Origin of the sequence: Pseudomonas delhiensis, from assembly GCF_900187975.1 — a bacterium.
In the GTDB taxonomy this organism is placed as follows: domain Bacteria; phylum Pseudomonadota; class Gammaproteobacteria; order Pseudomonadales; family Pseudomonadaceae; genus Pseudomonas; species Pseudomonas delhiensis.
Genome location: NZ_FZPC01000017.1, coordinates 56153 through 112386, shown reverse-complemented (window position 1 = coordinate 112386; position 56234 = coordinate 56153). Strand labels below are relative to the sequence as shown.

Annotated in this window: 48 protein-coding genes and 1 pseudogene (1 of these 49 cut by a window edge); 24 read left to right on the top strand and 25 right to left on the bottom strand. The window is 69.1% G+C overall.

Translation table 11 applies throughout. The annotated features are described in order from the left end of the window. From atpD to CHC02_RS16550, 5 genes are all read left to right on the top strand, one after another. Positions 1–1208 carry the 3' portion of a F0F1 ATP synthase subunit beta gene (atpD, locus tag CHC02_RS16570; RefSeq protein ID WP_009614399.1) on the top strand. Its footprint begins 169 nt before the window's first position, so the window shows 1208 of its 1377 coding nt (coding positions 170–1377); its start codon lies beyond the left edge, outside the window; its stop codon occupies positions 1206–1208. A 40-nt stretch (positions 1209–1248) separates the two neighbouring features. Then, complete coding sequence (locus CHC02_RS16565) at positions 1249–1674, top strand: F0F1 ATP synthase subunit epsilon (RefSeq protein ID WP_089392554.1); 426 nt, start codon at positions 1249–1251, stop codon at positions 1672–1674. Positions 1675–1811: 137 nt separating this feature from the next. Continuing rightward, positions 1812–3179, top strand: coding sequence for a bifunctional UDP-N-acetylglucosamine diphosphorylase/glucosamine-1-phosphate N-acetyltransferase GlmU (gene glmU / locus CHC02_RS16560; RefSeq protein ID WP_089392553.1), 1368 nt, complete (start codon positions 1812–1814; stop codon positions 3177–3179). 149 nt (positions 3180–3328) lie between these two features. Continuing rightward, on the top strand, positions 3329–3922 hold the full coding sequence (locus CHC02_RS16555; RefSeq protein ID WP_089392552.1) for a MarC family protein: 594 nt from the start codon (positions 3329–3331) through the stop codon (positions 3920–3922). A gap of 13 nt (positions 3923–3935) precedes the next feature. After that, positions 3936–4751, top strand: coding sequence for an N-acetylmuramoyl-L-alanine amidase (locus tag CHC02_RS16550; protein ID WP_089392551.1), 816 nt, complete (start codon positions 3936–3938; stop codon positions 4749–4751). On the opposite strand, the gene CHC02_RS16545 is transcribed toward CHC02_RS16550, so the two are convergent. Continuing rightward, entirely contained in the window at positions 4730–6517 is a 1788-nt protein-coding gene (locus CHC02_RS16545; RefSeq protein WP_089392550.1) for an ATP-binding protein, read from the bottom strand. The two genes, CHC02_RS16550 and CHC02_RS16545, sit on opposite strands and share 22 nt — an antisense overlap. Then, on the bottom strand, positions 6514–7860 hold the full coding sequence (gene algB / locus CHC02_RS16540; RefSeq protein ID WP_089392549.1) for a sigma-54-dependent response regulator transcription factor AlgB: 1347 nt from the start codon (positions 7858–7860) through the stop codon (positions 6514–6516). The genes CHC02_RS16545 and algB overlap by 4 nt, the downstream gene beginning before the upstream one ends. Before the next feature lie 343 nt (positions 7861–8203). Here algB and CHC02_RS16535 point away from each other — a divergent pair, with 343 nt between their 5' ends. The 8 genes from CHC02_RS16535 (at position 8204) to CHC02_RS16500 (ending at position 15562) form a co-directional block, all read left to right on the top strand. Next, complete coding sequence (locus CHC02_RS16535; RefSeq protein WP_089392548.1) at positions 8204–8452, top strand: hypothetical protein; 249 nt, start codon at positions 8204–8206, stop codon at positions 8450–8452. A gap of 40 nt (positions 8453–8492) precedes the next feature. Next, entirely contained in the window at positions 8493–8654 is a 162-nt protein-coding gene (locus tag CHC02_RS16530; protein ID WP_009614390.1) for a DUF1328 domain-containing protein, read from the top strand. Continuing rightward, the gene (locus CHC02_RS16525; RefSeq protein ID WP_089392547.1) at positions 8647–9117 is read left to right on the top strand and encodes an inhibitor of vertebrate lysozyme family protein; all 471 of its coding nucleotides are present in this window, start codon (positions 8647–8649) and stop codon (positions 9115–9117) included. Before CHC02_RS16530 ends, CHC02_RS16525 begins: the two co-directional genes overlap by 8 nt. Before the next feature lie 680 nt (positions 9118–9797). Then, positions 9798–11132: a glutamate/aspartate:proton symporter GltP gene (gene gltP, locus CHC02_RS16520; RefSeq protein ID WP_089392546.1), complete on the top strand. Its 1335-nt coding sequence runs from the start codon at positions 9798–9800 to the stop codon at positions 11130–11132. A 150-nt stretch (positions 11133–11282) separates the two neighbouring features. Then, positions 11283–12512, top strand: coding sequence for a nucleoside recognition domain-containing protein (locus CHC02_RS16515; RefSeq protein ID WP_089392545.1), 1230 nt, complete (start codon positions 11283–11285; stop codon positions 12510–12512). A gap of 188 nt (positions 12513–12700) precedes the next feature. After that, a complete protein-coding gene (locus CHC02_RS16510; protein ID WP_089392544.1) occupies positions 12701–13372 on the top strand; it encodes a serine protease in 672 nt (223 codons plus the stop codon). A gap of 222 nt (positions 13373–13594) precedes the next feature. Further along, a complete protein-coding gene (gene tcuC, locus CHC02_RS16505; RefSeq protein ID WP_089392543.1) occupies positions 13595–14887 on the top strand; it encodes an MFS transporter in 1293 nt (430 codons plus the stop codon). Between the two features lie 123 nt (positions 14888–15010). Then, positions 15011–15562, top strand: a complete 552-nt coding sequence (locus CHC02_RS16500) for a GNAT family N-acetyltransferase (protein WP_089392542.1) — start codon at positions 15011–15013, stop codon at positions 15560–15562. Between the two features lie 3 nt (positions 15563–15565). Here the strand turns inward: CHC02_RS16500 and CHC02_RS16495 are convergent, their stop codons facing one another. Next, complete coding sequence (locus tag CHC02_RS16495; protein WP_089392597.1) at positions 15566–16948, bottom strand: M16 family metallopeptidase; 1383 nt, start codon at positions 16946–16948, stop codon at positions 15566–15568. Positions 16949–17136: 188 nt separating this feature from the next. Between CHC02_RS16495 and CHC02_RS16490 the strand changes: the two genes are divergently transcribed. Beyond that, positions 17137–18096 carry an NAD-dependent epimerase/dehydratase family protein gene (locus CHC02_RS16490; protein ID WP_089392541.1) on the top strand — a complete coding sequence of 320 codons (960 nt, stop codon included), beginning with the start codon at positions 17137–17139 and terminating at the stop codon, positions 18094–18096. A gap of 363 nt (positions 18097–18459) precedes the next feature. Here CHC02_RS16490 and CHC02_RS16485 read toward each other — a convergent pair whose 3' ends face one another. The 4 genes from CHC02_RS16485 to CHC02_RS16470 all read right to left on the bottom strand — a co-directional run bounded on the left by CHC02_RS16485 (position 18460) and on the right by CHC02_RS16470 (position 24496). Beyond that, positions 18460–20028 (bottom strand): methyl-accepting chemotaxis protein, encoded by a 1569-nt coding sequence (locus CHC02_RS16485; RefSeq protein WP_089392540.1) that lies wholly within the window; start codon positions 20026–20028, stop codon positions 18460–18462. Next, on the bottom strand, positions 20025–22205 hold the full coding sequence (locus CHC02_RS16480) for a putative bifunctional diguanylate cyclase/phosphodiesterase (protein ID WP_089392539.1): 2181 nt from the start codon (positions 22203–22205) through the stop codon (positions 20025–20027). Before CHC02_RS16480 ends, CHC02_RS16485 begins: the two co-directional genes overlap by 4 nt. Positions 22206–22361: 156 nt before the next feature. Further along, positions 22362–22685: a hypothetical protein gene (locus tag CHC02_RS16475; protein WP_089392538.1), complete on the bottom strand. Its 324-nt coding sequence runs from the start codon at positions 22683–22685 to the stop codon at positions 22362–22364. Between the two features lie 95 nt (positions 22686–22780). Continuing rightward, positions 22781–24496, bottom strand: a complete 1716-nt coding sequence (locus tag CHC02_RS16470; protein ID WP_089392537.1) for a Na/Pi cotransporter family protein — start codon at positions 24494–24496, stop codon at positions 22781–22783. A gap of 347 nt (positions 24497–24843) precedes the next feature. Here CHC02_RS16470 and CHC02_RS16465 point away from each other — a divergent pair, with 347 nt between their 5' ends. Continuing rightward, entirely contained in the window at positions 24844–25335 is a 492-nt protein-coding gene (locus CHC02_RS16465) for an LEA/WHy family protein (protein WP_089392536.1), read from the top strand. A gap of 4 nt (positions 25336–25339) precedes the next feature. Here the strand turns inward: CHC02_RS16465 and CHC02_RS16460 are convergent, their stop codons facing one another. Beyond that, entirely contained in the window at positions 25340–26101 is a 762-nt protein-coding gene (locus tag CHC02_RS16460; protein WP_089392535.1) for a TerC family protein, read from the bottom strand. Between the two features lie 18 nt (positions 26102–26119). After that, entirely contained in the window at positions 26120–27424 is a 1305-nt protein-coding gene (locus CHC02_RS16455) for a CitMHS family transporter (protein WP_089392534.1), read from the bottom strand. A gap of 447 nt (positions 27425–27871) precedes the next feature. Between CHC02_RS16455 and CHC02_RS16450 the strand changes: the two genes are divergently transcribed. After that, positions 27872–28540 (top strand): TetR/AcrR family transcriptional regulator, encoded by a 669-nt coding sequence (locus tag CHC02_RS16450; protein WP_089392533.1) that lies wholly within the window; start codon positions 27872–27874, stop codon positions 28538–28540. Beyond that, complete coding sequence (locus CHC02_RS16445) at positions 28537–29127, top strand: IMPACT family protein (RefSeq protein ID WP_089392532.1); 591 nt, start codon at positions 28537–28539, stop codon at positions 29125–29127. The genes CHC02_RS16450 and CHC02_RS16445 overlap by 4 nt, the downstream gene beginning before the upstream one ends. Before the next feature lie 885 nt (positions 29128–30012). Here the strand turns inward: CHC02_RS16445 and CHC02_RS30960 are convergent. From CHC02_RS30960 to xdhA, 5 genes and pseudogenes are all read right to left on the bottom strand, one after another. Beyond that, on the bottom strand, positions 30013–30741 hold the full coding sequence (locus tag CHC02_RS30960; RefSeq protein ID WP_371921206.1) for a methyl-accepting chemotaxis protein: 729 nt from the start codon (positions 30739–30741) through the stop codon (positions 30013–30015). A gap of 138 nt (positions 30742–30879) precedes the next feature. After that, positions 30880–31902, bottom strand: a pseudogene (locus tag CHC02_RS30955) (HAMP domain-containing protein); the annotation flags it as partial. Positions 31903–32181: 279 nt separating this feature from the next. Continuing rightward, complete coding sequence (gene xdhC / locus CHC02_RS16435; RefSeq protein WP_089392530.1) at positions 32182–33018, bottom strand: xanthine dehydrogenase accessory protein XdhC; 837 nt, start codon at positions 33016–33018, stop codon at positions 32182–32184. Then, complete coding sequence (gene xdhB / locus CHC02_RS16430; protein ID WP_244160950.1) at positions 33015–35519, bottom strand: xanthine dehydrogenase molybdopterin binding subunit; 2505 nt, start codon at positions 35517–35519, stop codon at positions 33015–33017. The genes xdhC and xdhB overlap by 4 nt, the downstream gene beginning before the upstream one ends. Next, complete coding sequence (gene xdhA / locus CHC02_RS16425; protein WP_089392529.1) at positions 35512–36936, bottom strand: xanthine dehydrogenase small subunit; 1425 nt, start codon at positions 36934–36936, stop codon at positions 35512–35514. Before xdhA ends, xdhB begins: the two co-directional genes overlap by 8 nt. A gap of 434 nt (positions 36937–37370) precedes the next feature. Between xdhA and ahpC the strand changes: the two genes are divergently transcribed. Next, positions 37371–37934 carry an alkyl hydroperoxide reductase subunit C gene (ahpC, locus tag CHC02_RS16420; RefSeq protein ID WP_037016170.1) on the top strand — a complete coding sequence of 188 codons (564 nt, stop codon included), beginning with the start codon at positions 37371–37373 and terminating at the stop codon, positions 37932–37934. Between the two features lie 134 nt (positions 37935–38068). Then, entirely contained in the window at positions 38069–39634 is a 1566-nt protein-coding gene (gene ahpF, locus CHC02_RS16415) for an alkyl hydroperoxide reductase subunit F (RefSeq protein WP_089392528.1), read from the top strand. 411 nt (positions 39635–40045) lie between these two features. On the opposite strand, the gene cls is transcribed toward ahpF, so the two are convergent. The 8 genes from cls to CHC02_RS16375 form a co-directional block, all read right to left on the bottom strand. Next, a complete protein-coding gene (gene cls / locus CHC02_RS16410; protein WP_089392527.1) occupies positions 40046–41470 on the bottom strand; it encodes a cardiolipin synthase in 1425 nt (474 codons plus the stop codon). A 40-nt stretch (positions 41471–41510) separates the two neighbouring features. Beyond that, positions 41511–42908 carry an amidase gene (locus tag CHC02_RS16405; RefSeq protein WP_089392526.1) on the bottom strand — a complete coding sequence of 466 codons (1398 nt, stop codon included), beginning with the start codon at positions 42906–42908 and terminating at the stop codon, positions 41511–41513. 316 nt (positions 42909–43224) lie between these two features. Beyond that, on the bottom strand, positions 43225–43473 hold the full coding sequence (locus tag CHC02_RS16400; protein ID WP_009614343.1) for a hypothetical protein: 249 nt from the start codon (positions 43471–43473) through the stop codon (positions 43225–43227). A 605-nt stretch (positions 43474–44078) separates the two neighbouring features. Beyond that, on the bottom strand, positions 44079–45008 hold the full coding sequence (locus CHC02_RS16395) for an alpha/beta hydrolase (RefSeq protein ID WP_089392596.1): 930 nt from the start codon (positions 45006–45008) through the stop codon (positions 44079–44081). 2 nt (positions 45009–45010) lie between these two features. After that, positions 45011–45481, bottom strand: a complete 471-nt coding sequence (locus tag CHC02_RS16390; protein ID WP_089392595.1) for a thioesterase family protein — start codon at positions 45479–45481, stop codon at positions 45011–45013. 86 nt (positions 45482–45567) lie between these two features. Next, a complete protein-coding gene (locus CHC02_RS16385) occupies positions 45568–46533 on the bottom strand; it encodes an L-carnitine dehydrogenase (protein WP_089392525.1) in 966 nt (321 codons plus the stop codon). 221 nt (positions 46534–46754) lie between these two features. After that, positions 46755–47639, bottom strand: a complete 885-nt coding sequence (gene cdhC, locus CHC02_RS16380) for a 3-dehydrocarnitine:acetyl-CoA trimethylamine transferase CdhC (protein WP_089392524.1) — start codon at positions 47637–47639, stop codon at positions 46755–46757. A 75-nt stretch (positions 47640–47714) separates the two neighbouring features. Then, positions 47715–48653: a choline ABC transporter substrate-binding protein gene (locus tag CHC02_RS16375; protein ID WP_089392523.1), complete on the bottom strand. Its 939-nt coding sequence runs from the start codon at positions 48651–48653 to the stop codon at positions 47715–47717. Between the two features lie 209 nt (positions 48654–48862). On the opposite strand from CHC02_RS16375, the gene CHC02_RS16370 reads away from it, so the two are divergent. Together CHC02_RS16370 and CHC02_RS16365 are read left to right on the top strand one after the other, a co-directional pair. Beyond that, on the top strand, positions 48863–49855 hold the full coding sequence (locus tag CHC02_RS16370) for a GlxA family transcriptional regulator (protein WP_089392522.1): 993 nt from the start codon (positions 48863–48865) through the stop codon (positions 49853–49855). A 304-nt stretch (positions 49856–50159) separates the two neighbouring features. Next, entirely contained in the window at positions 50160–50630 is a 471-nt protein-coding gene (locus CHC02_RS16365; protein ID WP_089392521.1) for a nuclear transport factor 2 family protein, read from the top strand. A 45-nt stretch (positions 50631–50675) separates the two neighbouring features. Here the strand turns inward: CHC02_RS16365 and CHC02_RS16360 are convergent, their stop codons facing one another. The 3 genes from CHC02_RS16360 to CHC02_RS16350 form a co-directional block, all read right to left on the bottom strand. Further along, a complete protein-coding gene (locus tag CHC02_RS16360; RefSeq protein WP_089392520.1) occupies positions 50676–51509 on the bottom strand; it encodes an ABC transporter ATP-binding protein in 834 nt (277 codons plus the stop codon). Next, positions 51497–52303, bottom strand: coding sequence for an ABC transporter permease (locus CHC02_RS16355; RefSeq protein WP_089392519.1), 807 nt, complete (start codon positions 52301–52303; stop codon positions 51497–51499). Before CHC02_RS16355 ends, CHC02_RS16360 begins: the two co-directional genes overlap by 13 nt. A gap of 89 nt (positions 52304–52392) precedes the next feature. Further along, on the bottom strand, positions 52393–53376 hold the full coding sequence (locus CHC02_RS16350; protein WP_089392518.1) for an ABC transporter substrate-binding protein: 984 nt from the start codon (positions 53374–53376) through the stop codon (positions 52393–52395). A gap of 509 nt (positions 53377–53885) precedes the next feature. Here CHC02_RS16350 and CHC02_RS16345 point away from each other — a divergent pair. The 3 genes from CHC02_RS16345 to CHC02_RS16335 all read left to right on the top strand — a co-directional run bounded on the left by CHC02_RS16345 (position 53886) and on the right by CHC02_RS16335 (position 56227). After that, a complete protein-coding gene (locus CHC02_RS16345; protein WP_089392517.1) occupies positions 53886–54590 on the top strand; it encodes a sulfotransferase family 2 domain-containing protein in 705 nt (234 codons plus the stop codon). Continuing rightward, complete coding sequence (gene cysC / locus CHC02_RS16340; protein ID WP_089392516.1) at positions 54583–55194, top strand: adenylyl-sulfate kinase; 612 nt, start codon at positions 54583–54585, stop codon at positions 55192–55194. The genes CHC02_RS16345 and cysC overlap by 8 nt, the downstream gene beginning before the upstream one ends. A gap of 118 nt (positions 55195–55312) precedes the next feature. Next, positions 55313–56227, top strand: a complete 915-nt coding sequence (locus tag CHC02_RS16335) for an AEC family transporter (RefSeq protein WP_089392515.1) — start codon at positions 55313–55315, stop codon at positions 56225–56227. Positions 56228–56234: the final 7 nt, after the last annotated feature.

Below are 56234 nucleotides of genomic sequence, written 5' to 3'. Positions count from 1 at the left end.
CCACCGAAGGCCTCAAGCGTGGCCTGAACGTGGAAAGCACCGGCGCAGCCATCTCCGTCCCGGTCGGCAAGGCCACCCTGGGCCGCATCATGGACGTGCTGGGCAACCCGATCGACGAAGCCGGCCCCATCGGCGAGGAAGAGCGCTGGGGCATCCACCGCGAGGCTCCCTCCTACGCTGACCAGGCTGGCGGCAACGAGCTGCTGGAAACCGGCATCAAGGTGATCGACCTGGTCTGCCCGTTCGCCAAGGGCGGCAAGGTAGGCCTGTTCGGTGGCGCCGGCGTCGGCAAGACCGTGAACATGATGGAGCTGATCCGCAACATCGCCATCGAGCACAGCGGTTACTCCGTGTTCGCCGGCGTGGGCGAGCGTACCCGTGAGGGCAACGACTTCTACCACGAGATGAAGGACTCCAACGTTCTCGACAAGGTAGCCCTGGTCTACGGCCAGATGAACGAGCCGCCGGGCAACCGTCTGCGCGTGGCGCTGACCGGCCTGACCATGGCCGAGAAGTTCCGTGACGAAGGCCGTGACGTACTGCTGTTCATCGACAACATCTACCGTTACACCCTCGCCGGTACCGAAGTATCCGCACTGCTGGGCCGTATGCCGTCCGCAGTGGGTTACCAGCCGACCCTGGCCGAAGAGATGGGCGTGCTGCAAGAGCGCATCACCTCCACCAAGCAAGGCTCGATCACCTCGATCCAGGCCGTCTACGTTCCCGCGGACGACCTGACCGACCCGAGCCCGGCGACCACCTTCGCCCACCTCGACGCCACCGTGGTACTGTCCCGTGACATCGCCTCGCTGGGTATCTACCCGGCCGTGGACCCGCTGGACTCCACCTCCCGTCAGCTGGACCCGCTGGTCATCGGCCAGGATCACTACGACACCGCTCGTGGCGTGCAGTACATCCTGCAGCGCTACAAGGAGCTGAAGGACATCATCGCGATCCTCGGCATGGACGAACTGTCCGAGTCCGACAAGCTGCTGGTGGCCCGTGCTCGTAAGATCCAGCGCTTCCTGTCCCAGCCGTTCTTCGTGGCGGAAGTCTTCACCGGTTCCCCGGGCAAGTACGTTTCCCTGAAGGACACCATCGCTGGCTTCAAAGGCATCCTCAACGGCGACTACGACCACCTGCCGGAGCAGGCGTTCTACATGGTCGGCGGCATCGAAGAAGCCATCGAGAAAGCGAAGAAGCTGTAATCCGTGCGCCCGGCAACGGGCGCTTACGTGAGGCAAGGGTATGGCTATTACTGTCCACTGCGACATCGTCAGCGCCGAAGCGGAGATCTTCTCCGGTCTGGTCGAGCTGGTCGTCGCGCACGGCTCCCTCGGCGATCTGGGTATCGCCCCGGGCCATGCGCCGCTGATCACCGAGCTCAAGCCGGGTCCGATCCGCGTGGTCAAGCAGGGTGGCGAGCAGGAGGTGTACTACATCTCCGGCGGCTTCCTCGAAGTACAGCCGAACATGGTGAAGGTCCTGGCCGACACCGTGATCCGTGCGGGCGACCTCGACGAAGCGGCCGCTCAGACCGCGCTGAAGGAAGCTGAGAAGGCTCTGCACGCCAAAGGTGCCGAGTTCGACTACAGCTCCGCCGCAGCCCGCCTGGCCGAAGCCGCAGCGCAACTGCGCACGGTCCAGCAGGTTCGCAAGAAGTTCGGCGGCTGAGCCGGCTCGCAACGGCCGCGGCCCTCGGGATCGGCGACGAATCCGGGGCCGAGGCTTTAGCGGCCTAGGGGAAAAGGGTAGCCTTGGCTACCCTTTTTCTTTTTCTACATCCAGCGTTACCAGGACGGTCCAACTTCATGTCCCTCGAAATCGTCATCCTCGCCGCCGGCCAGGGCACGCGCATGCGTTCGGCCCTGCCGAAAGTCCTCCATCCGGTCGCCGGCAAACCCATGCTGGCCCACGTGATCGATACCGCGCGGGGCCTGGCGCCCAAGCGTATCCACGTGGTGATCGGCCACGGCGCCGAACGGGTGCGCGAGCGCCTGCAGGCCGATGACCTGAATTTCGTGGTCCAGGAACAACAGCTGGGCACCGGCCACGCCGTGGCCCAGGCCGCGCCCTACCTGAGCGCCGAGCGCGTGCTGATCCTCTACGGCGACGTGCCGCTGATCGAGCGGCCGACCCTCGAGCGCCTGCTGCAGCAGGCCAGCGCCGAGCAGTTGGCGCTGCTCACCGTGGAGCTGAACGACCCCACCGGCTATGGCCGGATCATCCGCGGCCAGGACGGCGAGGTGAAGGCCATCGTCGAGCAGAAGGACGCAAGCCTCGAGCAGCGCGCCATCCGCGAGGGCAACACCGGCATCCTCTGCGTACCGCGCCAGCGCCTGGAGGGCTGGCTGGGCCGGCTGTCCAACGCCAACGCCCAGGGCGAGTACTACCTCACCGACGTCATCGCCATGGCGGTGGCCGACGGCCTGCGCGTGGCCACCGCGCAACCCCAGGCGGCCATGGAAGTGCAGGGCGCCAACGACCGCCTGCAGCTGGCCGAGCTGGAGCGCTACTACCAGCTGCGCATCGCCCGCCGCCTGATGGCCCAGGGCGTGACACTGCTGGACCCGGCGCGCTTCGACGTGCGCGGCGAGGTCAACGTCGGCCGCGACGTGCTCATCGACGTCAACGTGGTGCTGGAAGGCCGCGTGGACATCGAGGACGACGTGCAGATCGGCCCGAACTGCACCATCCGCAACAGCGTCCTGCGCCGCGGCGCCATCATCAAGGCCAACAGCCACCTGGAAGGCGCCGACGTGGGCCCCGGCAGCGACGTCGGCCCGTTCGCCCGCCTGCGCCCCGGCAGCGTGCTGGAGAGCCAGGTGCATGTGGGTAACTTCGTCGAGCTGAAGAACGCCCACCTGCACGAAGGCGTGAAGGTCGGCCACCTGACCTACCTGGGCGACAGCGAGGTCGGCGCGCGCACCAACATCGGCGCCGGCACCATCACCTGCAACTACGACGGCGCCAACAAGTGGCGCACGGTGATCGGCGAAGACGTCTTCATCGGCTCCAACAACTCCCTGGTGGCGCCTGTGGATATCGGTGCCGGCGCCACGACCGGCGCGGGTTCCACCATCACCGCCGAGGTCCCGGCGCAGACCCTCGCGGTCGGCCGCGCCAAGCAGCGGGTGATCGAGGGCTGGAAGCGTCCGGAGAAGATCAAGAAGTCCTGACGGCCTGTGGATAAGCCTTCGTCCACAGCGCACGGACGCCTGCCGCGAAGTTATGCACAGGCGCCCGCGGCCGCAGCGTCCCCGGCGGAACGATCCACAGGGACGGCTTTTCACCCGGCGCCCGGGCGCCGGTTCCTGCCCCTGGAGTTATCCACATGCTCGGCGTCGCCATCCTGATCTTCCTGATCACCGACCCCTTCGGCAACATCGCGGTGTTCCTCGCCGCCCTCAAGTCGGTACCGGCCGAACGCCGGCTCAAGGTGGCGCTGCGCGAGCTGCTGTTCGCCCTCGGCCTGCTGCTGCTGTTCCTCACCCTGGGCGAGCACATCCTCACCGGCCTGGGGCTGTCGAAGGAAGCCACCGGCATCGCCGGCGGCATCATCCTCTTCGTGGTCGCCATGCGCCTGATCTTCCCCACGCCCCAGGGCGTGCTCGGCGACATGCCCGACAGCGAGCCGCTGCTGGTGCCCCTGGCCACCCCGGCGGTGGCGGGCCCTTCGGCGCTGGCCATGCTGATCACCCTGCGCACCACCTACACTGGTCCGCTATGGGAGCTGTACCTGGCGGTGATCCTGGCCTGGGCCGCCACCGCGCTGATCCTGCTGCAGGCCTCGTTCCTGCAGCGCTTCCTCGGCCCGCGCGGGCTCACCGCCGTGGAGCGCCTGGCCGGCATGCTGCTGATCATGCTCAGCGTCAACATGCTGCTGCAGAACCTGCGCAGCGTGCTGCACATCGTCGGATGACCGTGGAGCCACCATGCGCCACCTGTGCCTGATGTTCGCCACCCTGCTGCTGGCCGCCTGCGCCGGCCGGGGCGGCCTGGAGATCGACCGCGAGCACCCCTCGCGCAACCAGGACAGCCGTGTCCAGTACATCATCATCCACTACACCTCGGCGGACCTGCCGCGCTCGCTGCAGCTGCTCACCCGCGGCGAGGTCAGCGCCCACTACCTGATCGGCGCCGACCCGCCGACCATCTACCAGCTGGTGGACGAGAACCGCCGCGCCTGGCACGCCGGGCAGAGCGAGTGGCAGGGCCGCACCTGGCTGAACTCCACCTCGATCGGCATCGAGCTGGTCAACCCCGGCTACGTCGACGGCCCCAACGGCCGCACCTGGGTACCTTATCCACAGGGGCAGATCGACGCGCTCATCCTGCTGCTGAAAGACATCGTCAAGCGCCAGGGCATCACCGCCGAGCACATCCTCGGGCACAGCGACATCGCCCCCCAGCGCAAGGTCGACCCGGGCCCGGCCTTCCCCTGGAAGCGCCTGGCCGACGCCGGCCTGATCCCCTGGCCGCAGCCGGGCGACCTGGCGCGCCGCCTGGCCGAGCTGAACGGCCAACTGCCAGCGCCCGGCTGGTTCCAGCAGCAACTGGCGCGGCATGGCTACGCGGTGCCGCTCGACGGCCAGCTGGACGAGGCGACGCGCAACGTCATCGCCGCCTTCCAGATGCGCTACCGGCCGGCGCGCTTCGACGGCGAGCCGGACCTGGAGACCGCCGCGCTGCTGCTGGCGGTGCCCACCTCCATGGCCGCGCCGGCCGCTCAGACCGGCAGCAGCATGTAGATGCGCGTGCCCTGGCCGGGCTGCGAGCGCACGCCGATGCGCCCGCCGTGCAGCTGCACGATCTCCTTGCACAGGGCCAGGCCGAGGCCGGCGCCGCCGGCGCGCCGGCCGACCTGCACGAAGGGCTCGAAGATGCGCGCCTGCTGGCTGTAGGCGATGCCCTCGCCGGAGTCCTCCACCGCCAGCATCACCCGTTGGCCCTGGCGCTGGGCGAGCAACTGCACGCTGCCGCCCCGCGGGGTATGGCGCAGGGCGTTGCCGATCAGGTTGTCCAGTACCCGCTCCAGGCGCAACCGGTCGACATCCAGCACCGGCAGCTCGTCCTCCATCACTATCCCCAGGCCGATGTCGTGGGCCTGGGCGCGGGCGAGAAAGCGCTGGCGCGCCTGCTCCAGCAGTTCGCCGACCGCGCAGGGGCGGCGGTCGAGCTTCTGCTGGCCGTCCTGGTAGCGGGAGAAGTTCAGCAGGTCGTCGATCAGCCGCACCAGGCGCTGCATTTCCTCGTCCACGGTATCGGCCAGCTCGCGTTCGCGGCTGCCCTCGGCCAGCGCCAGGCGTTCGCGCAGCAGGGCGAAGGCCATGTGCAGGCCGGTGACCGGGGTGCGCAGCTCGTGGGAAGCGCGCAGGACGAATTCGCTGCGTACCCGCTCGAAGGCGCGCAACTCGGTGACGTCGCGCAGCACCAGCACCGCGCCCATGTTGCGCCCGTCGTCGTGGGCGACCGGGGCCAGGGTCCAGGCCAGCAGGCGGTTCTCGCCGCTGATCTCGACCTGCAGGTCCCGGGGCGTGTCGCCCATCGACTCGCCCTGCAGCACCAGGCCGGTGGCCTGCAGCAGCTCCTGGTTGTCGATCAGCTCGCCGAGCAGTTGGCCGTGGGGGTCGCTCCGGGAGAACAGCTGGCGGCTGGCCACCGGGTTGGCGTGCTCGATGCGGCTGCGCCGGTCGAGGATCACCAGGCCGTCGTCGATGCTGTCGAGCACCGCCTGCAGGCGCTTCTGCCCGGCCAGTACCGCCTCGATGTTGGTCGCCTTGTACTCGGCCAGGGCCTGGGCCATGAGGCCGAAACGCCGGCTCAGCGAGGCCATCTCGGCCTCCCGCGAGACCGGCAGGCTGACCTCGAAGTCACCCTTGCCGATGCGGTCGGCAGCCTGCGCCAGGGCCTCGATGGGGGCGCCGAAACGGCGGGCGATGCCGTGGGCGGTGACGAAGCCGATGACCAGGATGGCCACCCCCACCAGCCCCAGCAGGCTGGCGATCAGCCAGGCGTGCAGGCGCGAGCTGCGCTCCGCGTCGCTGATGGTCTGGATGGCATGGCTGTGCAGCGCCAGCAGGTACTGGTGCAGGGCGGTGAAGGAGCGGCTGAAGTCGCTTTCCACCACCAGGCTCCAGCGGCTGCTGCCGGAGGAACTGACCTGCCCCTGGAACTCCTGGTTGGCCTGGTCGATGCGCTCGTAGAGGGTGCGTTCCACCCCGTTGGCGGCGTTCGCCCGGCCTTCGGCGAGGTAGCGGTCGAACTGCCCGCGCAGCAGCACCAGGCGCTGCGCGTCGGGGCTGTCGCTGAGCAACTGGGCCAACTGGTCGTCCAGGGACTGGCGCAACTGCTGGCTGCTGGCGATGGTGGCGAAGTTGTGCGAGATCAGCCGCTCCTGCTCGCGGCCCATCAGCATCACGCTGAACACCCCCAGCAGCAGGCCGATCAGGGCCAGGGTGATCAGCGCCGAGATGCTCAGGAACATCCGCGAGCGCAGCGTCAGCGCGCGTTTCACAGGTTGTACTGCTTGCGCTTGCGGTACAGGGTGGAGGCGTCGATGCCGAGGATCTTCGCCGCCTGGTCGAGGGTCGGGGCGCTGGCCATCACCGAGGCGATGTGGGCCTTCTCCAGCGCCTCCAGGCTCAGCGCCTCGCCGACCCGCGGCACGGCGGCGCCGGCCTGCTCGCCGAGCCCCAGGTGCCCGGGCTCCACCAGTTCCTGGTTGCAGATGATGCTGGCCCGCTCGATCACGTTGCGCAGCTCGCGCACGTTGCCCGGCCAGGGGTACTGCCGCAGCAGCTCGGCCGAGGCCGGGCTGAAGCCACGGGCCGGGCGCCCGTAGTCCTTGACGAAGCGGGCGAGGAAGCGCTCGGCCAGGCCCTGGATGTCCTCGGCGCGTTCGCGCAGCGGCGGCAGGTTGAGGACGATGACGTTGAGGCGGTAGAGCAGGTCCTCGCGGAACGCCCCCTGGGCCACCATGCCGGCCAGGTCGCGGTTGGTGGCGGCGAGGATGCGCACGTCGGCGCGGCGCGTCACCGGGTCGCCGACGCGCTCGTATTCCTTGTCCTGGATGAAGCGCAGCAGCTTGGCCTGCAGGGGCAGGGGGAAGTCGCCGATCTCGTCGAGGAACAGGGTGCCGCCGTCGGCCTGGCTGATCCGCCCCTGGGTGCTCTCGCTGGCGCCGGTGAAGGCCCCGCGGTTGTGGCCGAACAGCTCGCTTTCCATCAGCTCGGCGTTGAGCGAGGGGCAGTTGATGGTCACGCAGGCCTTCCTCGCGCGCTTGCTCCAGCCGTGGATGGCGCGCGCCAGCTCGCCCTTGCCGGAGCCGGATTCGCCGAGGATGAGGATGTTGGCGTCGGTGGCGGCCACCTGGCGCGCGGTCTCCAGTACCGCGGTCATCGCCGGGCTGTGGGACTCCAGTTGCTCGGCCTGGCTGGCCTGGGCGCCTTCGAGGGCTTCCAGGCGCGCGGTGAGCTGGCGTACCTCCAGTTGCTTGGCCGCGGCCAGGCGCAGCTGCTCGGGGCTGCAGGGCTTGACCAGGTAGTCGGCGGCGCCGGCCTGCATGGCGTCCACCGCGGTATCCACGGCGGAATGCGCGGTGACGATCACCACACGCATCCAGGGCGCCTGCAGGCGCATCTGGGCGAGCAGGTCGAGGCCGTTGTCCTCGCCCAGGCGCAGGTCGAGGAAGCACAGGTCGAAGACCTGGCGTTGCAGCAGGGCTTCGGCCTGGGCGGCGCTGGCCGCGGTGGCCACGCTGTAGCCCTGGTCCTCCAGGCAATAGCGGAAGGTGCGCAGGATGGCGGGTTCGTCGTCGACCAGCAGTATTCGGCCAAGCGTCTCCGGAGTGGGGTCCATTCGCGATGCCTCGTAGTGGGAAATTCCTTATGCGTCTTTTAGTCCAGGAAATTTCTTGCAAGTTGCAATGAAAATTAGATGCCTCTCTCAAGAATGTAGGACCTGAGCGAAGGAAAGCGGGTGGGAGGGGCGGCGAACTGCCGTTTTCCGTGCAAAACGCATGGCCGGAACGGGCCCGTCGTGCAGGATGCGCGCTGCCCGTTGCCATTCGTTTTCTACAACTGTCTGTTTTTCAAGGAATTACCTCCGACCCTCGACCTGGCACGGGGCATGCGAGACATCCGGCGGGAGGCCCGGTGCACCCGCACCGGCCGATCACCAGTCCTTCGGGAGGAGCACGACGATGAACGCTGATGGAGCCAAGGGGGATTCGCTGGGACGGCTGCTGTTGCTGGCCGTCGCCGTGGTCGTACTGCTGGACCGTTGGTATCCGGTCGCTCCGCAGCCTTCCGCCGTGCCGGTGCAGGAACCTGTGTCCAGCGCTTTCCTCAGGCAGCCGTCCAGGCTGCAGGACGAACGAATGGCCATCACGGAAGAGGCCGCCAGCGCCACGCTGGTCCGCCAGACCTCGCGTGCGAGCTGGGTGTTCTGAGGCGCCAGCACCGCCTTTCGCCATAAAGAGGAGACATTCCATGCTGAGCTGGGCTCTGACTTTCCTGATCATCGCCATCATCGCCGGGGTCCTCGGCTTCGGTGGCATCGCCGGCGCCGCGACCAGTATCGCCAAGATTCTCTTCGTGCTGTTCCTGGTGCTCTTCGTCATTTCCTTCTTCGTCGGGCGGCGCCGTGGCTGAGCCGCGCCCGCTGCGTCGGCTCCTGCTCGCGCTGCCGCTGCTGGCAGCCGGGCAGGGGTGGGCGGCCGACAACGACGCCATCTACCGCCTCAACGAGCTGCTGGACAGCGACCCGCAGTACCGCGAGACCTGGCAGGACCTGGTGAAGAAGGAAGAACGGCTGCCCGACTGGGTGATGAACCTGGACGGCACCGCCACCCCCATGCAGGTAGAGGAGGAGGACGGCGACAAATACCTGGTGGGCGAACTGTGCAAGGCCCACGACTGCGCGGCCAACCGCCTCTACGTGGCCTTCAGCTGGGACAAGAAGGACGCCTACGCGCTCTACGTGCAGGTGCCGGCCAACCTGCCGCCGGACAAGTCGCCCAGCCGCCACGCCAGCTTCCGCTGGCTGGGCGAGCCGGACGCCGGCTTGCAGCAGCTGCTCGACGAGCAGCTCAAGGCCGATCCGAACTGGTACTGAACCCGCGTCCGCGTGGCGCATGACCAGGGGGCCGGGATGCTGGGGGGAGTGGTGAGCCCGCAGCGACCCAGGGGTACAGGGGGTACCTCCGACGAGGGCCAGGTCAGGTGTGAGGTTGGGAGGGGGAGCTTCGATGGCTTCTGTGGAGCTTGAAGAGCCCCTCTCCCCAGCCCTCGGCTGCGCGTCCCGCCCTGAAGGGAGAGGGTTAGGGAGAGGGTGTTCTGCTCTTGAGCCAAGCCCGAGAACCCCGGCCAAGCACCTCCAACTTCCCTGATATCGATCAACCCCGACCCACCCCCACCCTCCCGTAAAATGCCCCTGCCGCGCCGTTCCCCGGACGACCATCCATCGCGAACTACAGGCCCCCGCGCCTGCGTCACGGCAGCGCACCCGCGGCAGGGAAAGCGAATGCCTCCCCGAGCCTCGCTTTCCACCCGAGGGGTTCGAAAAAAGCGGCCATCACGGCTTTCAGCCTCTATCCCATGCAAAAAAGCAATGGCCCAGGGGCCTGGAACACCCGTTCCATTTGCCTTTTGTCATGCCGATTGCGCATGGGGTAGCCGTTTCCGGCATTAGACGCGCAGGAGGGGCGTGGGAATCATGCGCCCTTTTTTCGCCGCCCCGGCCAACCCGGCGGTGGGCGGACCCCGACTTCCACAAGAACCAAGGGTGAACACACTATGGGCAAAGCCAAGCTCAGCCTCGCCTGGCAGATCGTCATCGGTCTGGTACTGGGCATCGCCATGGGTGCCGTGCTGAACCACTTCAGCGCGGAGAAGGCCTGGTGGATCAGCAACATCCTGCAGCCGGCGGGCGACATCTTCATCCGCCTGATCAAGATGATCGTGGTACCGATCGTCATCTCCTCGCTGATCGTCGGCATCGCCGGCATGGGCGACGCCAAGAAGCTCGGGCGCATCGGCCTGAAGACCATCGTCTACTTCGAGATCATCACCACGGTGGCCATCGTCGTCGGCCTGGTGCTGGCCAACCTGTTCCAGCCCGGCGCCGGCATCGACATGAGCACCCTGGGCACGGTGGACATCTCCAGGTACGCGCAGACCGCCAAGGAAGTGGAACACCACCACGCCTTCATCGAGACCCTCCTCAACCTGATCCCGTCGAACATCTTCGCCGCCATGGCCCGCGGCGAGATGCTGCCGATCATCTTCTTCTCGGTGATGTTCGGCCTGGGCCTGTCCTCGTTGCCGGCGCCCACCCGCGAGCCGCTGGTGAAGATGTTCCAGGGCGTGGCCGAGGCCATGTTCCGCGTCACCCACATGATCATGCTGTACGCGCCGGTCGGCGTGTTCGCGCTGATCGCCGTGACCGTGGCCAGCTTCGGCTTCGCCTCGCTGCTGCCGCTGGCCAAGCTGGTGCTGCTGGTGTACTTCGCCATCGCCTTCTTCGCCTTCATGGTGCTGGGCCTGGTGGCGCGGCTGTTCGGCTTCTCGATCATCAGGCTGATGCGCATCTTCAAGGACGAACTGGTGCTGGCCTATTCCACCGCCAGCTCCGAGACCGTGCTGCCGCGCATCATCGAGAAGATGGAAGCCTACGGCGCGCCCAAGGCGGTTAGCAGCTTCGTGGTGCCCACCGGCTACTCCTTCAACCTCGACGGCTCGACCCTCTACCAGAGCATCGCCGCGATCTTCATCGCCCAGCTCTACGGCATCGACCTGTCCATCGGCCAGCAACTGATGCTGGTGCTGACGCTGATGGTCACCTCCAAGGGCATCGCCGGTGTGCCGGGCGTGTCCTTCGTGGTCCTGCTGGCCACCCTGGGCAGCGTCGGCATCCCCCTGGAAGGCCTGGCCTTCATCGCCGGCGTCGACCGCATCATGGACATGGCGCGCACCGCGCTGAACGTCATCGGCAACGCCCTGGCGGTGCTGGTGATCTCCAGGTGGGAAGGCATCTACGACGGCAAGCAGGGCGCGCTCTACTGGCAGGCGGTGGAACAGGGCCGTGGCGAGGAGCTGCTGAGCGACGCCCGGCAAAGCGCCGCGCATTGATCCAGGCTGGACGGCGGATAACGCTTCGCGTTATTCGCCCTACACCCAGCCCACCTCCGACGTAGGGCGAATAACCGTTCGCGGTTATCCGCCGTTACAGCGGGCGCCCGCGCCGCTATCATCGCGGCCAACGTCCTTGGGGGGATACTCATGCTCAACGGCCTCTGGCTCGGCTTTTTCCTGGTCGCGGCGCTCACCGCGCTGTCGCGCTGGCTGCTCGGCGGCGATGCCGGGGTGTTCGCCGCCATGGTCGAGAGCCTGTTCGCCATGGCCAAGCTGTCGGTGGAGGTCATGGTCCTGCTGTTCGGCACCCTGACGCTCTGGCTGGGCTTCCTGCGCATCGCCGAGAAGGCCGGCCTGGTGGAGCGCCTGGCGTGGCTGCTGGGGCCGCTGTTCCGCCGGCTGATGCCCGAGGTGCCGGCCGGCCACCCGGCGATCGGCCTGATCACCCTGAACTTCGCCGCCAACGGCCTGGGCCTGGACAACGCCGCCACCCCCATCGGCCTCAAGGCGATGAAGGCGCTGCAGGAACTCAACCCCAGCAGCACCACGGCGAGCAACGCGCAGATCCTCTTCCTGGTGCTCAACGCCTCGTCGCTGACGCTGCTGCCGGTGACCATCTTCATGTACCGCGCGCAGCAGGGCGCCGCCGACCCCACCCTGGTGTTCCTGCCGATTCTCCTGGCCACCAGCGCCTCGACCCTGGTCGGCCTGCTCTCGGTGGCGCTGGTGCAGCGCCTGCGCCTGTGGGACCCGGTGGTGCTCGCCTACCTGGTCCCCGGCGCGCTCGGCCTGGGCGCCTTCATGGCGCTGCTCGCCGGGCTTTCCGCCACCGCGCTGGCGCAGCTCTCCTCGCTATTGGGCAACCTCACGCTGTTCGGCCTGATCGTGCTGTTCCTGGTGCTCGGCTGGCTGAAGAAGGTGCCCGTCTACGAAACCTTCGTCGAAGGCGCCAAGGAAGGCTTCGACGTGGCGAAGAACCTGCTGCCCTACCTGGTGGCGATGCTTTGCGCCGTCGGCGTGCTGCGGGCCTCCGGGGCCCTGGAGCTGGTGCTGGACGGCATCCGCTGGTCGGTGCTGCAGCTGGGCTGGGACACCCGTTTCGTCGACGCCCTGCCCACCGCGCTGGTCAAGCCGTTCTCCGGCAGCGCGGCGCGCGCCATGCTGCTGGAGACCATGCAGAGCCAGGGCGTGGACAGCTTCGCCGCGCGCCTGGCGGCCACCGTGCAGGGCAGCACCGAGACCACCTTCTACGTGCTGGCGGTGTACTTCGGCTCGGTGGGTATCCAGCGCGCCCGCCATGCCGTGGGCTGCGCCCTGCTGGCGGACCTGGCCGGGGTGCTGGCGTCGATCGGGGTGTGCTACTGGTTCTTCGGCTGAGCGGCCATGCAATTAATAAAACCGGAAAATATTTGAATATCCTTATTCTTCTGAAAAATCTTTCAGAAACAATTAGGGAATTTAATTTTTAATTAGGGTTTTTCTCGAACAAGTACGGCTAATTTTCCATAAGAACTTTCCATTGATCGAATTTAGATTTTCCTCAAACAAAATTAAGGAAAATCGCAATGAGAGGGAAAGTTAGCTGTATTGCGCTGTGCGCCCTGCTGGCCGGCTGCAACGGCTGGGTGAAGCCGGAGGCCGATGGCCAGCTCAATTCGAACTATTTCACGGTCGTCTCCGGCCTGCCGGCGCCGGGCCTGATGGTGGCTTCGGCGGTGCAGTGGAATGCCGACTACGCGGTGACCGCGGCCCACGTGCCCTACCTGTCGGGCCTTGCCTATTCCTGCAGCACCCGCTGCGACCTGGTATTCATCCGCCGCAAGGCGTCCGGGCCGCTGCCCCACTGGCGCGCGCCGCGCAACGGCGAGGCGGTGACGGCGCTGGGCAGCAGCAGCCTGCTGGTGCCGGTGAGTTCCCGCGGGCGGGTGTGGCCGGTGCCCTACCGCAACCTCAGGGAGCCCAACCAGGAGCTGTACGGCATCCATGACGCGGCACTGGCCCAGGGCATGTCCGGCGGGCCGCTGGTGGGGGCCGACGGCAGCGTGCTGGGCATGAACATCGGCTACCAGGCCAGCGGCCGGGGTCGCATGCAGCACCCGGGGCTCAAGGGCGCCAGGCGCGTCAGCGTGTTCGTGCCCTACGCGGTGATCGAGCGCGAATGGCAGCTGTTCCAGGCCAGGCTGGCGCGGGAACGGGAGGCGGCGGCGGGGCGTCGGTTGCAGGCGAGCAATCCCTAGCCAGGGGGGATGCCTGCCATGTCTGTCTATCTTCTGGGATTTTTCCGACGAGCTGTCGCGAAGCTTTCACTAGCCTTTCAAACCCTTGAAATTCGGGCCTTTCAGCCATTTTCCATTTGATCTCGGGCAACTTTTACACATAGGGTTACAAATATCTTCCCGGCCGCTGCCTGCCTCCTCGCGCCCCGGGAAGGCCCCGTGATCGTTTGAAATGGTGTTCCCATGGCTTCCAAGAATTCCAAGGCCAAGGCCGTGTTCCGCGTGGTCAGCGGCAACTTCCTCGAGATGTACGACTTCATGGTGTATGGCTTCTACGCCACCGCCATCGCCAAGACCTTCTTCCCCGGCGACGACCCCTTCGCCTCGCTGATGCTGTCGCTGGCCACCTTCGGCGCCGGCTTCCTGATGCGCCCGCTGGGGGCGATCTTCCTCGGCGCCTACATCGACCGCCACGGCCGCCGCCAGGGCCTGATCATCACCCTGGCGCTGATGGCCATGGGCACCCTGCTGATCGCCTTCGTCCCCGGCTATTCCACCCTGGGCGCCCTGGCGCCGGCGCTGGTGCTGGTCGGCCGCCTGCTGCAGGGCTTTTCCGCCGGGGTCGAGCTGGGCGGCGTGTCGGTGTACCTGGCGGAGATCGCCACGCCCGGCAAGCGCGGCTTCTTCGTCAGCTGGCAGTCGGCCAGCCAGCAGGTGGCGGTGGTCTTCGCCGGGCTGCTGGGGGTGATCCTCAACCACTGGCTGAGCCCCGGGCAGATGGGCGAGTGGGGCTGGCGCGTGCCCTTCTTCGTCGGCTGCATGATAGTCCCGGCGCTGTTCGTCATCCGCCGCTCCCTGGAGGAGACCGAAGCCTTCCAGCAGCGCAAGCACCACCCGCGCCTGGGCGAGGTGCTGCGCTCCATCGGGCAGAACTTCGGCCTGGTGCTGGCCGGCACCGCCATGGTGGTGATGACCACCGTGTCCTTCTACCTGATCACCGCCTACACCCCGACCTTCGGCCGCAACGAGCTGCACCTGTCGGACTTCGACGCCCTGCTGGTGACCATGTGCATCGGCCTGTCGAACTTCTTCTGGCTGCCGGTGATGGGCGCGCTGTCCGACCGTGTCGGCCGCCGCCCGCTGCTCGTCGCCGCCACCGTGCTGGCGCTGCTGACCGCCTACCCGACGCTGTCCTGGCTGGTGGCCGAGCCCAGCTTCGCCCGCCTGCTGACGGTGGAACTGTGGCTGTCGTTCATCTACGGCAGCTACAACGGCGCCATGGTGGTGGCACTGACCGAGGTGATGCCGGCGGACGTGCGCACCACCGGCTTCTCCCTGGCCTACAGCCTGGCCACCGCCACCTTCGGCGGCTTCACCCCGGCGGCCTGCACCTGGCTGATCCACGCCCTGGACAACAAGGCCGCCCCCGGCCTGTGGCTGAGCGGCGCGGCGCTGCTGGGCCTGGTCGCCACCCTGGTGCTGTTCCGCCGCCGCGGCCGCGCGGCCCCTGCCGGCGAGGCGCTGGCCGGCGCCTGAAGGCCTGCGGCGGTTTGCCACTGGCCAACCCCGGCCGGCCTTGACCTCGATCAAGGGTGGCCGGGGGCGGGCGGAGAAGGATAGGTCAATGACATTTCCTTCTTCTCCCCTGGAGACAACGCCATGCCCACCCCCCTGCACCAGCAAGCCGCGGCGCTCGCCGCCGTAGGCCATGACCACTGGATCGAGACCCTCGACGACGGCAGCCACGTGCTGATCCGCCCGCTGCGCGCCGAAGACCGCGAACTGGAGCGCACCTTCCTCGAACGCCTGTCGCCGATGACCCGCAAGCTGCGTTTCCACGGCGAAGTGAAGATCAGCGACGCCCTGCTCGACAGCCTGATGGACGTGGACTACCAGGACAACATGGCTTTCGTCGCCCTGGTGCATGACGACGGCGAACTGCGCGAAGTCGGCATCAGCCGCTATGCCAAGGTGGACGACAACCAGTGCGAATGCGCCCTGACCACCGCCGACGACTGGAAGCGCCGGGGCCTGGGCAAGGCGCTGATGCGCCACCTGATCGACGTGGCGCGGCGCAACGGCTTCGTCCAGATGTACAGCATCGACCAGGCCATCGACCGCGACATGCGCGACCTCGCCGTGGAACTGGGCTTCCGCGCCCAGCGCGACCCGGACGACGCCACCCGGGTGATCCGCCGCCTGGCGCTGTAAGGCTCAGCCGCTGCGCCGGCGGCGCCAGAGCAACAGCGCCGCCGGCGGCAGCAGCACCAGCAGCACCGCGCCGCCCCCCAGCGGGTAGGCCATGTCGTCGTCGAGCAGTGGTTTCTCGATGCGCAGGTAGCCGTCGTCCTTGAACAGCTGGCGCGCCGTGTCGCTGGCCAGCTTCAGGCTGACCTTGGCCAGGCGCCGGTCTTCGTTGGGGAACTGGCTGCCGTCGTAGTCGCCCAGCGCGCCCCAGTAATAGTCGGCGAGGCTGGCGTTGCTCGGCGTGCTCCAGGCCAGCTGCGCCCGCTGCACGCGCTGGATGCGGGCGAAGCGCTGGGCGTCCAGGCCGTGCTGGCGGATGTTCTCCACCACCTCCTTCAGGGCCTTCAGGGTGGCCTCCTGGTCCTCCCGGGCGATGTCCGCGTTGAGGCTGAGGAAGCCCTGGTTGGCGTAGGACGTGCGCTCGCTCCAGGGCCCGTAGGACAGCTCGCGGCGCACCCGCAGGTCGGCATAGAGGGCGTCGCTCAGGTAGGCCTGCAGCAGATCCAGGGCGGCGCCGTCGGCGTCGGCCGGCTCGGGGAAGATCCAGTGCACCACCGCGCCCTCGCCGAACAAGCCGGTGTTCAGCGTCCGCTGGCGCGCCGCCGGGCCCTGCATTTCCGGCAGTTCGCGGCGTTCCGGCGTGGCCCGGTCGGGCAGGCTGCCGAAGGTGCGGCTGAGGTAGGCGGGCAGGCGCGGGTCGAGGTCGCCGACCACGATCAGCGTCATGTTGCCCGGCACGTACCAGTCGCTGCGCAGCTTCTCCAGCTGGGCCTGGGTCAGGTGCGCCACCTGCGGGCGCTCGGCGCAGGCCAGGCCGAGTTCCACGGCGAGCTGCTCCTGGCCCGGGCGGCTGATGTTCTGGTGGTCGAGGAAGCGCTGCAGGTGCGAGTAGTGGCCGCCGTCCTCGCGGATCAGCACCTGCTTGGTGGCTTCCACCCGGGCCTGGTCCAGCTGCGTGCGGGTGAGCACTTCCAGCAGCAGGTCGAGCACCTGGCGCTGGGTGGCCGCCGGCGCCTCGATGACGAAAGTGGTGTCGCCCTCGCTGGTGTAGGCGTTCCACTGGCCGCCCAGGGCCTGCATGCGCGCCTCCAGGTCGGCCTCGTCGCCGCCGTCCAGGCCGCTGAAGAACAGGTGCTCCAGCAGGTGCGGCAGTTGCCGGTCATGGCAGCTGAAATCGGAGAAGCCGACGCCCACCACCAGGCGGATGGACACCGAGCCGCGCTGGCTGGTCGGCTTGAACAGCACCCCCATGCCGTTCTGCAGCTGGTAGCCCTCCACCGTCGAGCGCGAATCGGCGAACGACCAGCCGCCGCCGAGCAGGAAGAGGAGGGGGAGGAACAACCAACGCATGGGCCAGGCCTGGAAAAGCAAAGCCAGGAGAATAGCGGATTGCCGCCGATCCACCTACCCATGGGCGGCACCCGTGGCGACGGGCTGCGACCTGCCCTGGCCGGGTCTATCATCAGGCATGGCACCCGGGGCCGCTGCTGGCCTTTCGCTGGCATGGCCCCTCATCGCCCACCGCGGAGGCCGTACGCATGCGCGTCCTGATCACCGGCGCGGCCGGCCACATCGGCCAGAACCTGCTCAACGAACTGGCGATCCAGCACCGCGACTGGACGCTGGTCGCCGCCGACGTGCGCAGCCTGCCTGCGCAGCGCCTGCGGCCGAACGTCGAGCCGGTGCAACTGGACATCGGCCACCCCCGGCAGGTGCGCGACTGCGTGCGGCAGTGGCGCCCGCAGGCCATCGTGCACCTGGCCTCGGTGGTCAACCCGCCGCCGCAGATGTCCGCCACCCGCCTGCACACCATCGAGGTCGGCGGCAGCCGCGCGTTGTTCGAGGCGGCGGTGGAGCACGACGTGCGCCAACTGGTGGTGGCCAGTTCCGCCGCGGCCTACGGCTTCCATCCGGACAACGCCGAGCTGATCGACGAGAACCACCCCCTGCGCGGCCAGTCGCAGTTCCCCTACGCCCGCCACAAGCACGAGATCGAGCAACTGCTGGCCGGCCTGCGGCAGAGTTGTCCACAGCTGCGCCAACTGGTCCTGCGCCCCGGCACCATCCTCGGCCGGGGTGTGCACAATCCGGTCACCGACCTGTTCATGGGGCGCTCGGTGCTGGGGATAAGTGGGCGCTGCAGCCGCTTCGTGTTCATCTGGGACCAGGACGTGGTGAACATCATCCGCCAGGGCCTGGAGCGCGGCAGCGAGGGCATCTACAACCTGGCCGGCGACGGCGCGCTGAGCCTGCGCGAGATCGCCGGACTGCTGCGCAAGCCCTACCGCGCCCTGCCGGCGCCGCTGCTGCGCAGTGCGCTGGCGCTGCTGCGGCCAGTGGGGCTGGCGCCCTTCGGCCCGGAGCAGGTGGACTTCATGCGCTACCGGCCGGTGCTGGACAACGCCCGGCTGAAGCGGGAGTTCGGCTACCAGCCGCGCTATTCCAGCCGCGAGGCGTTCCTGGCCTTCGTCGCGGCGCGGGGGTTGGGGGCGGGGTAGGGGGCAAGATTGTACTGGACCTGCTTTTCGTAGGAGCGAGGGGGGCGCCTAGCTCTTGCTCGCGAACAGCGCTCAGTTGTGACTTCGGTGTTTTGGTTTGGCTCCGTTCCCTCTCCCCAGCCCTCTCCCTGAAGGGAGAGGGGGCTTGGCCGTGCCGAGAAAAGGCCTGGCTTCAGCCGGCAATTTCGGTGCTGGCCGGCTGACTCAGGAATACCCACGCGCGCCGAACGGTCCCCTCTCCCTTCATGGGGGGGACGCCTAGTCAGAGGGTTAGGGAGAGGGTGCTCTGAACCCCAACACCTGCAGCTCCCAGGAAACACCATTCGCGAGCAAGCTCGCTCCTACGAAGAGCAGCGCCCTCATTCAAGCATTGCGCCGCCCCTCCCAGAAATGCCCCGCCAGCAGCCGCAGCCCGGCGGCCAGTTCCGCCACCCGGGTGGCACTGGCCTGGCTGTGGCTGGCGCTGGCGGCGTTGCCGTCGGCGGATTCGCGGATGGCCAGCAGGCTGCGTTCGATCTCCTCGCTGGCGCAACCCTGTTCCTCGATGGCCCCGGCGATCTCCAGGCTCATGCGCTGGATCGCCGAGACCTGCCCGGCGATCTCTTCCAGCGCGCCGGCGGCGCGGCCGGCCTGGCCGAGGCTGGCGTGGGCCTGCTCGCAGCTGTGGCGCAGGGCCTGTACCGAGGCGCCGGCGCCGCGCTGCAGGTCGGCCACCAGGGCGTGGATGTCCAGCGCCGAGTCGGCGGTGCGCGAGGCCAGGGCGCGCACTTCGTCGGCGACCACCGCGAAGCCGCGGCCGGCCTCGCCGGCGCGGGCCGCCTCGATGGCGGCGTTGAGCGCCAGCAGGTTGGTCTGCCCGGCGACTTCCTGGATCACCTGCAGCATCCGCGAGATGCCCTCGCTGTGCCCGTGCAGCTGCTCCACCGCCTCGCTGGCCCGGCGCACCGCGTCCTCCAGGGCGGCGAGCTGGCCGCGGGTGGCCTGTACCTCGCCCTGGCCGGCCTGGGTCACCCGTTCGCTGCACTGCGCCGCCACCGCGCTGTTCTGGGCGTGGCGCGCCACTTCCTGGACGCTTTGCGCCAGTTGCTGCATGGCGCTGGCCACCTGGTCGGTCTCCTGCTGCTGGCGGCGCGTGCCGGCGTTGCTGTCGGCCACGGTGCCGGCCAGTTGCCCGGCGTGTTCGGCGAGCTGGCGCGAGGCTTCGGCCATGCGCCCGACCACCGCGCCGGTCTCGGCCTCCAGCATGCGCAGGGCGAAGTCCAGTTCGCCGAATTCGTCGGCCCGGCCGCTGTACAGGCGCTGGCTCAGCGGATTGTCGGCGATGCGCCGGGCCCGCGCCAGCAGGGGCCGCAGCGGCTGCAGCTGGTGCGCCAGCCAGGCGCCGGCCAGCAGCAGGGCGAGGCCGAAGCCCAGGGGCGCCGCGGCGGGCGCCAGGTAGGCCAGCAGCGCGCCCGCGGCCTGCGCCAGGCCCAGGCCGGCGAGCAGCCGCGGCAGCAGGCCCAGGCGTGGCCGGCGCGGCAGCCAGCCACCGCGCATGCGGGCGTACAGGCGCTCGGCGGCGGCGGTCTCGGCGGCACTGGCGCGGGTGCGCACCGACTGGTACTCCACCACCTTGCCGTCGTGGCGGATCGGCGTGACGAAGGCGCTCACCCAGTAGTGGTCGCCGTTCTTGCAGCGGTTCTTCACCAGGCCCATCCAGCTGCGCCCGGCCTGCAGCGTCCGCCACAGGTGGGCGAAGGCGGCCGGCGGCATGTCCGGGTGGCGCACGCGGTTGTGGTTGTGCCCCAGCAGCTCCTCGGCGGTGAAGCCGCTGATGGCCAGGAAGTCCGGGTTGACGTGGCTGACAGCGCCCTTGAGGTCGGTGGTGGAGAGGATGTTGGCGCTGGCCGGTACCTCGACCTGGCGCCCGCTGACCGGCAGGTTGAGCTTCATCGGTGGGTCTCCATGGGCCCCGGGTACAGGGCGTGGGGTGGCAGCGGCGGGCTGAACAGGAAGCCCTGGGCGAAGCGGCAGCCCTCCTTGCGCAGGAACTCCAGGTGCTCGGGGTGTTCGACGCCTTCGGCCACCACTTCCAGGCCGAGGCTGCGGCCCAGGCCGACGATGGCGCGGCAGATGGCGCTCAGCTCGGGGTCGCCGGGGACCTTGCCGATGAAGCTGCGGTCGACCTTCAGCAGGTCCAGCGGGAAGCGCTTGAGGTAGCCCAGGGACGAGTAGCCGGTGCCGAAGTCGTCCAGCGCCAGGCGCACGCCGTGGGCGGCCAGCTCGCGCAGGCAGGCGAGGGTATCGGCGCCGTCCTGCATCATCAGGCTCTCGGTGATCTCCAGCACCAGGCTCTGCGGCGCCAGGCCGGTCTCGGCGAGGATCTGCCGCACCCGCTCGGCGAAGCCCGGCTGCTGCAGCTGGCGGATGGACAGGTTCACCGAGCAGTACAGCCAGCCCTGGCCTTCGCGCTGCCAGGCGAGGGTCTGGCGGCAGGCCTCGCGCAGCACCCAGTCGCCGACGCGGACGATCTCGCCGGACTCTTCCAGCGCCGGGATGAACTGCAGCGGCGAGACCGGCTGGCCGTCGCGCTGCCAGCGCAGCAGCACTTCCACGGCGACGCGCCGCGGCGGCTCGACGTCGATGCGCAGGATCGGCTGGTAGTGCAGGCTGAATTCGCCGCGCTCCAGCGCCTGGCCCAGCGCGCTCTCCAGTTCCAGGCGGCGCTGCGCGGCGGCCTGCAGCTCGCTGGAGAAGCGCGCGTACTGCGCCTTGCCGGCCTCCTTGGCGCGGTACAGGGCGAGGTCGGCGGCCTGCAGGGTGTCGATCGCCTGGCCCTCGGCGATCAGCCCGGTGATGCCGATGCTGGCGCTGACCACCAGGGTGCGGCCGTCCAGGTGCAGCGGCTGGTGCAGGCAGTCGAGCATGCGCTGGGCGACCTGCTCGGCGTCGGCGAGGCTGGCCATGTCGTCCAGCAGCACCACGAACTCGTCGCCGCCGAAGCGCGCCAGGTGGTCGCCGGGGCGCAGGCAGCGCAGCAGGCGCTGGGCCACTTCCACCAGCACGCGGTCGCCGACGCCATGGCCGAGGCTGTCGTTGATCAGCTTGAAGCGGTCCAGGTCGATGAACAGCAGCCCGGCCTCGCGCGCGCCGGGGCGGCCCTGGCGCTGCAGGGCCTGCTGCAGCAGTTCGTCCAGGCGCAGGCGGTTGGCCAGGCCGGTCAGCGGGTCGTGGCGGGCGGCATGGCTGAGCTGGTGCTCGCTGGCCTTGCGCTGGCTGATGTCGGTCTGCGAGCCGGCCATGCGCCCGTCGGTGATCACCCCGCGGGCCAGCACCCAGAGGTAGCCGCCGTCGCGCTGGCGGATGCGGTACTCGTGGTTGAGCAGGGCGGCGCTGCCGCGCAGGTGGGCGTCGATGGCCTGGCGCAGGCCAGGCAGGTCGTCGGGGTGGACGCGGGCGAACCAGCTGGCGCTGCCCTCGCCGAGGCTGTCGCGGCTCAGGCCCAGCATGCGTGTCCAGCGCTCGGAGACGTACAGCCGGTCGTTGGCCAGGTCCCAGTCCCAGATGCCGTCGTTGGCCCCGCGCAGGGCCCGGGCGAAGCGCGCCTCGCTTTCCTCCAGGGCCTGGCGCTGGGCGGCGCCGTAGGTGTCGATGGCCAGCGACATGTCGAGGAACACCCGCTTGAGCAGGCTGGCGAAGACCTGTGTGCCCGGCAGGGCGCCGAGCAGCTCGTCGAGCATGTGCTGCAGGTACAGGCGGTAGGCGCCCAGGTACCACTTCAGCTCCACCCCGACCTGCTGGTGGACCAGGCCGATGCGCAGGCGGTCGCGCACGTAGCCGGCGTCCTGCGGGGCTTCCCAGAGCTGCTCGTAGTACTGCGCCTGGCTGCGCTTGAGGCGTTGCAGGGTGGCCGGGTCGGCGAGGATGGCCGCCAGCGGCGGGAACTGGCCGAGGTGCTCGTAGAGCCGTTCGATGAAGCGCAGGTGGCTGTCGCCCCGGTCGCCGGCGGCCTGCCGCAGGCACCGCTCGTCGGCCGCCTGCCAGTGCAGGTAGCGCAGGCGCTGGTCGATCTCCGCCGGTGACAGGCCTATGCGGTCGAGCATGTGGTCGAGCTTCGGTCCCAGGCCCATGCTTGCCTCCTTGTTTTTCTGCGGGCATGAAAAAAGCGCCGCGCCCGTCGCACGATGGATTCGGCGACAGACACGGCGCTTTGTCTTGCAGGCCCTTGGCGTCCTGCCCGGCAAAGCCGGTTTCCGCCTGCTTGGCGGAACACTGGTCGGCAGTTTTTACACCATAGGCGGGGAGCCGGACAACTCCCGCAGCGCGGCCTCCAGGCGCCGGCGCAGTTGCCCCAGCTCGCGCGAGCGGAAGGCGTGGCGGCTGCGCTCGAGCACGCCGACGGCGTCGGCCAGCAGGGCGTGCAGGCGCGCGGTGTCGCTCAGCGCGGCGTCCTTGAACCAACGGCACAGCGGGGCCTGCTCGCAATCGCCGGGGCCGGCGAGCACCGCGCAGGGTACCTGGTAGACGGCGAGCAGGGCGCGCACCTGGCGCGCCACGTCCTCGTCCTGGGAAGTCACCAATAACTGGGCCGGCAGCCGGCTAAGGGTCATGGCGTCATGCTCGTGGGTGGCAAAGGGCCACTACCCTAGCCGAACGCCATGCCCGGGCATTGACGCGGATCAGTCCCGCGGCGACCTGCCGCGCCTCAGCCGGCCGCGCTGGAGCCCGGCGGCACGTCGTGGCCGGGCGGCTGGGCGGCGGCTTCCAGGGCCTGCTCGACGTAGTCGTCCTCGTGCTCCTCGCCGGCACCGGCCTCGGGGTTGTCCAGCACGGCGTAGGCGATGGCGCAGAACAGCGAGTTCAGGCGCTTCATGTCGGCGATCAGGTCCAGGTGCAGCGAGCTGGTCTCGATGCTCTGCACCACCTGCTGGCGCAGGCGGTCGACGTGGGCGTGGGCGTAGCGGCGTTCCTGCAGGCGGAAGCGCTGCTTGGCCCGGCGCAGGCGCCGCGCGCCTTCCTGGTCGCCGTTGAGGAACACCGACAGGCTCAGGCGCAGGTTGACCAGCAACTGGCTGTGCAGCGCGGTGATCTCGGCCAGGCCGTTGTCCGAGAAGGAGCGGCTGCGCGAGGTCTTCTTGTCCTGCACGGCGCTGAGCATGTGCTCGATGATGTCGCCGGCCTGCTCCAGGTTGATGGCCAGCTCGATGACCTCGGCCCAGCGCCGGCTGTCGCGCTCGCTCAGGTCCTCGCGGGGCATGCGCGCCAGGTACAGCTTGATCGCCGTGTAGAGCGCGTCGACGTCGTCGTCGAGCTTGCGGATCTCCTTGCCCAGCAGCGGGTCGCCGCCACGGGTCACCTGCAGCAGGTTGACCAGCATCTGCTCGACGATGTCGCCCATGCGCAGCGTCTCGCGCACCGCGTTGACCAGCGCCAGGCTCGGCGTGTCCAGCGCCGCCGGGTCGAGGTGGCGCGGGCGCACGCGGTCCTCGGGGGTGGCGCGGTCGGGCATGATGCGCGTGCAGAAGGCGGCCATCTGGGTGGTCAGCGGCAGGCAGGCGAGGCAGCGCACCGAGTTGTAGAGCACGTGGAAGGCGATCACCAGCTCCTGGGTGCGGAACGGCCAGCCGTCCACCCATTGCGCCAGCGGGCCGATCAGCGGCAGCACCAGCACGCAGCCGGCGACCTTGAACAGCAGGCTGCCCAGGGCCACGCGGCGGCCGGCGGCGTTCTGCGAGCTGGAGCCGATCAGGGCGAGGATGCCGGTGCCCAGGTTGGCGCCCACCACCAGGCACAGCGCGACCTTCAGCGAGATCACCTTGGAGGTGGCGAGGGTCGCGGTGAGCAGCACGGCGGCCAGGCTGGAGTAGGAGATCATGGCGAACAGCGCGCCGGTCAGGGCGTCGAGCATGACGTCGCCGGTGAGGCTGGAGAACAGCACCTTCACGCCCTTGGCCTGGGTCATGGGCCCGGCGGCCTCGACGATCAGCTGCAGCGCCAGGATGATCAGGCCCAGGCCGATGAACACCCGGCCCAGCTGGCCCAGGCGCGTCTGCTTGCGGGTGAGGAAGAAGATCACCCCGAAGAAGATCAGCAGCGGCGACAGCCACGACAGGTCGAGGGTCAGCACCCGCGCCATCAGCGCCGTCCCGACGTCGGCGCCGAGCATGATCGCCAGCGCCGGGGCCAGCGCCATCAGCCCGCTGGCGACGAAGGAGGTGGCCAGCAACGCGGTGGCGTTGCTGCTCTGCACCAGGGCGGTGACGCCGATGCCGGCGGCGAAGGCCAGCGGGCGTTTCTGTACGCTGCGGCTGAGGATGCGCCGCAGGTCACTGCCGTACACCCGGAGGATGCCGGTGCGCACGATGTGCGTGCCCCACACCAGCAAGGCGACGGCGGAAAGCAGGTTGAGCAATGTCAGCATGGCGGCCCCCCTCGTTACTGCATGGCCGCCCTGGCGTGACTGCGCGGTGGGACGACTCTGGCCGATTTTTCTGTCATCTAAATGTCATAGTAGACCCACGCAGTCCCGCGAGGGTTCGACAAGATGCTGATCCGCCGGGGTGTTTACCTTCAGTAAAGCCCCTGCGGCGGGGTTTTGCAGGGATGCCCGGAAAATCACGATCGTAGGAGCGGACCTTGTCCGCGATAGCCGGAAATATCGGCGCGATTCGCGGATGAGATCCTACAAGGGGTATCCGAACCGCGGTTCCTCCAGGCCACCCCCGCGGGCTAGACTGCCCCGGACACCACCGCCAGCGGAAACCCCCGATGCCCAAGCGCCTTCTCGCCACCCTGCGCCTGTTCCTCGCCCTTGGCCTGATCCTGGGCCTGGGCGCCTGCGCCAGCCTGTTCGGCAACGACCCGCTGAAGATCGACCTGGTGGGCCTGGAGCCCCTGGCCGGGCAGGGCATGGAGGCGCGTTTCGCGGTCAAGCTGCGGGTGCAGAACCCCAACGACCGGGACATCGACTACGACGGCGTGGCCCTGGACCTGAGCGTCAACGGCCGCCCGCTGGCCAGCGGGGTGAGCGACCAGCGCGGGCAGGTGCCGCGCTTCGGCGAGGCGGTGCTCAGCGTGCCGGTGAGCATCTCCGCCTTCCGCCTGGTGCGCCAGGCCTGGGGCCTGGGCAACGCGCCGCCGCGCCAGGGCATGCCCTACGAGATCAGCGGCAAGCTCGGCGGCGGCCTGTTCGGCACCGTGCGCTTCAGCGACAAGGGCACCCTGGAGTGGCCGGCCGGGGCGCCCTTGCCGACGCTCTAGGGCGCTACTGGCCGGGGATGTCGCGGCGCAGCTGCACCGGCTCGGCCGGCTTGCGCCCGCGCGCCGTGCGCATGCGGATGTTCAGCGCTTCCACCGCCAGCGAGAAGGCCATGGCGAAGTAGACGTAGCCCTTGGGCACGTGGACCTCGAAGGCTTCGGCGATGAGCACGGTGCCGACCACGATGAGGAACGACAGCGCCAGCATCTTCAGCGACGGGTGCTGGTCGATGAAGGCGCTGATGGCGCCGGAGGCCAGCATCATCACCAGCACCGCGACGACGATGGCGGCGACCATCACCGGCACGTTGGAGACCATGCCCACGGCGGTGATCACCGAGTCGAGGGAGAACACGATGTCGATGATGGCGATCTGCACGATGGTGCCGAGGAAGCCGCCGAGCAGGCTTTTCGGCTGCTGCTCGGTCTCGTCCTCGCCTTCCAGGCCGTGGTAGATCTCGCTGCTGCTCTTCCACAGCAGGAACAGGCCGCCGCAGAACAGGATCAGGTCACGCCCGGAAATGCCCTGGCCGAGCACGCTGAACAGGTCGGCGGTCAGGCGCATCACCCAGGTGATCGACAGCAGCAGGAGGATGCGCGTGACCATCGCCAGGGCCAGGCCGAACAGCCGCGTGCGCGCCTGCATGGCCTTGGGCATGCGCCCCACCAGGATGGAGATCATGATGATGTTGTCGATGCCCAGGACGATCTCCAGGGCGGTCAGGGTGAGGAGCGCGACCCAGATTTCCGGGTTGGTCAGCCATTCCATTTACGGGTCTACCAGTCTTCAGTCGTTGAACAGGGGGAACAGCCCCAGCAGCAGGGCGGCGGCGAGGATAGCGAGACACACCAGCGCTGCCCAGCGCAGGGTGAAGCGCTGGTGGTCGCCGAAGTCCACCTTGGCCAGGCCCACCAGCAGGTAGGTGGAGGGCACCAGCGGGCTGAGCAGGTGCACCGGCTGGCCGACGATGGAGGCGCGGGCCATCTCCACCGGGCTGATGCCGTACTGCGCGGCGGCCTGGGTGAGCACCGGCAGCACGCCGTAGTAGAAGGCATCGTTGGACATGAAGAAGGTGAACGGCAGGCTGACCAGCGCGGTGATGGTCGCCAGGTACGGCCCCAGCGCCGGCGGGATCACCGCCAGCAGGCTCTTCGACATGGCCTCGACCATGCCGGTTCCGGAGAGGATGCCGGTGAACACCCCGGCGGCGAAGATCAGCGAGACCACCGCCAGCACGTTCTCGGCATGGGCGCCGATGCGCTTCTTCTGCTCGAGGATGCACGGGTAGTTGACGATCATGGCGATGCCGAAGGCGATCATGAACAGCACCGGCATCGGCAGCAGCCCGGCGATCAGCGTGGCCATCAGCACCAGCGTCAGCGCGCCGTTGAACCACAGCAGCTTCGGCCGCCGCGCGTCGGGGTACTGCGAGACGCTGACCTCGGCCGCGTCCAGGTGCTCGCCGGGCAGGTGCAGCTGGCCCAGGCGCGCGCGCTCGCGTTTGCCGTACACCCAGGCGATGGCGAAGATGGTGGCGAGGCCCGCGACCATCGCCGGGATCATCGGCACGAAGATGTCCGCCGGGTCCACGTGCAGGGCACTGGCGGCGCGGGCGGTGGGGCCGCCCCAGGGGGTCATGTTGAGCACGCCGCTGGAGAGCATGATCAGGCAGGCCATCAGCAGCGGGCTCATGCCCAGGCGCTGGTACAGCGGCAGCACCGCGGCCACGCAGATCATGTAGGTGGTGGAGCCGTCGCCGTCCAGCGAGACGATCATCGCCAGGGCCGCGGTGCCCAGCGAGACCTTCAGCGGGTCGCCCTTGACCAGCCGCAGGATCTTGCGCACCGCCGGGTCGAACAGCCCCGAGTCGATCATGATGGCGAAGTAGAGGATGGCGAACATCAGCATCACCCCGGTCGGCGCCAGGGTGCGGATGCCGTCGAGCATCATCGGCCCCAGGCCCGCGGCGAAGCCGCCGAGCAGGGCGAAGGCGATGGGCACCAGGATCAGCGCGATGAGCGCCGAGAGGCGCCGCGTCATGATCAGGAACATGAAGGTCGCCACCATGGCGAAGGCGAGGAAGGTCAGCATCGGAGGCCTCCGTCGGGTCAGCGCGGCGGGTGGCCGGGCAGGGACGGGGCGGGGCGGCGGTTCAAGCGTGTCATGGCATCACCCGTGTTGTTCTTGTGCGGATAACCCGCCGCCGGGCAGCGGAGGGGAGGGCGGATGCTAGGGGCTCAAGCTTTCAGCAGGCTTTCGCGGGAAAAGGCGGCGATCGTCGGTGAAGAGGTGATGTTTCCGGATGTTTCAGCACCGGGCTCTTCGTAGGAGCGAGCTTGCTCGCGAACCGCATGGCACCACAGCTGCCGGGAAATCCCCGTTCGCGAGCAAGCTCGCTCCTACAGGAAAGGGCCCCCGCGGGGGATTTTCCCGCCCCGTTGCGGTGCGCCCCGGGAAAAACGCCGGATTCGCTTGAATCCCCCGCCCCGCCTGGGTTATCCATGCTTCGCCCTTTCGCTGAAGCCATGGATACGCCGTATGACCTTCCCAGTGCCAGCCCACCTCGCCGAAGGCTCCGAGAAGCCCGCCGGCCGCATTCGCCAGAAGAACGAGGAAGTCATCCTCGCCGCCGCCGAAGAAGAGTTCGCCCGCCACGGCTTCAAGGGCACCAGCATGAACGCCATCGCCCTGCGCGCCGACCTGCCCAAGGCCAACCTGCACTACTACTTCAGCAACAAGCTGGGGCTCTACACCGCGGTGCTGGGCAACATCCTCGACCTCTGGGACAGCACCTTCAACCACCTCGGCGCCGAGGACGACCCGGCCACCGCCCTGGCCGGCTACATCCGCGCCAAGATGGAGTTCTCCCGCCGCCACCCGCTGGCCTCGCGGATCTTCGCCATGGAGATCATCAGCGGCGGGCAGTGCCTGAGCAGCCACTTCAACCAGGACTACCGCGCCTGGTTCCGCGGCCGCGCGGCGGTGTTCGAGGCCTGGATCGCCGCCGGCAAGATGGACCCGGTGGACCCGGTCAACCTGATCTTCCTGCTCTGGGGCAGCACCCAGCACTACGCCGACTTCGCCACCCAGATCGCCTTCGTCACCGGGCGCAAGCGCATGTCCCGGCAGGACTTCAACGAGGCCGCCGACAACCTCATCCGCATCATCCTCAAGGGCTGCGGGCTGACGCCGCCGGCCACGGCATGAGCTTCACCCTCGCCGGCCCGGCCAGCTACGCCGAGGACATCCGCAAGAGCCGCTTCACCTGCCTGGCGGCGCCCATCGCCAGCGAGGCCGAGGCCCAGGCCTTCCTCGCCGCCCACCGCGACGCCAGCGCCGGGCACAACTGCTGGGCCTGGAAGCTCGGCGCGCACTACCGCTTCAGCGACGACGGCGAACCCGGCGGCACCGCCGGGCGGCCGATGCTCGCGGCCATCGAGGGCCAGGCCATGGACCGCGTGGTGGTGCTGGTCAGCCGCTGGTTCGGCGGCATTAAGCTCGGCACAGGCGGCCTGGCCCGCGCCTACGGCGGCTGCGCGGCCAAGTGCCTGCAGGACGCCCCGCGCATCGAGCTGGTGCCCAGCACGCGCCTGGCCTTCGCCTGCGGCTTCGCCGAGCACGCGCTGCTCAAGGCGCGCATCCTCGCCCTGGGTGCGAGCATCGAGGACGAGGCCTACGGCGCCGAGGGTGTGGATATCCGCCTGAGCCTGCCCGATACCCAGGTCGAAGCGCTGCAACGCCTGCTCGGCGACCTCAGCCGCGGCCGCATCCGCGCCACCCACCTCGACGACTGAAGCAATTATCCCCAGGGCTTTTCCACCGGCGGTGGGTTTTTGTCCCCGGTTCCTGTGCGGCATCCTGTGGACAAACTGTGCCCCCTCCGCTCCAGGCCACGTCAGCCCTGGCCTGCAAGGCTTTGCGCAGAATTTGTGCAAACCCCGAAAAAGACCGTCTGCGGCTATCCCCGGATAGCGTGGGCAAGGCTGTGGAAAAACTGTCGATGAAGCCTTCGGAAGCAGGTATTCCGGGGGCTGCGCAAGGCTGTACATTTTTTGCTCTGCAATGGCCTGAAAGCCACGTAATTCAAGGGCTTAGGCCGGGCCTGGCAGCACCGGAAAAGGACCCTGGACAAGCCCGGTATAAGCCCTTGGCAAGCTGTGAATATCCTGGTGGAAAACCATGCTGGAGGCAGCACTTGTGCAGGGCAGGGGAAAGGCTGCGGAGAGGCCGGCGGAACTGGGGTTTTCCGCGGCCAGGCGAATGGATTGCTCACAGAGGCCGTGGACAGTGTTGTGGATATCCTCTGGGGAAAACTTCCGATGCCAGAACCGCCGCCGGCTGGCGAAAACTGTACGTTATTTGAGCAAAAAGCCCCGGAATTGCTGGGCTGCAGAAGGGTATCCACAAATCGAAGAGGCAAAAAAGCGCCTATGGAGCCTCCCTGTGGAAGCCTGCCGCCTGTGGACAGCGAAACCCCCTTTTCAACAGTGGATAACAGGAGCGTAGGGCGTATAACCGCTCGCGGTTATACGCCGCTACACCGAGCCCATGCCCGGCCTCTGGTCCGAACCCGGAGCGCCCCGGACAGGCGCTCCGGGGCCAAATCCGAGGCGCGCCTGGCGCCAAGGTCAAACGGCGTATAACGCGGAGCGTTATACGCCCTACGTCCAGCCGCGGCGTTACAAGCGGAACTGCCCCATCTGCCGCTGCAGGTCGTCGGCCAGGCCGCGCAGGGCGTGGCATTGCTCGCGGCCCTGGTGCACCTCGCCGGCGGTGGCGCGGGCCAGGTCGGCGATGCCCTGGACGTTGCGGTTGATCTCCTCGGTGACCGCGCTCTGTTCCTCGGTGGCGGCGGCGACCTGGTGGTTGATGTCGCTGATGCGCTCCACCTGGTCGGCGATGGCGCCCAGCGAGGCGCCGGCGCGCTGGCTGGCGGCCAGGCCCTCGCCGGTGGCCGCCTGGCCCGAGTGCATGGAGCTGACCGCCTGTTCGGCGCCCTGCTTGAGGCGCTGGATCATCGCCTGGATCTCGTCGGTGGAGCCCTGGGTGCGCCCGGCCAGGGTGCGCACCTCGTCGGCCACCACGGCGAAGCCGCGGCCCAGCTCGCCGGCGCGCGCGGCCTCGATGGCGGCGTTGAGGGCCAGCAGGTTGGTCTGCTCGGAAATGCCGCGGATCACCGCCAGCACCTGGTCGATGGTCGCCACCTGGGCCGCGAGGTCGCTCACCGCCTCGGCGGCCTGGCCGATCTCGGCGGACATGCGCTCGCCATGCTGCAGCGAGCCGCCCACCACCTGGCGCGCCTGGCCGGCTTCGCCACGGGCCTGCTGCGAGGCGCTGGCGGCCTGCTCGGCGTTGCGCGCGATTTCCTGCACGGTGCTACCCATCTCGTTCACCGCCGTGGCCACCATGTCGGTCATCTCCTGCTGGCGGCTGGAGCGCTCGGCGGTGTTATCCACAACCCGCGCCACCTCGGCCACGCTGCGCTGCAACTGCTGGCTGGTGGCGAGCACGGCGCCGATCAGCTGGCGCTGGCCTTCGAGGAAGCGGTTGAAGCCGCGGGCCAGGTCGCCCAGTTCGTCGGCGCGGGAATCGTCCAGGCGGCGCGTCAGGTCGCCGCCGCCGGCGCCTATGTCCAGCAGCGCCGTGGTCACCTGGCGTATCGGCCGCACCAGGCCGCGGGCCAGCAGCACCACCAGGCCCAGGCAGAGCAGCGCCACCGCCGCGCCGGCCAGGCCGGAAAGGCGCAGGGCCTGGCGCGCGTCGGCGTAGACCTCGGCCTCCGGCACCTCGCTGACCAGCGTCCAGCCGAGGTCGCGCAGCGGCAGGCTGGCGGCCAGGTAGGCCTCGCCATCGCGTTCGAAGCGGCTGCTGTGGAAGCCCGGCTGGCCGAGCAGTGCCCGCGCCGCGTCGCCTCCCACCAGGTCGGCCAGGGCCTTGCCGCGGGCCCGGGCCGGGTCGGGGTGGATCTGCACCTGGCCGTCGTTCTTCACCAGGTACACGTGGCCGGACTGGCCGAAGCGGAAGTCGCGGATCAGCTTCGACAGCTCGTCCATGCGCAGGCCCAGGCCGGCGATGCCCAGCAGCTTGCCGTCGCGCTCGACGCGGCGGTCGATGAACAGCGTGAGTTCGCCGCTGCCGACGTCGGTGTCGATGTTCAGCACCTGCGGCCGGCCGCTGCCGATGAAGTCGAAGTACCAGGCGTCCTGGGGCTCGCCGCGGGACAGGGTGCGTTCCTTGCCCTTGTCGCTGTAGTAGGCGTCGCTGGCCCGGCTGACGATGAGCGCGGCGAAGGCCTGCTGCGAGGCGCGGATGCCGCCCAGGTAGCGGACGAAGTCGGCCTGCCGCGCCGGGTCCTCGCCGGCGGCCAGCCAGTCCTGCACCAGGCTGTTGGCGGCTATGCCGGCGGCGGCGGTGAGCGGGCCGGTGAGCCGGCGCTCGAAGTCGTTGGCGATGGCCTGGATGCTCGCCGGCAGCGCCTGTTCGAGCAGGTAGCGCTCGCTCAGGCGGTTGACCAGCACGGCGTAGAGGCCGAGCACGATGAGCAGGCTGAGCAGCAGGGCGGCGCCCATGCTGAGGATGAGTTGGGTCTGGATGCTGCGAAGGCGCATGTTCTTGTTGTCCTCTTGGCACGCGGCGAATCCGTTCGCGGTGGGAGACGGGCGTAGGGAAGGGGCCGAAGGGGTTATCGGCGGGGGCGGGGAAAACTGTTGTCCCGTCGGTCAGGTTTTTTGGGGGGGGATGGCCGATGCGCCGAGCCCGCAGCACCCCGGACAGGCGCTTCGAGGTCAGATCCGGGGCGCGCCTGGGGTCGAGGTCAAACGGCGGATAACCGCGAACGGTTATGCGCCCTACGTGCGGTTTGCCTCGGTGCACAGGGCTTTCCATTCGACGCCGCTGCGGGTGGTGCGTGGCGGGGCGTCCTGGTGATAGCGGGCGATGACCTGGGCGGCCACGGCGATGGCCACCTCCAGCGGGCGCTTGCCGGGTACGCCGGGCAGGCCGATGGGGCAGTGCAGGGTTTCGATGGCGGCTGTGGAAAAGCCGCGCTGCTCCAGGCGCATGCGGCAGCGCTGGGCCTTGGTCTGCGAGCCGATCATGCCGAGGAAGCCGGCGTCGCCGCGCTCGAGCACCGCCTCGGCTAGCGCGTAGTCCAGCGGGTGGTTGTGGGTCATGATCAGGTAGTAGCTGCCCGGCGGCGCCTTATCCACAGCCTCCGGCGGATCGTCCAGCAGGCTGCAGCGCACCCCTGTGGGTAACTCGGCGGGGAATTCCGCGGCGCGGCTGTCCACCCATTCCAAGCGCAGCGGCAGGCCCGCCAGCAGCGGCGCCAGGGCGCGGCCGACATGGCCGGCGCCGAACAGCAGCACCTGCGGCCCGCGCACCGCGAAGCATTCGAACAGCAGGCTGGCGCGGCCGCCGCAGCACTGGCCCAGGCGCGCGCCCAGGGGGAAGTGCTCCAGGCTCTGGGCGTCCTTGCCGGCCAGCAGCAGCTGGCGCGCGTGCTCGGTGGCGGCCAGTTCCAGGTGGCCGCCGCCGATGGTGTCGTAGCAGGCGTCGGCCGTGACCAGCATCTTGCAGCCGGCCTCGCGCGGGGTGGAGCCCTGGACGCCGATGACGGTGACCAGTACGTAGGGCTCGGCGCCGTCGCGCAGGCGGGCGATGGCGTCCATCCAGGTGGGGGTCATGGGGTGGGGTCCTGGGGGGCTAGTTCGGTGTGTGCAGGAAGATTGGGAGTTTTCCTGTTATCCACAGTGTCCGGCTGACTCCGTTGTTTCGCTTCACGCGAAACGGTCCCCTCTCCCTCCGGGAGAGGGCTAGGGTGAGGGCATGACGCGTCTTCCAGCGAACCATCCACAGCCCAGCCCTTCAACGCCTCGCACGCCCACAGCACCCGCTCCGGCGTCGCCGGGGTGTCCAGCGCCGGGCTCACCCGGTAGTCCGCCAGGCTGGCGATGGCGTCGCGCAGGGCCGACCACACCGAGATGGCCAGCATGAACGGCGGCTCGCCCACCGCCTTGGACAGGTACACGCTGTCCTCCTCGTTGGGCCGGTCGAACAGGGCCACGCGGAAGTCCTCGGGCACGTCGCTCGCCGCCGGGATCTTGTAGGTCGCCGGGCCCGTGGTGAGCAGCCGGCCCCTCGCGTCCCACTTCAGTTCCTCGCAGGTCAGCCAGCCCATGCCCTGGACGAAGCCGCCCTCGATCTGGCCGATGTCGATGGCCGGGTTAAGGCTGCGGCCGACGTCGTGCAGGATGTCCACCCGCAACAGGCGGTACTCGCCGGTCAGGGTATCCACTTCCACCTCGGACACCGCCGCGCCGTAGGCGAAGTAGAAGAACGGGTGGCCCTGGCCGGTGGCGCGGTCGTAGTGGATCTTCGGCGTGCGGTAGAAGCCGGTGGCGGACAACTGCACCCGCGCGAAGTAGGCGGCCTGCACCACCTCGGCGAAGTCCAGCGCCTTGTCGCGGACCTGCACCTGGCCGTGGGCGAAGCGCACTTCCTGCAGCGCCACGCCCTCGCGCGCGGCGAGGAATTCCGCCAGCCGCGCCTTGAGCGTGCGGGCCGCGTCGCGGGCGGCCATGCCGTTCAGGTCGGTGCCGCTGGAGGCCGCGGTGGGCGAGGTGTTGGGCACCTTGTCGGTGCGCGTGGCGGTGATGGTCACGCGCTCAAGGGGCACCTGGAATTCCTCGGCGACTATCTGCGCCACCTTGACGTTCAGGCCCTGGCCCATCTCGGTGCCGCCATGGTTCAGCTGGATGCTGCCGTCGGTGTACAGGTGGATGAGCGCGCCGGCCTGGTTCAGGTGCTGGGCGGTGAAGCTGATGCCGAACTTCACCGGGGTCAGCGCCAGGCCGCGCTTGAGCACCGGGCTGGCGGCGTTGGCGGCGGTGATGGCGGCGCGGCGGGCGCGGTAGTCGCTGCTGGCTTCCAGGCGCTCGATCAGCTCGCCCAGCAGGTTGTGCTCCACGCGCTGGTGGTAGGGCGTGAGGTCGCGGCCGCTGCCGCCGTAGAGGTTGAGCTTGCGCACGTCCAGCGGGTCCTGGCCGACGGCGCGGGCGATGTCGTCCATGGCGCGTTCGATCAGCATCATCCCCTGGGGCCCGCCGAAGCCGCGGAAGGCCGTGTGCGAGACGACGTTGGTGAAGCTGCGGTAGCCGGCGATGGCCACGTCGGGGATGAAGTAGGCGTTGTCGGCGTGGAACATGGCGCGGTCGACGATGGCGTCGGAGAGGTCCGGCGAGTGGCCGCAGTCGCCCACCACTTCCAGTTGCGCGGCGAGCAGCCGGCCCTCGGCGTCGAAGCCGACCTGGTAGCGGTTGTGGAAGGGGTGGCGCTTGCCGGTGGCGCGCATGTCCTCGGCGCGCGGCAGGCGCAGCTTAACCGCGCGTCCGGTGCGCGCCGCCAGCAGCGCGGCCAGGCAGGCCCAGGGCGCGGCCTGGGTCTCCTTGCCGCCGAAGCCGCCGCCCATGCGCCGCACTTCCACGGTGACCCTGGCCAGGGGGATGGCCAGCACCTCGGCCACCAGCTTCTGCACCTCGCTGGGGTGCTGGCTGGAGGTGAACACGAACATGCCGCCATCGTCGGTGGGCTGCGCCATGGACACCTGGCCTTCGAGGTAGAAGTGCTCCTGGCCGCCGACGAACTGGCTGGCCTGCAGCACGTAGGGCGCGGCGGCCAGGCCGTGCCCGGCGTCGCCGCGGCGCATGAAGTGCGGCGGGCGCACGAAGCGTTCCTCGGCCTTGGCCCGCAGCGGGTCGAGCAGTGGGGTTTCCTCGGCGTATTCGACCTTCGCCAGGCGCACGGCGCGGCGGGCCTGCAGCTGGGTTTGCGCCGCCACGGCGAACAGTGCCTGGCCGTGGTACTTCACCCGCTCGCCGGCCAGCAGCGGGTCGCCGGGGAACACCGGGCCGATGTCGGTGTGGCCGGGCACCTCGTCCAGGGTCAGCACGGCGACCACGCCGGGGGCGTTGCGCACAGCCGTCAGGTCCAGGCTGTGGATAACCCCGCAGGCGATGTCCGTGAGGCCGACGGCGGCGTGCAGCAGGTCGCGGGGTTCCTTGATGTCATCGACGTAGCGCGCCGCGCCGCTGACGTGCAGCTCGGCGCTGTCGTGGGGCCGGGCCTGGCCGGCGCTGCGGGTTTCGCTGGCGCCGCCGTTGGCGGCCAGGGGAGGCAGGCTACGCATGGAGCACCTCCGCGGGGGTTGCTGTGTATTCCACTAATGCGCGCTGCAGCAGGTTCTGCGCCACCTTCAGGCGATAGGCGGCGCTGGCGCGCAGGTCGTCGATGGGCTGGAAGTCCTCGGCCAGGGCTGCCTGGGCCGCGGCCACGGCGGCGGCGTCGAACGGCCGGCCAGCCAGCGCGGCTTCCGTGCGCCGGCCGCGCAACGGGGTGGCGGCCATGCCGCCGCAGGCCAGGCGCGCCTCGCGCACCCGGCCCTGCTCGTCGAAGTCCAGGCGCAGGGCCAGGCACAGGGCGGAGATGTCATCGTCGCGGCGCTTGGATATCTTGTCCACACGCAACGACTGGCCCTTGCCCAGCCTGGGGATAACTATCGCCTCGATGTATTCCCCCGCCTGCAGGATGCTCTGCCGGTAGCCGGTGAAGAAACCGTCGATGGGCACCTCGCGGACTTGCCCGGCGCGCCGCAGGCGCAGGCGGGCATCCAGGGCCAGCAGCACCGGCGGCATGTCGCCGATGGGCGAGGCGTTGGCGATGTTGCCGCCCAGGGTGCCGCGCTGGCGGATCTGCAGCGAGCCCAGGCGCTCCAGCAGCGCGGGCACGCCGGGGAAGGCGCGCAGCGCGTCCTGGCAGTCGGCGTAGGGCCGCGCGGCGCCGATCAGCAGGTGGTCGGGGTGTTCTTCCAGGCGCCGCAGCTCGGCCACGCGCTCCAGGTGGATCAGCTGCGGGAAGCCCTTCAGCGCCTGGGTCGCTTCCAGGGCCAGGTCGGTGGCGCCGGCCACCAGCCGCGCCTGTGGATAATCCATCAACAGGCGGTCCAGTTCCTCCAGCGAAGTGGGCAGCCAGGCGTGCTGCTCGCCGTTGTCGAGGCTGGCGCCGGCGGGCAGGGCGCGCAGGCGCCCGGCGGTAGCGCGTTCGGCGGCGGCGAAGCGATCGCCCCGGGCTTCGCCGGCGATGCGCCGGGCGGCCTCGAGGATCGGCCGGTAGCCGGTGCAGCGGCACAGGTTGCCGGACAGGGCGGTCAGTGCGCTCTCCCGGTCATGGGCGCAGGCCGCATGGCGCCAGGCGAACAGCGACATGACGATGCCCGGCGTGCAGAAGCCGCATTGCGCGCCGTGGCAGTCCACCATGGCCTGTTGCACCGGGTGCAGGCGTTCGCCGTCGGCGAGGTTTTCCACCGTCAGCAACTGGCGGCCGTGCAGCGAGCCCAGCGGGGTGATGCAGGCGTTCACCGCGCGGTAGCGCAGGCCGTCGCCCTCGGGTTCGGCCAGCACCAGGGTGCAGGCGCCGCAGTCGCCGGAGGCGCAGCCTTCCTTGGTGCCGGTGCGCCCCAGCCGGGTGCGCAGGTACTCGAGCAGGCTCGTTTCCGGTGCCAGGCCGTCCACCTGGCGCAGTTCGTCGTCGAGCAGGAACTGGATCATGCGAAACCTCGCTGGCGCGCGCCGGACCGGCTGCCGGGAGGCGGGCCCGACGCGGCGCTGAAGCTGTCCATGTGGTCAGCTGGTGCACGAACTCTGCCAGCCGAAAGGGCTGCTCCCTAAGCAAAGCATAGCTCGCGGCGGCTGTTGACCAGCCGGCCAGGAAAGCGCCCCGGCCCCGCCTCCGCCGGCCGCTGCGGGCACGTCCGGCACGGGCATTGAACGGTGGTGTCATGCGCTGGTCTTGAGCAGGGTGCAGGATGGAGGAGGGCCCGCTCATCGATAGCGAAGCTCTTCCTTTTATAGTTCCGCTGATAGAGAAAGCCAATTTGTTTGATGGCCTAAATCAATGGGCCAAACGGGCTAATAGCGGATAATCTTGCCCACGTCGAATTTCATAACCAATTCGATCAACCCATCTCTACGAGGAATGCCGAATGAACCTGATCAACACCCAAGTCCAACCGTTCAAGGTCAACGCCTTCCACAACGGCAAGTTCATCGAAGTCACCGAGCAGTCCCTGAAGGGCAAGTGGTCGGTCCTGATCTTCATGCCGGCAGCCTTCACCTTCAACTGCCCGACCGAGATCGAAGACGCCGCCAACAACTACGCCGCCTTCCGTGACGCTGGTACCGAAGTCTATATCGTGACCACCGACACCCACTTCTCCCACAAGGTCTGGCACGAAACCTCCCCGGCCGTGGGCAAGGCCCAGTTCCCGCTGATCGGCGACCCGACCCACCAGCTGACCAACGCCTTCGGCGTGCACATCCCGGAAGAAGGCCTGGCCCTGCGCGGCACCTTCGTGATCAACCCGGAAGGCGTGATCAAGACCGTCGAAATCCACTCCAACGAGATCGCGCGTGACGTCGGCGAGACCCTGCGCAAGCTGAAAGCCGCCCAGTACACCGCTGCCCACCCGGGCGAAGTCTGCCCGGCCAAGTGGAAGGAAGGCGAGAAGACCCTGGCCCCGTCCCTGGACCTGGTCGGCAAGATCTAAGCAACACCCCTCCCCGGCGGACGGCCCCCACAAGGGCCGCCCGCCCTGCCCAAAGCCTACCCGCAAGCGTGCAGGGCGGACGCACAGCGTCCGCCGCGGGAACCCTTTTGCCCGAATTTCGCAGGAGCTGAACCATGTTGGACGCCAATCTTAAAACCCAGTTGAAGGCCTACCTGGAAAAGGTCACCCAGCCGTTCGAGATCGTCGCGTCCCTCGATGACAGCGACAAATCCCGCGAGCTGAGCGAACTGCTGCACGACATCGTCGGCCTGACCGACAAGATCACCCTGCGCGAAGATGGCAGCGACGAGCGCGTGCCGTCCTTCTCGCTGAACCGCCCGGGTGCGGACATCGGCCTGCGTTTCGCCGGTATCCCCATGGGCCACGAATTCACCTCGCTGATCCTGGCGCTGCTGCAGGTCGGCGGCCACCCGTCCAAGCTCGAGCCCGAGGTCATCGAGCAGGTCAAGGGCATCCAGGGCCGGTTCGAGTTCGAAACCTACTTCTCGCTGTCCTGCCAGAACTGCCCGGACGTGGTCCAGGCGCTGAACCTGATGGCCGTGCTCAACCCGAACATCCGCCACGTCGCCATCGACGGCGCGCTGTTCCAGGACGAGGTCGAGCGCCGCCAGATCATGTCGGTGCCGAGCATCTACCTCAACGGCGAAGTCTTCGGCGCGGGCCGCATGGGCGTGGAAGAGATCCTCGCCAGGATCGACACCGGCGCCGCCGCTCGCGAAGCCGAGAAGCTGGCCGCCAAGCAAGCCTTCGACGTGCTGGTGGTGGGCGGTGGCCCGGCCGGCGCCGCGGCGGCCATCTACGCCGCCCGCAAGGGCATCCGCACCGGCGTCGCCGCCGAGCGCTTCGGCGGCCAGGTGCTGGACACCATGGCCATCGAGAACTTCATCTCGGTGAAGGAGACCGAAGGCCCGAAACTGGCCCGCGCGCTGGAAGAGCACGTGAAGCAGTACGAGGTCGACATCATGAACCTGCAGCGCGCCAGCGCGCTGGTCCCGGCGAAGAACGCAGGCGAGCTGCACGAAGTGAAGTTCGAGGGCGGTGGCAGCCTCAAGGCCAAGACCGTGATCCTCGCCACCGGCGCCCGCTGGCGCGAGATGGGCGTGCCCGGCGAGCAGGAATACAAGGCCAAGGGCGTGTGCTTCTGCCCGCACTGCGACGGCCCGCTGTTCAAGGGCAAGCGCGTGGCGGTGATCGGCGGCGGCAACTCCGGCGTCGAGGCGGCCATCGACCTGGCCGGCATCGTCGCCCACGTGACCCTGCTGGAGTTCGACAGCAAGCTGCGCGCCGACGCCGTGCTGCAACGCAAGCTGTACAGCTTGCCGAACGTGGACGTGATCACCAGCGCGCTGACCAGCGAAGTGAAGGGCGACGGCCAGAAGGTCACCGGCCTGGTCTACAAGGACCGCAACTCGGAAGCGTTCAAGTCGGTGGAGCTGGAAGGCATCTTCGTGCAGATCGGCCTGCTGCCCAACAGCGAATGGCTCAAGGGCAGCATCGAGCTGACCCCGCGCGGCGAGATCATCGTCGACGCGCGCGGCGAGACCTCGCTGCCGGGCATCTTCGCCGCCGGCGACGTGACCACGGTGCCGTACAAGCAGATCGTGATCGCGGTTGGGGAGGGAGCGAAGGCTTCGTTGTCGGCCTTTGATCATCTGATCCGTAGTTCTGCGCCGGCTTGATGACCTTGCGATAGTAGAAGCGCCCGGCTCACTTGAGTGAGTCGGGCGTTTTTTTTGGGGTGTTTTGCTTGGGGTCGATGGTGTTCGGGGTTGAGTTGGGCTCCCTCTCCCCAGCCCTCTCCCTGAAGGGAGAGGGAGCTTGTCCGTGCCGAGAGGAGGGGGTGGTTTCAGCTGGAAGCCTTCGGTGTTGCCGGCTGACCCCAGAGCCCCCGTTTCTGCCCAACGGTCCCCTCTCCCTTCAGGGAGAGGGTTAGGGAGAGGGCGGCGGCATTCCCACCACACCAGCAACCATCGGCGAGCACCTTCTCCTCGTAGGAGCGAGCTTGCTCGCGAACGGTTTGGCACCGGGCCCCGAAAGGTTCGCGAGCAAGCTCGCTCCTACGAAAAGCCCCAGCCCCCAGCCCGCGGCATTCAAAGAATCGGCGACACCAGCCGCGCCACCCGCATCCCCAGCTGCTGCAACTGCCCGCTGCGCTCGGTACCCAGCTCCACGGCCTGCTCGAAGTCCGCCAGCAGCATACTCTCCACCTCGCGGGCGAAGGCCTCGTCCACCGTCACCAGCATGATCTCGAAGTTCAGCCGGAACGAGCGGTTGTCCAGGTTGGCGCTGCCCACCGCGGCGCAGTCGTGGTCCACCAGCACCACCTTCTGGTGCAGGAAGCCCGGCTGGTAGCGGTACACCTTCACCCCGGCGCGCACCGCGTCCTGGGCGTAGAGGCTGGAGGCGGCGTAGACGGTGCGGTGGTCCGGGCGCGAGGGCAGCAGGATGCGCACGTCCACGCCGCGCAGGGCGGCCAGGCGCAGGGCGGCGCCGACCGCCTCGTCGGGGATGAAGTAGGGGGTGGTTATCCACACCCGTTCGCTGGCCGCGTTGATCATCTCGACGAAGAACAGCGAGCAGGTCTCCTGCTTGTCCGCCGGGCCGCTGGCCAGCACCTGGCAGATCACCCCTTCCTCGTCGTAGCGGTCCGGCAGCAGCAGGGTGGGCAGGGCGTGGGTGGCCCAGAACCAGTCCTCGGCGAAGCTCTCCTGCAGGCAGGCCACGGCCGGGCCGCGCAGTTCCACGTGGGTGTCGCGCCAGGGCGAGAGCGGCGGCTTCTCGCCCAGGTATTCGACGCCGACGTTGTGCCCGCCGACGTAGCCGCGCAGGCCGTCCACCACCACCACCTTGCGGTGGTTGCGGAAGTTCAGCTGGAAGCGGTTGATGGCGCCGTGCCCGGTGCTGAAGGCCTGCACCTGCACGCCGCCGGCGCGCAGGCGCTCGACGTAGCGCCCGGGCAGGCCGTGGCTGCCGATGGCGTCGTAGAGCAGGAAGACCTCCACGCCGTTGGCCGCGCGTTCCAGCAGCAGCTGCGCCAGGCGCTGGCCGATGGCGTCGTCGCGGATGATGAAGAACTGCACCAGCACCACCTGCCGGGCCTGGGCGATGGCCTCGAAGATGGCGTCGAAGGTGGCCTTGCCGTTCACCAGCAGGCGCACGTGGTTGTTCGCCAGGGTCGGCATGCGCGCCAGCGCGGAGAGGGCCTTGAGCGCCTTGTAGTTCCCGGCCTGGCGCGCCGTCAGGGCTTCTTCCACCCAGGGCCGCCAGTCCAGCTCGGCGGCGGCCAGGTGCATCTCCTCGTTGGCCTGGCGCCGCGCACCGATGTAGGCGTCGAAGCGGCTGCGGCCGAACACCAGGTAGGGCAGCAGGGTGAGCAGCGGCATGAACACCAGGGAGATGGCCCAGGCGATGGCGCCCTGCGCGGTGCGCACGGTGAGCACGGCGTGGAGGGCGGCGACCACGCCGAGGACCTGGATGACCACCAGGAAATGAGCGATGTCGGGGGAGTACTGCATGCGCGCGAACGAGTCCTTCTGCCGTGCGGGTCCCCGCAGCTTAGCCCCGCTCGGGGGGCCGCGGCCATCCCGGCAGTTCGCCACGCCAGGTTTCGAAGGCCTTGCCCAGGCGCAGCACGGCCACGTCGGCGAAGCGCGGGCCGACGATCTGCAGGCCGATGGGCATGCCGGCGGCGGTGAAGCCGCAGTTGATCGACAGCGCCGGCTGCTCGGTCATGTTCCACGGCACGGTGAAGCCGATGTGCTCGAAGGGCAGCGCCGGGTCGTTGGTGGGCGAGGCCCACTCGGCGGGGAAGGCGGCCACCTGGTTGGTCGGGCTGAGCAGGCAGTCGATGCCGTGGAACTGCGCGGCGGCGCGCTTGCGCATCTCGAAGGTCTGGTTGAAGCCGCGCACCGCCTCGACGCCGGAAACCCGCGCGCCGCCTTCGGCCCACTGGAATATGTACGGCAGCACCCGCGCCTGGCGTTCCGCCGGCAGCGCCTCCAGTTCGGCCCACAGGCGCGCGCGCCAGAAGCGGTCGAGGCCGTCGAGCAGCCCGCGGTCGAGGATCGGCCGCACCTCGACTATCTCCGCGCCGGCCTCGGCGAAGCGCCGCGCGGCGTCTTCCACGGCCCGGCGCACTTCCGGCTCGGGCTGCAGGCCGCAGCCGGGGTCCAGCTGCAGGCCGATGCGCAGGCCGCGCACCTCGGCCGGGCGGATGGCCCAGTCCAGCTCGGCCGGCGGCAGGCTGGTGGCGTCGCGCCAGTCAGGGCGCGACAGGTGCTTCATCAGCAGCGCGGTGTCGTCCAGGGTGCGCGTCATGGGCCCGGCGCAGCGCCCGGTGTAGTAGGGGTCGATGGGAATCCGCCCGAGGCTCGGCTTGAAGCCCACCAGGCCGCACCAGCCGGCCGGCAGGCGCACCGAGCCGCCGATGTCGGTGCCCACGTGCAGCGGGCCGTAGCCGGCGGCAGCGGCCGCCGCGGCGCCGGCGCTGGAGCCGCCGGGGTTCATCGCCAGGTTCCAGGGGTTGCGCGCCAGCTTGTGGAAGCTGGACAGGCCCGAGGAGAGCATGCCGAAGTCCGGCACCGTGGTCTTGGCCAGCAGGATGGCCCCGGCCTCGCGCAGCCGCGCGGTGGGCGGCGCATCCCGGGTGGCGGAGACCAAGGGCACGGCGGCGCTGCCTTGGGGAATCGGGTCGCCGACACTGGCGATGAGTTCCTTGATGGTGACCGGCACGCCATCCAGTTCGCCGCGCGGCTCACCCTTCGTCCAGCGCGCCTCGGCTTCCCGCGCCTCGCCCAGGGCGCGTTCCGGGGCATGGGCGTAGAGCGCGCAGAGGTGCGGCTCCCAGCGCTCGATATGGGCGAGCAGGTGCTGCAGGTATTCCACGGGGGACAGCTGGCGCGAACGGTAAAGGGCCAGCAGCTGGACGGCGGTGAGATCGTGCAGCGCTGTCATGGCGGACTCCGGCGGGGGTAATGGCACAACCCTAGCCGATCACGCGAAGGTGGGCAGGGCGTAGGGCGAATAACGCTCCGCGTTATCCGCCGTTTGGCCTTGGTTGCCGAACGGGGGTGGTTCAAGTGGGCGGCGAGCTAGGTGATATGGGAGAAGCCGGTGGTTTGGGGTGTTCTGGCCCACCCGTTGCCCTCTCCCCAGCCCTCTCCCTGAAGGGAAAGGGTGCTCTTCAGGACAAGCCCCCGAAGCCCCGGCAGAACGCTGTTCGCGAGCAAGCTCGCTCCTACGAAGAGCAAAGAGCGCGAACGAGCGCGACTCAGGGCCTTGGCACCAACGCCGGCAGCAGCTGCCGCGAAATCGCCTCGCGCACCGCCGGCAGCAGGGTCGCGTTGCCGCCGAGCATTTCTTCCACCAGCCGGCGCAGGGCCATGGAGCGTTCCGGGGTGAGGGCACGCACCGCGTATTCGCAGGCCTGCTCCGCGGTGACGTCCGGCGGAACGGCGAAGCCCAGGGCCTGCAGGCGTTCGCGGAAATCGTCCTGGTCGATCAGGTCGGCGTGCATCATCGCGGAGTCCTCCGTGAGGTTGGGCTTCCCCGGATTCTCGGAACAGCGCCGGCCGGGCGCAAGCGCCAGGCCGGCGGAGTGTCCTTCACAGGCAAGAGCAGGTCGTTTTCCGACCGCGCCGGCCCGGAACCCGCCCCAGTTCAGGCCGGGCTTGCCGCGCATTGTCCAGGGCCTTGCGGTCCTTGCCGCCGAGCTTGTCGTAGGCCTGGCAGCCGCCGTCCCTGGTCTGGTACCTGGCGAGGAACGCCCCGATCCACACCGCCGGCATCCATGCCCCCATGGAGCATGATCGGGAAGGAGGCCAGCATGGTTTCACCGGGGACAGGGCAGCGCGGCGGCTGGGAATTCAAACGCCAATGATTCTCGATGTCGGCGCCTTAAGGATTGCTTAAGGGGCCGTGCCTAGCTTCGTTCCCTGTCCGCGGCGGATACGCGCACGTCGTTTTCGGCAAACCCGAAGTTGGCGAAGCAGCCACACTGGAGCCATGCCGCTGCGGTCGATACCGAAGTAGGTGCTTGTCACACTGGGAGCCTTGACGGCTCGCTTTCGTCCCCTGTCGTGCGTCGGGCGCGGCGGGGGATTTTTTTATTGTTCGCCCGTGCGCTCAGTCCAGGCGCCGGGCCAGCGACTCGAACAGCGCCTCGTACAGCCTGTCCACTTCCGCCAGCTCCCGCGCCCGCAGGCAGCCGTGGACCAGCCCCGGGCCGGGGAAGCAGTCCACCTCCACCCCGTCCCGGCGCAGCCGTTCCGCGTAGCGCAGCCCGTCGTCACGCAGCGGATCGAACTCGGCGACGGCGATGAAGGCCGGAGCCAGTCCGGCGAAGTCATGGGCGCGCAGGGGCAGGGCGAGGGGGCGGTGGCGTTGCAGGGGCTCGGGCAGGTAGGCCTCGAGGCAGGCCTGCATGTCGGCGGCGGACAGCAACGGCGCATCCGCATACTCGATTCGCGAATCCGTGGCCTCGTCACCCAGCGCCGGATAGACCAGCGCCTGAACCCGCGGCTGCGGCTCGCCCGCATCGCGCAGGGCCAGGCACAGGGCGGCGGCCAGGTTGCCGCCGGCGCTGTCGCCGGCCACCGCCAGGCGGGTGCGGTCGATGGGTTCGCCCAGCGTGCCGTCGCGCAGGGCGCGCCAGGCCGCCAGGCTGTCCTGCAGGGCGGCGGGGAAGGGGTGTTCCGGGGCCAGCCGGTAGTCCGCCGCCACCACCAGCAGGCCCAGGCGGGCGGCCAGCTCGGCGCAGAAGAAGGCGTGGGAGTCGAGGTCGCCGAGCATCCAGCCGCCGCCGTGGAGGAACAGCAGTGCCGCCCAGCCGCTGGCGGGCGCTGTGCCCGCCGGGCGGAACAGGCGCAGCGGCGGCAGGCCGGCCAGGGCCAGGTCGCTCACCCGCAGGCCCGTTGGGCGCGGCGGGGTGAAGGCGGCGGCCATGCGCGAATAGGCCGCGCGTTGCGCGGCCAGGGAGGGTTCGGCAGTGGCGAAGGCGTGGGTGCGCGCGACGAACGCCGCCATGCCGGGGGACAGCGGGTACTCGCGCGCCACGCTCAACCCGGCAGGCCGATCACGCGGCCGACGTGCTCCGGCCGCGGCAGGGCGCGGTGGGCTTCGGCCAGGGCCAGCACGCGCTCCAGCACCACGCCCTCGAAGGGCGCCGAGCGGGGGCCGTCCAGGCTCACGTGCAGCAGCATCTGTTCGCTGGCCGCCAGCGGCTCGGCCTCGCCGGGGCGGTGCAGCGTGTGGTGCACGTGCAGGCGCTTGCGGTCGTGGGCCAACATCTGGGTGCGTACTTCCACCGGCTCGCCCTGCTTCACCTCGTGCAGGTAGTTCAGGTGCACCTCCAGGGTGAACAGCGAGTGGCCGCTGGCCTCGCGGCCGGCGCTGTCCAGGCCCAGGTGGTCCATCAGGGCGTCGGTGGCGTAGCTGAAGATCAGCAGGTAGTAGGCGTCGCGCAGGTGGCCGTTGTAGTCGGTCCACTCGGCGAGTACCGGGGTTTCGTAGGTTTTCAGGGTGGGCATGGCGGTCATTCCGAAGAGCCCCTCTCCCCGGCCCTCTCCCGCAAGCGGGAGAGGGGGCGGTCTGGAGTGGAATTGATGGATCGAGGTTAGTCGACGAAGGCGAAGCCGTGGCGGGCCTTGGTGTCCTTGATGGCGCCGAGCACCGCCAGTAGGCAGTCGTCGCGGTAGCGCTCCAGCTCCGCGATGCTGCGGTTGCCCTGCTGTTCGGCGGTGCCTTCGACCACCTTGTCGATCAGCGATTCGGTCAGCTCCGGCGCCGGCAGGTAGGTCCAGGGCAGTTGCAGGGCCGGGCCGAACTGGGCCATGAAGTGGCGCATGCCGGCGTTGCCGCCGGCCAGGGTGTAGGTCAGGAAGGTGCCCATGAACGACCAGCGCAGGCCGGCGCCGAAGCGGATCGCGTCGTCGATCTCGCCGGTGCTGGCGACGCCGTCGTTGACCAGGTGCAGGGCCTCGCGCCAGAGCGCTTCGAGCAGGCGGTCGGCGATGAAGCCGGGGACTTCCTTGCGCACGTGCAGCGGGCGCATGCCCAGGCTGCGGTACACCGCGATGGCCGCCTGGATGGCCGCCGGGTCGGTCTTCTCGCCACCCACCACTTCCACCAGCGGCAGCAGGTACACCGGGTTGAACGGGTGGCCGACCACGCAGCGCCCGGGGTGCGTGGCGTCGGCATAGAACTCGCTGGGCAGCAGGCCCGAGGTGCTGGAGCCGATCAGCGCGTTGGGCCTGGCCGCGGCGCTGATCTTCGCGTGCAGCTCGCATTTCAGGTCCAGGCGCTCGGGGGCGCTTTCCTGGATGAAGTCGGCGTCGCGCACGCATTCCTCGATGGTGTCGACGAACTTCAGGCGCTCCTGGGACGCGCCGGGCACCAGGCCGGCCTTCTGCAGCGCCGGCCAGGCGTTGGCCACGCGCTGGCGCAGGGCCGCCTCGGCGCCGGGGGCCGGGTCCCAGGCGACGACGTCCAGGCCATGGGCCAGGGCGCGGGCGATCCAGCCGCTGCCGATGACGCCGCTGCCGAGGGCGGCGAAGGTCTTGATTTCGGTGATGTAGGACATGAAGGGCTCCAGCGGGAAAGGGGGGCGGGCTTTTCGTAGGGCGAATAACCGTTCGCGGTTATCCGCCGTTTGGCCTTGGTTCCAGGCGCGCCTCGGACTTGGCCGCGGAGCGCCTGTCCAGGGGGCTCCGGGTTCGAACCAGAGGCCGGGCATGGGGTCGGTGCATCGGCGGATAACCCGTTCCGGGTTATTCGCCCTACGTCGACGTATGCAGCTCCGGATCAGCGGGGCTTGAGGTTCATCTTCTTGCGCCCTTCGGCCGGGGTGAGGGCGCGGCCGCCGAGGCGTTCGATGATCTCGATGGCGCGTTCCACCAGGCTGCCGTTGCTGGCGTGCACGCCGCGGTCCAGCCAGATGTTGTCCTCCAGGCCCACCCGCACGTTGCCGCCCAGCAGCATGGCCTGGGCGACCATGGGCATCTGCGAGCGGCCGATGCCGAAGCCGGCCCAGGTGATGCCTTCGGGGATGTTGTCGGCCATGGCCTTCATGGTGGTGGTGTCGGCCGGCGCGCCCCAGGGGATGCCCAGGCAGATCTGGATCAGCGGGTCTTCCAGCAGGCCTTCCTTGAGCATCTGTTTGGCGAACCACAGGTGGCCGGTGTCGAAGATTTCCAGCTCGGCCTTCACCCCCAGCTCGGTGATGCGCCTGGCGCCGGCGCGCAGCTGCGCCGGGGTGGAGACGTAGATGAAGTCGCCGTCGCCGAAGTTCAGGGTGCCGCAGTCCAGGGTGCAGATTTCCGGCAGCAGCGCCTCGACGTGGGCCAGGCGTTCCAGCGGGCCGACCAGGTCGGTGCCGGCGCCGAACTCCAGGGGTTGCTCGCCCTTGCCGATCTCCAGGTCGCCGCCCATGCCGGCGGTGAGGTTGATGATGACGTCGGTGTCGCTCTCGCGGATGCGTTCCACCACCTCGCGGTACAGGTTCACGTCGCGGCTGGGCTTGCCGGTCTGCGGGTCGCGCACGTGGCAGTGGGCCACGGTGGCGCCGGCCTTGGCCGCCTCGATGGCGGCGGCGGCGATTTCCCTGGGGGTGACGGGGATGGCCGGGTGCTTGCCGACGGTGTCGCCGGCGCCGGTCACCGCGCAGGTGACTATGACTTCATGGTTCACGGTGGCTGTCCTTTCTTCAGGCGTACGGGGGCCCTGCGCGGCCGGGGCGCCGCGCAAGGGTGGGGCGTGGTTGGCTTACTTGAGGCTGGCGACGAAGGCGGGTTCGGCCGGCTTGCCGTCGAAGGTGGTCACGCCGTCGAGCCAGGCCTTGAGCTGGTCGGGGTGGGCCTTGAGCCAGGCTCGGGCGGCGTCCAGCGGCTGGCTGCGGTCGAGGATGGGTTCCATCACCTGGCTGACTTCCTGGCTGCTGAAGCGCAGGTTGTGCAGCAGCCTGGCGACGTTGCCGCACTGCTGCTGGTAGCCGGCGGCGGTCATGATGGAGACGGTGGCGGCGCCTTCGTTGGGGCCGAATACGTCGTCGCTGCCGGTGAGGTACTTCATGTCGATCTGCAGGTTCATCGGGTGCGGTTTCCAGCCGAAGAACACCACCCACTGCTGGCGCTTGATGGCGCGCTTGACCGCGGTGAGCATGCCGGCCTCGCTGGACTCGACGACCTGGAAGCCCTTCAGGCCGAACTTGTCCTTGGCGATCATGTCCGCGGTGATGCGGTTGGAGCCGCTGCCGGGCTCGATCAGGTAGATCTTGTTGTCCAGCTTGTCGCGGAACTTGGCGATGTCGGCGAAGGTCTTCAGGCCGCCGTCGTAGACGTAGGTGGGCACCGCATAGGTGGATTGCGCGTCGCCCAGGGTGGCCGGGGTGATGACTTCGATCTGCTGCTTGTCCAGGTAGGGCTTGGCCACCGGCTGCATGGTCGGCTGCCAGTAGCCGAGGAAGACGTCGAGCTGCTTGTCGGCCATGCCGGCGAGGATGATCTGCTGCGAGGCGCTGGTCTGCTTGACCTTGTAGCCCAGGCCGTCGAGCAGGGCCTCGGCCACGGCGCTGCTGGCCACCACGTCGGTCCAGTTCACCGAGCCCATGCGCACGTTCTGGCACGAGGCCGGCTCGGCGGCCCAGGCGCTGGTGGCGAGGGTGAACAGCGCGGCGCAGGCGCCCGCTTTGATCGATAGCTTCATGACTTCTCCTCAAGGCCTTTGCGGCAATGGTTATCGTTGTTGTGTCATGGCCCCGCGCGGCGGTGGCTGGTGTTCAAGTTACGCACGGGCTGCGACGAAAAATCGCACTCCGGCGACCTGCACTTGCACGGTAGCGACCTCTTCCATTGCCAGCTTCGCGCAAATGTTCTAAGCCAGTGGATCGCCGCCCGAATCGCCTGGATGACGCCATGTCGAACGACTTCTGGTTCCTCCTGTTGCCCGGTTTTTCCGTGATGGGCTTCATTTCCGCCGTGGAGCCGCTGCGCGTCGCCAACCGCTTCCGCGGCGGGCTGTACTGCTGGCACCTGCTGAGCGTCGACGGCGGCCCGGTGCTGGGCAGCAACGGCATGTCGATGAACGCCGACGGCGCCCTGGAGGCCCTGGGCCGCGGCGACACCCTGTTCGTGGTGGCCGGCTTCGACCCGCTGCAGGCCTGCACCCCGGCGCTGCTGCACTGGCTGCGCCGCCTCGACCGCGAGGGCGTGACCCTCGGCGGCATCGACACCGGCAGCTTCGTCCTCGCCGAGGCCGGGCTGCTCGAACGCCACCGCTGCACGGTGCACTGGGAGGCGCTGGACGCCTTCCGCGAGACTTATCCACAGCTGCAGGCGACCCAGGAGCTGTTCGAGATCGACGGCGCGCGCATCACCTCCGCCGGCGGCACGGCGTCCATCGACCTGATGCTCGACCTGATCGCCCGTGCCCAGGGCCCGGAGCTGGCGGTGCAGGTTTCCGAGCAGTTCGTGGTCGGGCGCATCCGCACCCGCCAGGACCACCAGCGCCTGCAACTGGCGGCGCGCTACGGGGTGAGCAACAAGAAGCTGATCCAGGTGCTGGGCGAGATGGAAAGGCACACCGAGCCGCCGCTCTCCACCCTGGACCTGGCCGAGCGCATCCAGGTCACCCGCCGCCAGCTGGAGCGCCTGTTCCGCCTGCACCTGCACGACACGCCGTCGAACTTCTACCTCGGCCTGCGCCTGGACAAGGCCCGCCAGCTGCTGCGGCAGACGGAGATGAGCGTGCTGGAGGTGGGGCTGGCGTGCGGGTTCGAGTCGCCTTCGTATTTGTCGCGCAGCTATCGGGCGCGGTTCGGGGTGTGTCCTCGGGAGGATCGGGGGGTGTTTGCCGGTGGGGGTGGGGTTGGGCCTTCCAAGAGCCCCTCTCCCCAGCCCTCTCCCTGAAGGGAGAGGGGGCTAGTCCGTGCAGAGAGAGATGATGGTTTCAGCCGGAAACCTTCGGCGCTGCCGGCTGACTCAGGAATACCTACGCACTCCGAACGGTCCCCTCTCCCTTCAGGGAGAGGGTTAGGGAGAGGGAACGGAGTCGAACCCAAACACCGAAGCCCCAGGTGAGCACCGTTCGCGAGCAAGCTCGCTCCTACGAAGAGCCATTCGGCACCTTGGCAACATCCATGGGAACAGTGTCATTCACCCCCCGCCACGAGAGGCGCACCATGACTCCAACCCCACCCCCAGGAGCCCTGTCATGAGCGAAGCCCGACCCCCCCTGCCGCCCTTCACCCGCGAAACCGCCATCCAGAAGGTGCGCGCCGCCGAGGATGGCTGGAACAGCCGCGACCCCGCGCGGGTGTCCCTGGCCTACAGCGCGGACAGCACCTGGCGCAACCGCTCCACCTTCATCCGCGGCCGCCTGCAGATCGTCGAGTTCCTCACCGGCAAGTGGCGCCGCGAGCTGGACTACCGGTTGATCAAGGAACTCTGGGCCTTCACCGGCAACCGTATCGCCGTGCGCTTCGCCTACGAGTGGCACGACGACTCGGGCAACTGGTTCCGCTCCTACGGCAACGAGAACTGGGCCTTCGACGAACAGGGCCTGATGGTCGAGCGCCACGCCAGCATCAACGACCTGCCCATCGCCGAGGACGAGCGGCTGTTCCGCTGGCCGCTGGGCCGGCGCCCGGACGACCACCCGTCGCTGAGCGACCTCGGGCTCTGAGCCGGCCGCGGGCGCGGGGCGCGTGCCCCGCCCCCGCGGCGGGCCTCAGTGCGCTTCTTCCAGGTCGTCGTGGAGCAGCCCGAGGATCTCGCGCTTCATCTCGATGAACTGGCGGTCCATCACCATGTCCAGCGAGCGCGGGCGCTCGATGGGCACGTCGAGGATGCGCTTGATGCGCCCCGGGCGGGCGCCCATGACGTAGACGCGGTCGCCCAGCAGGATGGCCTCGTCGATGTCGTGGGTGACGAACACCACGGTCTTCTTGCTGTGGTCCCAGACGCGCAGCAGCAGCTTCTGCATCTGCATGCGCGTCTGGCTGTCGAGGGCGCCGAAGGGCTCGTCCATCAGCAGGATCTGCGGGTCGTTGGCCAGTGCGCGGGCGATGGCCACGCGCTGCATCATGCCGCCGGAGAGCTGCTTGGGGTAGTTGCCGGCGAAGTTGGCCAGGCCCACCTCGTTGAGGTAGTGGTCGACGATCGCCTTGCGCTCGGCGGCCGGCATGCCGCGGCGCTTCAGGCCGAACTCGACGTTCTCGCGCACCGTCAGCCAGGGGAACAGGGTGTAGCTCTGGAACACCATGCCGCGGTCCGCGCCGGGGCCGTCGACGCGCTGGCCGCCGACGTAGATGTCGCCCTCGGTGGGCTCGGAAAGCCCCGCGGTGAGGTACAGCAGGCTCGACTTGCCGCAGCCCGAAGGGCCGACGATGACCGCGAACTGCTGGTCCGGCACCTCGAACGACACCTTGTCCAGCGCGCTGAAGGTGCCGCCCTCGGGGGTGCGGTAGCGCAGGCTGACCTGGTCCACGCGCAGCCGCGCCGGCTGCGCCCCTTGTGCGGCCGGTGCCGCGTCGTTGCGTTGCATGGCTGCTACTGCGCCCATGAGGCCACCTTCAGTCGGAGGATGCGGAAGAGTTGGTCGGTGATCAGCCCGAGCAGGCCGATGATGGCGATGGCCAGGAAGATCACGTCCACCTGGAAGCCGCGCATGGCCTTGAGGCTGATGTAGCCCAGGCCGCTGGAGGCGGCGACCAGCTCGGCCACCACCAGGTAGGTCCAGGCCCAGCCCATGGTCACCCGCAGGGTGTCCAGCACGCCGGGCAGCGAAGCCGGGCCGAGCACGTGCAGGACCACGTCGCGGCGGTTGCAGCCCAGGGTGTAGGAGGCGTTGACCAGGTCCTTGGCGACGCCGCGGGAGACGTCGGCGATCATCACCAGCTGCTGGAAGAACACGCCGAAGATGATCACCGTGACGCGCTGCTCGATGCCGATGCCGATCCACAGGATGAACAGCGGCACGAAGGAGGTCACCGGCAGGTAGCGGATGAAGTTCACCAGCGGTTCGAGGAAGGCCTGGACGATGCGGAAGCTGCCCATCAGCAGGCCCAGGGGCACGGCCACCAGGGACGACACCAGGAAGCCGATCATCACCACCTCGACGCTGGCCAGCACGTGGGTGCCCAGGGTGCCGTCGCGGCCCAGGCGCAGCGCCGCCTCGAACACCGCGCCGGGGCTGGGCAGGAACATCGCCGGCACCACGCCGCCGTAGGAGAGCAGGGCCCACAGGCCGAACACCAGGAGCCAGCACAGGGCGCTGGCGGACCACACCAGGCGCACCGGCAGCTCGACCTTGGGGGTCAGGCAGCGGCTGAGCCAGGATTTCTTGGGACGTGACATCGCGGATTACCTCCATGCGGACGGCCGCGGGCCTTCCGCCAGGGCGGGGAACGAAGGATGGGAAGGGGCGGGCGCGCGGCCCGCCGGGTTCACTGGGCGACGAAGCGGGGGTCCACCAGGTCGTCGTAGCTGACCTGGAAGGTCTTGCCCTGCAGCTGGGTCCAGGTCTCGTTGGCCAGGCCGATGAGGTCCTTGATGTCGCCGGCCTTGTCGGGCATGCCGAGGAGCTTCTCGCTCATGGCCTGGTCGTAGAAGCGCACGCCCTTGGCCGCCTCGGCCAGGTCCTTGGGATCGGCGAGGTAGCCGCCGACGCCCTTGGCCATGATCGCGTAGGCCTCCTGCGGGTGCTCCCGGGTGTACTGCACGGCCTTGTACAGGCCCTTGACCAGGGCCTTGACGTCGTCGGGCTGCTTCTCGATGACGTCGCAGTTCAGCGCCACCACGTCGACGATCACGCCGGGGGTGCTGGTGCTGTCCACCAGCACCTTGCCCTGCTGCTTCTGGCGCACCATCGACAGGTGCGGCTCCCAGGTCACCGCGGCGGGCACGCGGCCGGCGATGAAGGCGGTGGCGGCATCGTCGGCGGTCATGTTCTGCACCTTGATGTCGCTCATGCTCATGCCGGCGTTCTTCAGCAGGTAGGACAGCCAGAACTGCGACACCGAGCCCTCGTTGACCGCCACTTCCTGGCCCTTGAGCTGGGCCAGGCTGGCGACGTCCTTGGCCACCAGCACGCCGTCGCCGCCATGGCTGTCGTCCAGCGCGGCCACGGCCTTGAAGCAGAACTGCGGGCGGTACTTGAGGATCTCGTCGATGGTCGAGGCGGAGCCGGAGAGTTTCCCGGAGGCCTGGGCGGCCATGTACATCGCCGCTTCCTCGATGGGGGTGAGCTGCAGGTCCAGGCCCTGCTCCTTGAAGTAGCCCAGGTCGCGGGCCAGGTACAGGGTGCCGTAGCCGACCCAGGTGGTGTGGCCGATGGACAGGGTGCCGGCCTGGGCCGCCCCGGCGGCGGCGGCGAGCAGCCCGGCAAGGGCGAGGGGACGGGTGAAACGCGCAAGCAAGGACTTGTTCATGAAGCACTCCCACAGCCTGTTGGGCTTGTTATTGGATAACTGCGGCAGTGGCCAGGTGGCCGGAGGTACAGCGAAGCGGGACGTGCGCGGCGACGGGCTCTGCGGCCCCTGGGCCCGCCATGGCGGGCGGCACGTGACAGGGCGGATGGTGGCCGAAGCGGGAGGCTCGGAAAATTATTAAATATGTCGTTGCGACATAAGAAAAAGCTGCCTTCCGCCGGTGTGGCCCGTCCTTGCCGCGTCGGGGGTGTGGCGCTGGGGGCCTGGATGGTATTCGGTTGTTTCCTACGCGGTGATGGGCTTCTTCCCATAGGGGCCTTCGGTCTGCGGCGCTAGACTTCCGCCCCCACCGGCCGCCGTGTCAGCCGACCATGTATCGGAAACCTTACGTTCTTGACCAAGACGGAATAATCGCCAGGCACGGGCCTGTTAAGGTTTCCTTAAGGCCGGGGCCCTCCCGCCGCCCAAGGAAAACCACCGGAGCGACCCTCCGGCGTTCGAGAGTCCCCATGCTGCAACGCTATTTCTGGAAGCTGCTGCCCAAGCTCCAGCGCAACTTCCTGCTCAGCCGCCTGCCGGTGCAGGAACGCCAGATCGTCAACAAGGCGATGTCCGGCAACGCCCGCTTCCCCGCGTACTTCCGCGAACGCCGCTGCCTGTTCGTGCACGTGCCCAAGTGCGCCGGCAGCAGCCTCTGCGCCGCGCTGTTCGACGGCGGGCGCCCCGGCCACCTGCCGCTGTACTGGTACGAGCAGCAGTTCCCCCGGGAATACGCCGACAGCTTCAAGTTCAGCTTCGTCCGCGACCCGCTGGAGCGCGCCTACTCGGCCTACGCCTACCTGCGCGGCAACCAGCTGCCGCAGCGCGACCGGGCGGCGCACCAGATGGTCTGCCAGTTCCGCGACTTCGACGACTTCGTCGGCCGCTGGCTGCACCCGGACAACCTCCACCGCCAGCTGCATTTCGTGCCGCAGGTGGCATTCCTCTGCGACTCCCTCGGCCACCTGGGGCTAGACTTCGTCGGCCGCCAGGAGAACCTGGAGGCGGATTTCCAGGCGCTGTGCGAGCGCCTGGGCGTCAGCGGCCAACTGCCCCACCTGAACGCCTCGCGGCAGCGCCAGGCGGGGCCGGCGCGGGAGTTCTGCAGCACTCGTACGCGGCGCCTGGTGCGCCGCGCCTATCAACGCGACTACCAGCTACTCGGCTATGAGTGACCTCAAAGTACCCCTGTTCCCCGTCACCGGCAGCGTCCGCCGCGAGGCCCGCGCCGCGCTCAAGGGCCAGCGCCCCTGCTGCATCTGGCTGACCGGCCTGTCCGGCTCGGGCAAGTCGAGCCTGGCCAACGCCCTGGAGCTGGCCCTGCACCGCGAGCGCGTGCACAGCTTCCTGCTCGATGGCGACCAGGTCCGCGGCGGCCTGTGCAGCGACCTGGACATGAGCCCCGAGGGCCGCCGCGAGAACATCCGCCGCCTGGCCGAGGCCGCGCGCCTGATGACCGAGGCCGGGCTGGTGGTGATAGTCGCGGCCATCTCGCCGTTCCGCGCCGAGCGCGACGCCGCCCGCGCGCTGTTCCCGGCCGGGGAGTTCCTGGGCGTGTACCTCAGCACGCCGCTGCAGACTTGCGCCGAGCGCGACCCCAAGGGCCTGTACAAGGCCGCCAGGGAGGGCCGCCTGCGCAACTTCACCGGCATCGACAGCCCCTACGAGCCACCGCTGGACGCCGATTTCGAGGTGGACGCCACCCACACCTCCACTGACGAGGCCTGTCGCCGCCTGCTCGGGCTGGTGCTGCAGCGCTGCCGCCCCGGCGCGGCCTGAGCGCCCGCCCAGGATCCGCCGCGGCGGCATCGCGGGTCGTGACAGGCCCTGAGCCCGGCTTGCCGTCCCTGCGCGCGGCTGGGCAAGATGGACGCCCAACCACCGCCGCGGGGTATCCGTGTCCGTTCTCTTCGAGGCCCTCTGGCCGCTCTTCGCGCTCATCGTCGGCGGCTACCTGCTGCGCCGCCGCGGCTTCCCCGGCGAGGCCTTCTGGCCGGCGGCCGAACGCCTGAACTACTTCATCCTGTTCCCCGCGTTGCTGTTCGCCAGCCTGGCCAAGGCGCCGCTGCGCGACCCCGGGCTGGGCCGCCTGGCCCTGGCGGTGGCCCTGGGCCTGGGCGGCGCCTGGCTGGCGTTGCTGGCGAGCCGGCGCCTGCGCGCCTGGAACGCGGCGCGCTTCGGCGCCCTCGCCCAGGGCGTGCTGCGCTTCAACACCTACCTGGGCCTGGCCGCGGTGGGCAGCCTGTACGGCAAGCAGGGGCTGACCCTCGCCGCGCTGATGCTGGCGCTGATGGTGCCGACGGTGAACCTGATGTCGGTCTGGGCGCTGACCGCCGAGCGCGGCATCAGCGCCCGCGCGCTGCTGCTGCCGATCCTGAAGAACCCGCTGATCCTCGCCTGCGCCGCCGGCGCCCTGGTCAACCTGGCCGGCTTCGAGCTGGGCGGCGGCAGCGCCCGGCTGTTCGACCTGCTGGCCGTGGCCAGCCTGCCGCTGGGCCTGCTGTGCGTGGGCGCCGCGCTGCAACCGCGGGAGCTGCGCGCGGAACTGCCGGCCCTGCTGGGCTGCTGCGCGGTGCGCCTGCTGGCGATGCCGCTGCTGGCCTTCGGCGCCGCCCGCCTGCTCGGCCTGGCGGCGCTGGAAACCGCGGTGCTGGTGCTGTTCTTCGCCCTGCCCACGGCGCCCACGGCCTACGTGCTGACGCGCCAGCTGGGCGGCGACAGCCACCTGATGGCGGGCATCATCACCCTGCAGACGCTGCTGGCCGGTGCCAGCCTGCTGCTGGTGATGGCCCTGGTGCAGGCCCTGGGCTGACGCGCCC

Bases quoted from the DNA above. Each gene is read 5' to 3' on its own strand.
- CHC02_RS16370 (WP_089392522.1), top strand. From the start codon at position 48,863: ATGTCGAACGACTTCTGGTTCCTCCTGTTGCCCGGTTTTTCCGTGATG.
- CHC02_RS16485 (WP_089392540.1), bottom strand. From the start codon at position 20,028: ATGAAGCTCAACCTGCCGGTCAGCGGGCGCCAGGTCGAGGTACCGGCC.
- CHC02_RS16390 (WP_089392595.1), bottom strand. From the start codon at position 45,481: ATGCCCACCCTGAAAACCTACGAAACCCCGGTACTCGCCGAGTGGACC.
- CHC02_RS16550 (WP_089392551.1), top strand. From the start codon at position 3,936: ATGCGCCACCTGTGCCTGATGTTCGCCACCCTGCTGCTGGCCGCCTGC.
- ahpF (WP_089392528.1), top strand. From the start codon at position 38,069: ATGTTGGACGCCAATCTTAAAACCCAGTTGAAGGCCTACCTGGAAAAG.
- CHC02_RS16495 (WP_089392597.1), bottom strand. From the start codon at position 16,948: ATGCGTTGGTTGTTCCTCCCCCTCCTCTTCCTGCTCGGCGGCGGCTGG.
- CHC02_RS16515 (WP_089392545.1), top strand. From the start codon at position 11,283: ATGCTCAACGGCCTCTGGCTCGGCTTTTTCCTGGTCGCGGCGCTCACC.
- cysC (WP_089392516.1), top strand. From the start codon at position 54,583: ATGAGTGACCTCAAAGTACCCCTGTTCCCCGTCACCGGCAGCGTCCGC.
- CHC02_RS16445 (WP_089392532.1), top strand. From the start codon at position 28,537: ATGAGCTTCACCCTCGCCGGCCCGGCCAGCTACGCCGAGGACATCCGC.
- CHC02_RS16475 (WP_089392538.1), bottom strand. From the start codon at position 22,685: ATGACCCTTAGCCGGCTGCCGGCCCAGTTATTGGTGACTTCCCAGGAC.
- glmU (WP_089392553.1), top strand. From the start codon at position 1,812: ATGTCCCTCGAAATCGTCATCCTCGCCGCCGGCCAGGGCACGCGCATG.
- cls (WP_089392527.1), bottom strand. From the start codon at position 41,470: ATGCAGTACTCCCCCGACATCGCTCATTTCCTGGTGGTCATCCAGGTC.
- CHC02_RS16405 (WP_089392526.1), bottom strand. From the start codon at position 42,908: ATGACAGCGCTGCACGATCTCACCGCCGTCCAGCTGCTGGCCCTTTAC.
- CHC02_RS16460 (WP_089392535.1), bottom strand. From the start codon at position 26,101: ATGGAATGGCTGACCAACCCGGAAATCTGGGTCGCGCTCCTCACCCTG.
- CHC02_RS16400 (WP_009614343.1), bottom strand. From the start codon at position 43,473: ATGATGCACGCCGACCTGATCGACCAGGACGATTTCCGCGAACGCCTG.
- xdhA (WP_089392529.1), bottom strand. From the start codon at position 36,936: ATGATCCAGTTCCTGCTCGACGACGAACTGCGCCAGGTGGACGGCCTG.
- CHC02_RS16355 (WP_089392519.1), bottom strand. From the start codon at position 52,303: ATGTCACGTCCCAAGAAATCCTGGCTCAGCCGCTGCCTGACCCCCAAG.
- CHC02_RS16510 (WP_089392544.1), top strand. From the start codon at position 12,701: ATGAGAGGGAAAGTTAGCTGTATTGCGCTGTGCGCCCTGCTGGCCGGC.
- CHC02_RS16470 (WP_089392537.1), bottom strand. From the start codon at position 24,496: ATGCTGACATTGCTCAACCTGCTTTCCGCCGTCGCCTTGCTGGTGTGG.
- xdhB (WP_244160950.1), bottom strand. From the start codon at position 35,519: ATGCGTAGCCTGCCTCCCCTGGCCGCCAACGGCGGCGCCAGCGAAACC.
- CHC02_RS16365 (WP_089392521.1), top strand. From the start codon at position 50,160: ATGAGCGAAGCCCGACCCCCCCTGCCGCCCTTCACCCGCGAAACCGCC.
- CHC02_RS16345 (WP_089392517.1), top strand. From the start codon at position 53,886: ATGCTGCAACGCTATTTCTGGAAGCTGCTGCCCAAGCTCCAGCGCAAC.
- ahpC (WP_037016170.1), top strand. From the start codon at position 37,371: ATGAACCTGATCAACACCCAAGTCCAACCGTTCAAGGTCAACGCCTTC.
- CHC02_RS16385 (WP_089392525.1), bottom strand. From the start codon at position 46,533: ATGTCCTACATCACCGAAATCAAGACCTTCGCCGCCCTCGGCAGCGGC.
- CHC02_RS16455 (WP_089392534.1), bottom strand. From the start codon at position 27,424: ATGCTGACCTTCCTCGCCTTCGCCATGGTGGCGACCTTCATGTTCCTG.
- CHC02_RS16500 (WP_089392542.1), top strand. From the start codon at position 15,011: ATGCCCACCCCCCTGCACCAGCAAGCCGCGGCGCTCGCCGCCGTAGGC.
- CHC02_RS16565 (WP_089392554.1), top strand. From the start codon at position 1,249: ATGGCTATTACTGTCCACTGCGACATCGTCAGCGCCGAAGCGGAGATC.
- gltP (WP_089392546.1), top strand. From the start codon at position 9,798: ATGGGCAAAGCCAAGCTCAGCCTCGCCTGGCAGATCGTCATCGGTCTG.
- CHC02_RS16530 (WP_009614390.1), top strand. From the start codon at position 8,493: ATGCTGAGCTGGGCTCTGACTTTCCTGATCATCGCCATCATCGCCGGG.
- CHC02_RS16360 (WP_089392520.1), bottom strand. From the start codon at position 51,509: ATGGGCGCAGTAGCAGCCATGCAACGCAACGACGCGGCACCGGCCGCA.
- CHC02_RS16350 (WP_089392518.1), bottom strand. From the start codon at position 53,376: ATGAACAAGTCCTTGCTTGCGCGTTTCACCCGTCCCCTCGCCCTTGCC.
- CHC02_RS16480 (WP_089392539.1), bottom strand. From the start codon at position 22,205: ATGGGCCTGGGACCGAAGCTCGACCACATGCTCGACCGCATAGGCCTG.
- CHC02_RS16450 (WP_089392533.1), top strand. From the start codon at position 27,872: ATGACCTTCCCAGTGCCAGCCCACCTCGCCGAAGGCTCCGAGAAGCCC.
- CHC02_RS16490 (WP_089392541.1), top strand. From the start codon at position 17,137: ATGCGCGTCCTGATCACCGGCGCGGCCGGCCACATCGGCCAGAACCTG.
- CHC02_RS16465 (WP_089392536.1), top strand. From the start codon at position 24,844: ATGCCCAAGCGCCTTCTCGCCACCCTGCGCCTGTTCCTCGCCCTTGGC.
- CHC02_RS16535 (WP_089392548.1), top strand. From the start codon at position 8,204: ATGAACGCTGATGGAGCCAAGGGGGATTCGCTGGGACGGCTGCTGTTG.
- xdhC (WP_089392530.1), bottom strand. From the start codon at position 33,018: ATGACCCCCACCTGGATGGACGCCATCGCCCGCCTGCGCGACGGCGCC.
- tcuC (WP_089392543.1), top strand. From the start codon at position 13,595: ATGGCTTCCAAGAATTCCAAGGCCAAGGCCGTGTTCCGCGTGGTCAGC.
- CHC02_RS16375 (WP_089392523.1), bottom strand. From the start codon at position 48,653: ATGAAGCTATCGATCAAAGCGGGCGCCTGCGCCGCGCTGTTCACCCTC.
- algB (WP_089392549.1), bottom strand. From the start codon at position 7,860: ATGGACCCCACTCCGGAGACGCTTGGCCGAATACTGCTGGTCGACGAC.
- CHC02_RS30960 (WP_371921206.1), bottom strand. From the start codon at position 30,741: ATGGTGGCCACGGCGGTGAACGAGATGGGTAGCACCGTGCAGGAAATC.